Annotated in this window: 55 protein-coding genes (2 of these 55 running past the window's edge); 32 read left to right on the forward strand and 23 right to left on the reverse strand. The window is 63.3% G+C overall.

What is annotated here, in order from left to right; genetic code table 11:
- Positions 1 to 112, reverse strand: the 5' end (the start) of a protein-coding gene (locus tag BUB53_RS15425; protein WP_073035683.1) for a Glu/Leu/Phe/Val family dehydrogenase. Its footprint begins 938 nt before the window's first position; 112 of the gene's 1050 nt are visible here — the first part of the coding sequence; it begins with the start codon at positions 110 to 112; the stop codon falls past the left edge of the window.
- A gap of 128 nt (positions 113 to 240) precedes the next feature.
- Between BUB53_RS15425 and BUB53_RS15430 the strand changes: the two genes are divergently transcribed.
- Entirely contained in the window at positions 241 to 708 is a 468-nt protein-coding gene (locus tag BUB53_RS15430) for an Lrp/AsnC family transcriptional regulator (RefSeq protein WP_073035814.1), read from the forward strand.
- Between the two features lie 26 nt (positions 709 to 734).
- Here BUB53_RS15430 and BUB53_RS15435 read toward each other — a convergent pair whose 3' ends face one another.
- Positions 735 to 1292 (reverse strand): L,D-transpeptidase, encoded by a 558-nt coding sequence (locus BUB53_RS15435; RefSeq protein WP_073035684.1) that lies wholly within the window; start codon positions 1290 to 1292, stop codon positions 735 to 737.
- A gap of 161 nt (positions 1293 to 1453) precedes the next feature.
- Here BUB53_RS15435 and BUB53_RS15440 point away from each other — a divergent pair, with 161 nt between their 5' ends.
- The 6 genes from BUB53_RS15440 to BUB53_RS15465 all read left to right on the forward strand — a co-directional run bounded on the left by BUB53_RS15440 (position 1454) and on the right by BUB53_RS15465 (position 7567).
- The gene (locus BUB53_RS15440; protein WP_073035685.1) at positions 1454 to 2023 is read left to right on the forward strand and encodes a VOC family protein; all 570 of its coding nucleotides are present in this window, start codon (positions 1454 to 1456) and stop codon (positions 2021 to 2023) included.
- 111 nt (positions 2024 to 2134) lie between these two features.
- A complete protein-coding gene (locus BUB53_RS15445) occupies positions 2135 to 2620 on the forward strand; it encodes a VOC family protein (RefSeq protein ID WP_073035686.1) in 486 nt (161 codons plus the stop codon).
- 135 nt (positions 2621 to 2755) lie between these two features.
- On the forward strand, positions 2756 to 3622 hold the full coding sequence (locus tag BUB53_RS15450) for a branched-chain amino acid aminotransferase (RefSeq protein WP_073035687.1): 867 nt from the start codon (positions 2756 to 2758) through the stop codon (positions 3620 to 3622).
- Positions 3623 to 3764: 142 nt separating this feature from the next.
- Positions 3765 to 5792 (forward strand): NADPH-dependent 2,4-dienoyl-CoA reductase, encoded by a 2028-nt coding sequence (locus BUB53_RS15455; RefSeq protein ID WP_073035688.1) that lies wholly within the window; start codon positions 3765 to 3767, stop codon positions 5790 to 5792.
- Between the two features lie 161 nt (positions 5793 to 5953).
- A complete protein-coding gene (locus BUB53_RS15460) occupies positions 5954 to 6859 on the forward strand; it encodes a LysR family transcriptional regulator (protein ID WP_073035689.1) in 906 nt (301 codons plus the stop codon).
- A gap of 168 nt (positions 6860 to 7027) precedes the next feature.
- Positions 7028 to 7567 carry an NADPH-dependent FMN reductase gene (locus BUB53_RS15465; RefSeq protein WP_073035690.1) on the forward strand — a complete coding sequence of 180 codons (540 nt, stop codon included), beginning with the start codon at positions 7028 to 7030 and terminating at the stop codon, positions 7565 to 7567.
- On the opposite strand, the gene amrS is transcribed toward BUB53_RS15465, so the two are convergent.
- Complete coding sequence (gene amrS / locus BUB53_RS15470) at positions 7564 to 8631, reverse strand: AmmeMemoRadiSam system radical SAM enzyme (protein WP_073035691.1); 1068 nt, start codon at positions 8629 to 8631, stop codon at positions 7564 to 7566. The genes BUB53_RS15465 and amrS overlap by 4 nt on opposite strands.
- A gap of 56 nt (positions 8632 to 8687) precedes the next feature.
- On the opposite strand from amrS, the gene amrB reads away from it, so the two are divergent.
- On the forward strand, positions 8688 to 10073 hold the full coding sequence (gene amrB, locus BUB53_RS15475) for an AmmeMemoRadiSam system protein B (protein ID WP_073035692.1): 1386 nt from the start codon (positions 8688 to 8690) through the stop codon (positions 10071 to 10073).
- Between the two features lie 90 nt (positions 10074 to 10163).
- Here the strand turns inward: amrB and BUB53_RS15480 are convergent, their stop codons facing one another.
- On the reverse strand, positions 10164 to 11195 hold the full coding sequence (locus tag BUB53_RS15480) for an NAD(P)/FAD-dependent oxidoreductase (protein ID WP_073035693.1): 1032 nt from the start codon (positions 11193 to 11195) through the stop codon (positions 10164 to 10166).
- 125 nt (positions 11196 to 11320) lie between these two features.
- Between BUB53_RS15480 and mnmD the strand changes: the two genes are divergently transcribed.
- Together mnmD and BUB53_RS15490 are read left to right on the forward strand one after the other, a co-directional pair.
- Positions 11321 to 11995, forward strand: coding sequence for a tRNA (5-methylaminomethyl-2-thiouridine)(34)-methyltransferase MnmC2 (mnmD, locus tag BUB53_RS15485; protein ID WP_073035694.1), 675 nt, complete (start codon positions 11321 to 11323; stop codon positions 11993 to 11995).
- Positions 11992 to 12864 (forward strand): DMT family transporter, encoded by an 873-nt coding sequence (locus tag BUB53_RS15490; RefSeq protein ID WP_073035695.1) that lies wholly within the window; start codon positions 11992 to 11994, stop codon positions 12862 to 12864. The genes mnmD and BUB53_RS15490 overlap by 4 nt, the downstream gene beginning before the upstream one ends.
- A 9-nt stretch (positions 12865 to 12873) precedes the next feature.
- Here BUB53_RS15490 and BUB53_RS15495 read toward each other — a convergent pair whose 3' ends face one another.
- Positions 12874 to 14826, reverse strand: a complete 1953-nt coding sequence (locus tag BUB53_RS15495) for a lytic transglycosylase domain-containing protein (RefSeq protein WP_229709566.1) — start codon at positions 14824 to 14826, stop codon at positions 12874 to 12876.
- Positions 14827 to 15002: 176 nt separating this feature from the next.
- Here BUB53_RS15495 and dapA point away from each other — a divergent pair, with 176 nt between their 5' ends.
- Entirely contained in the window at positions 15003 to 15878 is an 876-nt protein-coding gene (gene dapA / locus BUB53_RS15500) for a 4-hydroxy-tetrahydrodipicolinate synthase (RefSeq protein ID WP_073035697.1), read from the forward strand.
- A 34-nt stretch (positions 15879 to 15912) separates the two neighbouring features.
- Here the strand turns inward: dapA and BUB53_RS15505 are convergent, their stop codons facing one another.
- From BUB53_RS15505 to BUB53_RS15515, 3 genes are all read right to left on the reverse strand, one after another.
- Positions 15913 to 16611 carry an NYN domain-containing protein gene (locus BUB53_RS15505; protein WP_073035698.1) on the reverse strand — a complete coding sequence of 233 codons (699 nt, stop codon included), beginning with the start codon at positions 16609 to 16611 and terminating at the stop codon, positions 15913 to 15915.
- Between the two features lie 20 nt (positions 16612 to 16631).
- Positions 16632 to 17510 (reverse strand): glutathione-dependent disulfide-bond oxidoreductase, encoded by an 879-nt coding sequence (gene yghU, locus BUB53_RS15510; protein WP_073035699.1) that lies wholly within the window; start codon positions 17508 to 17510, stop codon positions 16632 to 16634.
- Positions 17511 to 17663: 153 nt separating this feature from the next.
- A complete protein-coding gene (locus BUB53_RS15515; RefSeq protein WP_073035700.1) occupies positions 17664 to 18776 on the reverse strand; it encodes an S-(hydroxymethyl)glutathione dehydrogenase/class III alcohol dehydrogenase in 1113 nt (370 codons plus the stop codon).
- A 132-nt stretch (positions 18777 to 18908) separates the two neighbouring features.
- Between BUB53_RS15515 and BUB53_RS15520 the strand changes: the two genes are divergently transcribed.
- Both BUB53_RS15520 and BUB53_RS15525 read left to right on the forward strand, forming a co-directional pair.
- Positions 18909 to 19178: an I78 family peptidase inhibitor gene (locus BUB53_RS15520; RefSeq protein WP_073035701.1), complete on the forward strand. Its 270-nt coding sequence runs from the start codon at positions 18909 to 18911 to the stop codon at positions 19176 to 19178.
- 54 nt (positions 19179 to 19232) lie between these two features.
- Positions 19233 to 19577: a DUF2794 domain-containing protein gene (locus tag BUB53_RS15525; RefSeq protein WP_073035702.1), complete on the forward strand. Its 345-nt coding sequence runs from the start codon at positions 19233 to 19235 to the stop codon at positions 19575 to 19577.
- A 457-nt stretch (positions 19578 to 20034) separates the two neighbouring features.
- Here the strand turns inward: BUB53_RS15525 and speB are convergent, their stop codons facing one another.
- The 4 genes from speB to BUB53_RS15545 form a co-directional block, all read right to left on the reverse strand.
- A complete protein-coding gene (gene speB / locus BUB53_RS15530; RefSeq protein WP_073035703.1) occupies positions 20035 to 21000 on the reverse strand; it encodes an agmatinase in 966 nt (321 codons plus the stop codon).
- A gap of 4 nt (positions 21001 to 21004) precedes the next feature.
- Positions 21005 to 21838 (reverse strand): C40 family peptidase, encoded by an 834-nt coding sequence (locus BUB53_RS15535; protein WP_073035704.1) that lies wholly within the window; start codon positions 21836 to 21838, stop codon positions 21005 to 21007.
- Positions 21835 to 23214 carry a leucyl aminopeptidase family protein gene (locus BUB53_RS15540; RefSeq protein WP_073035705.1) on the reverse strand — a complete coding sequence of 460 codons (1380 nt, stop codon included), beginning with the start codon at positions 23212 to 23214 and terminating at the stop codon, positions 21835 to 21837. Before BUB53_RS15540 ends, BUB53_RS15535 begins: the two co-directional genes overlap by 4 nt.
- An 87-nt stretch (positions 23215 to 23301) precedes the next feature.
- Positions 23302 to 23694 carry a hypothetical protein gene (locus BUB53_RS15545; protein ID WP_073035706.1) on the reverse strand — a complete coding sequence of 131 codons (393 nt, stop codon included), beginning with the start codon at positions 23692 to 23694 and terminating at the stop codon, positions 23302 to 23304.
- Positions 23695 to 23832: 138 nt separating this feature from the next.
- Here BUB53_RS15545 and BUB53_RS15550 point away from each other — a divergent pair, with 138 nt between their 5' ends.
- Entirely contained in the window at positions 23833 to 24483 is a 651-nt protein-coding gene (locus BUB53_RS15550; protein WP_073035707.1) for a carbonic anhydrase, read from the forward strand.
- Positions 24484 to 24613: 130 nt separating this feature from the next.
- On the opposite strand, the gene BUB53_RS15555 is transcribed toward BUB53_RS15550, so the two are convergent.
- A complete protein-coding gene (locus tag BUB53_RS15555) occupies positions 24614 to 26239 on the reverse strand; it encodes a DUF4139 domain-containing protein (protein WP_073035708.1) in 1626 nt (541 codons plus the stop codon).
- A gap of 158 nt (positions 26240 to 26397) precedes the next feature.
- The gene (locus BUB53_RS15560) at positions 26398 to 27420 is read right to left on the reverse strand and encodes an aspartate-semialdehyde dehydrogenase (protein WP_073035709.1); all 1023 of its coding nucleotides are present in this window, start codon (positions 27418 to 27420) and stop codon (positions 26398 to 26400) included.
- 141 nt (positions 27421 to 27561) lie between these two features.
- Between BUB53_RS15560 and crcB the strand changes: the two genes are divergently transcribed.
- The 8 genes from crcB (at position 27562) to BUB53_RS15600 (ending at position 35153) form a co-directional block, all read left to right on the forward strand.
- Positions 27562 to 27939 carry a fluoride efflux transporter CrcB gene (gene crcB / locus BUB53_RS15565; protein WP_073035710.1) on the forward strand — a complete coding sequence of 126 codons (378 nt, stop codon included), beginning with the start codon at positions 27562 to 27564 and terminating at the stop codon, positions 27937 to 27939.
- Positions 27936 to 28979 (forward strand): RluA family pseudouridine synthase, encoded by a 1044-nt coding sequence (locus BUB53_RS15570; protein ID WP_073035711.1) that lies wholly within the window; start codon positions 27936 to 27938, stop codon positions 28977 to 28979. The genes crcB and BUB53_RS15570 overlap by 4 nt, the downstream gene beginning before the upstream one ends.
- Positions 28976 to 29659 carry an HAD-IA family hydrolase gene (locus BUB53_RS15575; RefSeq protein WP_073035712.1) on the forward strand — a complete coding sequence of 228 codons (684 nt, stop codon included), beginning with the start codon at positions 28976 to 28978 and terminating at the stop codon, positions 29657 to 29659. The genes BUB53_RS15570 and BUB53_RS15575 overlap by 4 nt, the downstream gene beginning before the upstream one ends.
- Complete coding sequence (locus tag BUB53_RS15580; RefSeq protein ID WP_073035713.1) at positions 29656 to 30372, forward strand: ATP12 family chaperone protein; 717 nt, start codon at positions 29656 to 29658, stop codon at positions 30370 to 30372. The genes BUB53_RS15575 and BUB53_RS15580 overlap by 4 nt, the downstream gene beginning before the upstream one ends.
- Before the next feature lie 203 nt (positions 30373 to 30575).
- Complete coding sequence (locus tag BUB53_RS15585) at positions 30576 to 31595, forward strand: amino acid ABC transporter substrate-binding protein (RefSeq protein ID WP_073035714.1); 1020 nt, start codon at positions 30576 to 30578, stop codon at positions 31593 to 31595.
- Positions 31596 to 31723: 128 nt separating this feature from the next.
- Positions 31724 to 32992, forward strand: a complete 1269-nt coding sequence (locus BUB53_RS15590) for an amino acid ABC transporter permease (RefSeq protein WP_073035715.1) — start codon at positions 31724 to 31726, stop codon at positions 32990 to 32992.
- A gap of 1 nt (position 32993) precedes the next feature.
- The gene (locus BUB53_RS15595; RefSeq protein ID WP_073035716.1) at positions 32994 to 34346 is read left to right on the forward strand and encodes an amino acid ABC transporter permease; all 1353 of its coding nucleotides are present in this window, start codon (positions 32994 to 32996) and stop codon (positions 34344 to 34346) included.
- Positions 34347 to 34361: 15 nt separating this feature from the next.
- A complete protein-coding gene (locus BUB53_RS15600) occupies positions 34362 to 35153 on the forward strand; it encodes an amino acid ABC transporter ATP-binding protein (RefSeq protein WP_073035717.1) in 792 nt (263 codons plus the stop codon).
- A 60-nt stretch (positions 35154 to 35213) separates the two neighbouring features.
- Here BUB53_RS15600 and rlmH read toward each other — a convergent pair whose 3' ends face one another.
- The 3 genes from rlmH to BUB53_RS15615 form a co-directional block, all read right to left on the reverse strand.
- Complete coding sequence (rlmH, locus tag BUB53_RS15605; protein WP_073035718.1) at positions 35214 to 35684, reverse strand: 23S rRNA (pseudouridine(1915)-N(3))-methyltransferase RlmH; 471 nt, start codon at positions 35682 to 35684, stop codon at positions 35214 to 35216.
- A complete protein-coding gene (gene rsfS / locus BUB53_RS15610; RefSeq protein WP_073035816.1) occupies positions 35685 to 36050 on the reverse strand; it encodes a ribosome silencing factor in 366 nt (121 codons plus the stop codon).
- A gap of 178 nt (positions 36051 to 36228) precedes the next feature.
- On the reverse strand, positions 36229 to 37575 hold the full coding sequence (locus BUB53_RS15615; RefSeq protein WP_073035818.1) for a mechanosensitive ion channel family protein: 1347 nt from the start codon (positions 37573 to 37575) through the stop codon (positions 36229 to 36231).
- Between the two features lie 98 nt (positions 37576 to 37673).
- On the opposite strand from BUB53_RS15615, the gene BUB53_RS15620 reads away from it, so the two are divergent.
- Together BUB53_RS15620 and BUB53_RS15625 are read left to right on the forward strand one after the other, a co-directional pair.
- Positions 37674 to 38600: a histone deacetylase family protein gene (locus tag BUB53_RS15620; protein WP_073035719.1), complete on the forward strand. Its 927-nt coding sequence runs from the start codon at positions 37674 to 37676 to the stop codon at positions 38598 to 38600.
- 83 nt (positions 38601 to 38683) lie between these two features.
- On the forward strand, positions 38684 to 39883 hold the full coding sequence (locus BUB53_RS15625; RefSeq protein WP_229709573.1) for a glycerate kinase type-2 family protein: 1200 nt from the start codon (positions 38684 to 38686) through the stop codon (positions 39881 to 39883).
- A 7-nt stretch (positions 39884 to 39890) separates the two neighbouring features.
- Here the strand turns inward: BUB53_RS15625 and BUB53_RS15630 are convergent, their stop codons facing one another.
- Positions 39891 to 41237, reverse strand: a complete 1347-nt coding sequence (locus BUB53_RS15630; protein WP_073035721.1) for a UDP-glucose dehydrogenase family protein — start codon at positions 41235 to 41237, stop codon at positions 39891 to 39893.
- Between the two features lie 235 nt (positions 41238 to 41472).
- Between BUB53_RS15630 and glmM the strand changes: the two genes are divergently transcribed.
- Both glmM and BUB53_RS15640 read left to right on the forward strand, forming a co-directional pair.
- Positions 41473 to 42819: a phosphoglucosamine mutase gene (glmM, locus tag BUB53_RS15635; protein WP_073035722.1), complete on the forward strand. Its 1347-nt coding sequence runs from the start codon at positions 41473 to 41475 to the stop codon at positions 42817 to 42819.
- A gap of 78 nt (positions 42820 to 42897) precedes the next feature.
- Positions 42898 to 44343, forward strand: a complete 1446-nt coding sequence (locus BUB53_RS15640; protein WP_073035723.1) for a mannose-1-phosphate guanylyltransferase/mannose-6-phosphate isomerase — start codon at positions 42898 to 42900, stop codon at positions 44341 to 44343.
- Between the two features lie 8 nt (positions 44344 to 44351).
- Here BUB53_RS15640 and BUB53_RS15645 read toward each other — a convergent pair whose 3' ends face one another.
- On the reverse strand, positions 44352 to 45068 hold the full coding sequence (locus BUB53_RS15645; RefSeq protein WP_073035724.1) for a GntR family transcriptional regulator: 717 nt from the start codon (positions 45066 to 45068) through the stop codon (positions 44352 to 44354).
- Positions 45065 to 46429, reverse strand: coding sequence for a formimidoylglutamate deiminase (locus BUB53_RS15650; RefSeq protein ID WP_073035725.1), 1365 nt, complete (start codon positions 46427 to 46429; stop codon positions 45065 to 45067). The genes BUB53_RS15645 and BUB53_RS15650 overlap by 4 nt, the downstream gene beginning before the upstream one ends.
- 79 nt (positions 46430 to 46508) lie before the next feature.
- On the opposite strand from BUB53_RS15650, the gene hutI reads away from it, so the two are divergent.
- Genes hutI through BUB53_RS15675 form a run of 5 tightly spaced genes read left to right on the forward strand, consistent with a single transcriptional unit; the run spans position 46509 to position 52093 of the window.
- On the forward strand, positions 46509 to 47699 hold the full coding sequence (hutI, locus tag BUB53_RS15655; protein ID WP_073035726.1) for an imidazolonepropionase: 1191 nt from the start codon (positions 46509 to 46511) through the stop codon (positions 47697 to 47699).
- On the forward strand, positions 47696 to 49231 hold the full coding sequence (gene hutH, locus BUB53_RS15660; RefSeq protein WP_073035727.1) for a histidine ammonia-lyase: 1536 nt from the start codon (positions 47696 to 47698) through the stop codon (positions 49229 to 49231). Before hutI ends, hutH begins: the two co-directional genes overlap by 4 nt.
- The gene (hutG, locus tag BUB53_RS15665; RefSeq protein WP_073035728.1) at positions 49231 to 50025 is read left to right on the forward strand and encodes an N-formylglutamate deformylase; all 795 of its coding nucleotides are present in this window, start codon (positions 49231 to 49233) and stop codon (positions 50023 to 50025) included. The genes hutH and hutG overlap by 1 nt, the downstream gene beginning before the upstream one ends.
- A complete protein-coding gene (gene hutU, locus BUB53_RS15670) occupies positions 50022 to 51689 on the forward strand; it encodes a urocanate hydratase (protein WP_073035729.1) in 1668 nt (555 codons plus the stop codon). Before hutG ends, hutU begins: the two co-directional genes overlap by 4 nt.
- Positions 51686 to 52093, forward strand: coding sequence for a DUF1810 domain-containing protein (locus BUB53_RS15675; RefSeq protein WP_073035730.1), 408 nt, complete (start codon positions 51686 to 51688; stop codon positions 52091 to 52093). The genes hutU and BUB53_RS15675 overlap by 4 nt, the downstream gene beginning before the upstream one ends.
- Before the next feature lie 18 nt (positions 52094 to 52111).
- Here BUB53_RS15675 and BUB53_RS15680 read toward each other — a convergent pair whose 3' ends face one another.
- The 3 genes from BUB53_RS15680 to BUB53_RS15690 form a co-directional block, all read right to left on the reverse strand.
- Entirely contained in the window at positions 52112 to 53398 is a 1287-nt protein-coding gene (locus tag BUB53_RS15680) for an ABC transporter substrate-binding protein (protein ID WP_073035731.1), read from the reverse strand.
- A 92-nt stretch (positions 53399 to 53490) separates the two neighbouring features.
- Positions 53491 to 54867: a hypothetical protein gene (locus tag BUB53_RS15685; RefSeq protein WP_229709567.1), complete on the reverse strand. Its 1377-nt coding sequence runs from the start codon at positions 54865 to 54867 to the stop codon at positions 53491 to 53493.
- A gap of 102 nt (positions 54868 to 54969) precedes the next feature.
- On the reverse strand, positions 54970 to 55830 hold the full coding sequence (locus BUB53_RS15690; RefSeq protein WP_073035733.1) for an SDR family oxidoreductase: 861 nt from the start codon (positions 55828 to 55830) through the stop codon (positions 54970 to 54972).
- A gap of 135 nt (positions 55831 to 55965) precedes the next feature.
- Here BUB53_RS15690 and BUB53_RS15695 point away from each other — a divergent pair, with 135 nt between their 5' ends.
- Positions 55966 to 56201 carry the 5' end (the start) of a lytic transglycosylase domain-containing protein gene (locus BUB53_RS15695; RefSeq protein WP_084729197.1) on the forward strand. Its footprint extends 253 nt past the window's final position, so only the first 236 of its 489 coding nucleotides appear in the window; its start codon is at positions 55966 to 55968; its stop codon lies beyond the right edge, outside the window.

A 56201-nucleotide genomic window follows, 5' to 3' on the forward strand; every position in this document is an offset into this window, starting at 1 on the left:
CCGGGCCAAGTTGCGTTGAATGCACGGCGATGATGCCGCTCAGGCCGCTTTCGGAGTCTTCGATGCGAACAACCTGTTCATGGCCTGGCGCGTCAACGGGAATCAGTTTCATGGAACCTCCAACTCTTTCCTCTTGCATAGCAAAACAGGACAGGCCGATTTCACCAAACTTGCCCGAACAACGAGATGGATTTAGAGAATTCATATATGATTTTCTCTTATATTGGAGATATTCGCCATATGGACCGTATAGATCACCGCATTATCGCTGCCCTGCAAGAAGACGGGCGCATGACCACCACCGATCTGGCCGAAACCGTCGGCCTGTCCCCCACGCCCTGCGCCCGGCGACTGGAACGATTGCAGGCCGAGAAGGTGATTACCGGCTATGGCGCGCGCGTCGACGCCAACAAACTGGGGCTTGGCGTAACGATCTTTGTTTCGGTCGAACTCGACAAACAGGACCGCACCGCCATCGACGCCTTCGAACGCGCGATCAAGGATTGCGAAGAAGTCATGGAATGCTATCTGATGACCGGCTCGCGCGACATCCTGTTGCGGGTCGTGGCCGCCGATCTGACGGCCTTCGACCGGTTTCTCGAAACCCGGTTGATGCCGATTCCCGGCATCCGCAATCTGCGCTCGAACTTTGCCTTACGCACCATCACACGGCGCAATGCCCTGCCCGTACCGGACCACACCGGGTGACCGGCAGGGCCATGCATCCGACCGGCTCAGATCAGCCTGACCTGTGTCCCAACATTGGCCAGCCCAAACAGTTCTGCGATCTTTTCGTTATACAGCCCGATGCAGCCATCCGATGATTTGCGCCCGATCTTGCGCGTGTCATGGGTGCCGTGAATCCGATAATACTGCCACGACAGATGCAGCGCATGGGTGCCCATGGGGTTTTCCGGCCCCGGCGGGACCGTCACCGGCAAAGACGGATCGCGCTCGCGCATCGACGGCGTCGGCGTCCAGGAGGGGCCCTCGACCTTTTTGATGATCCGGGTATAGCCCAGCCTGGTCAGGTCCTCGCTCCGCGGAACCGAGGTGGGAAACAGCCGGTAGATGCTTTCATCCTCCGACCAGAAATGCAACGCCCGCGATTGCGTATCGGCCACGATCGCACCACCCTTGAGCGTATCGAAATGATCACGCCAATCAATGGCGGCAAAGCCCGATACGTTGTGCCGCACGCCTTCTGCCGGACTGGCCCAAACCGCCGGTGCCGCCAACATGGCCGCGCCGCCCGCGATCACTCCTCGCCGGGTCATCTTGCCCATTGTCATGATAAACCTCTTCATTCTGTCTGATTACCTCGGGCGAGACAGGGGCAAATCATTCGTTCACATGCAAATCACGAAATCTTGGGCGAGCAGGATCAAAAGGCACAGATACCTTGCGAAACAACACATTCGCACCATACCCTTGAGAAAAGGGAAACACCGTCATGCGCAAACTGCAAACCCAAGGGGTGCATCACATCACCCTGACCGGAGCCGACAGGCAAACATCCATCGACTTTTGGGAAGGTGTGCTTGGCATGCCCTTCGTTTTCGATCAGCCAAACCTGGACGATCCGGACGAAGGCCACCTGTATTTCGATCCCGGCGACGGGCGTTTGATCACGGTCTTCACGAATGAAGCCCGCAAACCCGTCCACAACCGCACACCGACCGATCCGGGGTGTGTGCATCATCTGGCATTCAATGTCAGCCGCGCCACCTTTTCGCAGGTGGCCGAACGCCTGACCGAACGCGGCATCGGTCATTCCGGCCCCAAGGATCGCGGATTCATGGACTCGATCTATTTCAAGGATCCGCTCGGTCTGCTGATCGAACTGGCCTGCTACCGCTTCGAACCGCCACGCGGATGCAGCCACGCCGATGTCATGATCGAGGCGCACCGTATCCGCGTCGAGCGAGGCGATTACAACATTCAGGAAGTGCATCTTGCCGACGCGATTGAACGGCTTGTCGCCCGAACCCAACAAACCCTGTCATCCGACCAGGGCTCATAAGATCCCCGCCCACATCTGGCAAAAACGCACAAATCATGCCAAAATTTGCAGAATTGTTCAAAAATGCCCGGTCGTCTAGCTGTGTATCAACACACGCGAAAGGACCATCCCATGCCAACCCCTGTCCATCCACAAACCTCCATCGGCCATGTTCATCTGAAAGTGTCCGACCTAGACCGCGCCATCGGCTTCTACTCCGGCGTCCTCGGGTTCGAGGTGCAGCAACGATGGGGCGACCGCGCCGCCTTTCTGGGTGCGGGCGGTTACCATCACCATATCGGGCTGAACACCTGGGAAAGCCTCGGCGGCACACCTGCCCCCAAGGGCCATACCGGCCTCTACCATACTGCCTTTCTGTATCCGGACCGGGCGCAGCTGGCTGATGCATTGCGCCGGGTGATTGCCGCCGGTATCCCCATCGAAGGCGCTGCCGATCATGGCGTCAGCGAGGCGATCTATCTTTCGGACCCGGACGGGAACGGAGTCGAACTTTACCGTGATCGCGCTCCCGAGGACTGGCCACGCAGCGCCGACGGTCAGATCGCCATGAGCAACGCACCGCTCGATCTCGACGCCCTGCTGGCCGAAGCTCCATGACCTTCTACTGTCCGCAATCATCCCGGCGCACAACAACCGGGGCCAGCCTGTTGCTTTCACATATCCGCGGGCGCGGGCGGGCTGGACCCTCCCATATAACCGGCCTAATCTGCGCCCGAATGCAGGAGGTAAACAATGGCAGTCGGGACAGAGATCAGAACCTATTTCGACGGCGCATGGCATGACGGCGATTTGCCCGTCATGCGGGCGGCCGATCACGGGTCATGGCTGGGCACCACGGTATTCGACGGAGCGCGCTATGCGAACGACCTGACGCCTGATCTCGACAAGCACTGCGCACGGGTCAACGCATCGGCCAGAGCGCTGATGATCAAACCCACCGTCGCCGCCGACGACATGGTCGCCATCGTGCAGGAGGGACTCAAGGCTTATAGCCCCGAGACCGCCGTTTATATCCGCCCGATGTACTGGTCGATCAGTGGCGGGCCGCTCGGTGTCATGCCCGACTACGAAGGCGGCACGGGGTTCGCCATCTGTCTTGAAGCCACGCCTATGGCGCCTCCGGGCAGTTCCACCACCCTGGCGCGCACACGCTTCCGCCGCCCGATTCTGGAAGATGCGGTCGTGAACGCCAAGGCGGGCTGCCTCTACCCCAACAACGCCCGCATGATCGCCGAGGTCCAGGCCAAAGGGTTCGGCAACGCGCTTGTGGCCGACGCGCTTGGCAATGTGGCTGAAAGCGCCACGGCGAATGTCTTCGCTGTCAAGGACGGCGAGGTCTTCACGCCCGTACCCAACGGCACCTTCCTTTCGGGCATCACCCGCGCGCGGCACATCGCCAACCTGCGGGCCGATGGCGTTACGGTGCATGAAACCGTCATGAGCTTTCAGGACTTCCACGGCGCCGACGAGGTATTCCTGTCCGGCAACATGATGAAGGTCACACCGGTCACCGCATTCGAAGATACGCAGTATCAGATCGGCCCGATGACCCGGCGCGTGCTGGATCTCTATTGGGACTGGGCCTCATCCGGGGGCTGAGCGCACCGACATCATACCGACGCGATACCGACGTTATACCGATGCGGTTTCCGGCGGGGTTGCTCTGCGGCCTTAACGCAGCGTTTCGGGTGACAAACACGCACGGTCCCGCCATGCTGCCCGTCAAAACCCGGAGGCCGCCATGACCAAGTACAGCCACCTTCTGTCACCCCTCGACCTGGGCCATGTGACATTGAAAAACCGTGTCCTCATGGGCTCGATGCACACCGGCCTCGAGGAAACCAGGGACTGGGACCGCGTGGCAGAGTTTTACGCCACCCGCGCCCGTGGCGGGGTGGCTCTGATGGTCACCGGCGGCATGGCCCCCAACCCCGAAGGCGGTGTTTTTCCCGGCGCAGCAGGGCTTTATAGCGAACAGGACATTGCCAACCACCGCCACGTCACCGACCGGGTACATGACGCGGGCGGGCGTATCGCCATGCAAATTCTGCACGCCGGTCGCTATGCCTACGGTCCGAACTGTGTCGGCCCCTCGCCCATCAAATCGCCCATTTCGCCTTTTCCCCCCAAGGAACTGGACGAGGACGGCATCGAGAAACAGATCGCCGATATCGTCACCGCCGCCACCCGCGCCCGCGAGGCAGGCTATGACGGGGTCGAAATCATGGGATCGGAGGGCTATTTCCTCAACCAGTTCCTCGTGACCCACACCAACAAGCGCACCGACAGGTGGGGCGGCTCGTATGAGAACCGCATGCGCCTGCCCGTCGAAGTGGTGCGCCGTGTGCGCAAGGCCGTGGGCGCGGATTTCATCGTGATCTACCGCCTGTCGATGATCGACCTCATCCCGGATGGCTCGACCTTCGACGAGGTCGTAGAACTGGCCCAGGCGGTGGAACAGGCCGGGGCAAGCATTATCAACACCGGGATCGGATGGCACGAGGCGCGCATTCCCACCATCGCCACATCCGTGCCACGAGCAGCCTTTGCCTGGGTCACGAAAAAACTGATGGGCAAAGTCGGCATCCCGGTCATCACCTCGAACCGGATCAACACCCCCGACGTAGCCGAACAGGTATTGTCGGACGGCTGTGCAGATATGGTCTCGATGGCGCGGCCTTTCCTTGCCGATCCGGATTTCGTGAAAAAGGCCGCCGATGACAGGGCCAGCACCATTGCACCCTGTATCGCCTGCAACCAGGCCTGTCTTGACCATACTTTCAGCGGCAAGATTTCAACCTGTCTGGTCAACCCACGCGCCTGCTATGAAACGGAGTTGACCGTAACCCCCACCGACCGTCCGAAATCCATCGGCATCGTCGGCGCAGGCCCTGCCGGGTTGGCCGCCGCCATCACCGCCGCCGAGCGTGGCCATACCGTCACCCTGTTCGATCAGGCCAATCGGATCGGCGGCCAACTGAACATGGCGCGCGAAATCCCCGGCAAGGAGGAATTTCACGGGCTGGTCGCTTGGTTTGAAACCATGGTGACCGAACTCGGCATAACACTGGAACTGAACCAGACCGCCACGGTCGACGATTTGACAGGGTTTGACGATGTAATCGTCGCCACGGGCGTTATCCCCCGCGAGCCGGGTATTCCGGGGCAAGACGGACCCAATGTCCTGTCCTACATCGACGTGCTGCGCCACAAAGCACCCGTGGGCAAGCGCGTCGCCATCATCGGCGCGGGTGGTATCGGCTTCGATGTGGCCGAATACCTGGTACAGGACGGCGACAGCCCGACCGAAAACCTGTCGGAGTGGAAAGAGGAATGGGGCGTTGGCGACCCGGCAGAGACACGCGGTGGATTGGCCTCGGAGGGGCCGCAGCCCGAAGCCCCCGCCCGGCAGGTCACCCTGCTGCAACGCAAGGCCGAACGCCCCGGCAAGCGGCTCGGCAAGACGACAGGCTGGATTCATCGAGCGACGCTACGCATGAAAGACGTGCAAATGCTGAGCGGCGTGAATTACGAACGCATCGACGCTGAGGGCCTGCATATCACCCACGGCGAGGCGCGGGAGAACCCCACGCTGATCGAGGCCGACACCATTGTCCTGTGCGCCGGGCAACTCCCGGAACGCGGTCTTGCCGACGCATTGGAAGCAAAAGGGATCACCGCTCATATCATCGGTGGCGCCGATGTGGCCGCAGAACTGGACGCCAAGCGCGCCATTGATCAGGGCACACGCTTGGCGGCAACGCTTTAGCCGTCCGCTCCCCGACTGGCGAACAACTGGAAACACCGGTTTCCCTGTTTCCATGCCACGAACGATCCGCCACAAAACCCAGATATTGTCGGGCATACGCCCCAGTTGTGCCCGAATTCATCCCGATAACCGACTTCGACAAACGAACAGAGGTATCGAGCATGGATCGCCTGACGGAAATGGAGGCATTTGCAACGGTCGTGGACCAGGGGGGGTTTACTGACGCTGCACGCAAGATGGGAATTTCGAAATCGGCCGTGTCCAAGCACGTTTCTTCACTTGAAGCTCGTCTCGGCGCGCGCCTCCTGAACCGCACGACACGCCGCGTCAGCCCTACGGAAATCGGTCTGGCCTATTACGACCGGGCGTTACGTGTTCTGAATGATGCGGGTGAGGCCGACGCTCTGGTCAGTTCGATGCAATCCGCGCCCTCCGGGCTGCTGCGCATCTCGGTTGCGACGGATTTCGGGGTAAACCACCTCAGCCCGGTTCTGGGCTCATTTCTTGACGAGTTCCCCGATATCTCGGTCAACATGGTACTGAACAACCGGTATGTCGAACTGATCTCGGAAGGGTTCGACATGGCGATCCGCATAGGCGAGTTGGAAGACAGCACCCTGCGCGCACGCAAACTGACCGAGACCACTAAGCGCATGATCGCCAGCCCCGAATATCTGCGAAAGAACGGACGCCCGACCAAGATCGACGACCTGAATGAACACAAGCTGCTGCACTATTCCAGCCAGTCGGGCGGAGCCGTGTGGAAGTTGACTGCACCCTCGGGCGAAAAGCGGCAGGTGCGCACCGCTGGTGGACTGTCGGTAAATGACGGTCAATCGCTCCTCAATGCCGCGATCGCCGGTCTTGGCATCGCGTATCTGCCCAGCTTTCTGTACGCGCAGGCCATGAACGATGGTCTGGTCGAGGATGTGATCCCCGACCTCCCGGTCGAAACGCAAGGCATCTTTGCAGTCTATCCGCCGGGTCGTTTCACACAGCCCAAGGTTCGCGCCTTTATAGACTTCCTCGTTCATGCCTTTGCCGACAAGGGCCCGAACGAGTGGTAAGATTTCCTCGTAGCCAGTAACCGGCCACCTGCCCCGGATGCGCACAAGCCTCCGGGGCTTTTTCCTTGTCACGTCCTGCACATTCTTTGTGCGGCTTCTCCTGTTGCCAGATGACGGCGACATGCCAGATAGTCGAGACAGGTTTGATAAGATGAAAAGGAAACCACCATGGCTGATCCAACTCTGGTCACGCTTTCAGGCTCTTTGCGCAAGGGTTCTTATAATCGGATGCTCCTGAAAGAAGCCCGGGCAGCCTTTGGTCCAGCGCAAGTGCTTGAGGGCAATCTGAATTTGCCGCTTTACGATGGCGATCTGGAGCAGGCCGAGGGCATCCCCGAAGCGGTGACCACACTGGCCAACCTGATCAAGGGCGCGGATGCGGTCGTGATTTCATCCCCCGAATACAATAAGGGGATCAGCGGCGTTCTCAAGAACGCATTCGACTGGATCAGCCGCGTCGAGGGCATGGCCTTCAAGGGCAAGCCAACTGTGGTCATATCCGCAAATGCCGGCCGCACGGGGGGTGAAACCGGGCAATACATGACTCTCAGTTGCCTCGTCCCGCTACAAGCGCAGATCATAAGCGGCCCGACACTCTGCGTGGCCGGGGCGCAGAATGAATTTGACGAGAACGGGACACTGACAAACGATCATTATCTCGAGGTGCTGGCCACGAGAATGCAGGCGCTGCGCGCCGCTGCAACTTAGACCTCGTGCATGCGAATGGGTTGCCGTTTGCGGCCCCATTCGCCCGGTGGGCCTTGAATCATACCCGGAAAGCGCGTGCCGCACGCGGTGCACAAACCGTGATCGTCCAACTTCCAATCGCTCAGCATATGCCAGTCGCGCCCGATCACCCGCGCACCGCATCCATGGCAGTAACTGGATTGCGCCGGCGGATGATGCGCGTTGCCGATATAGACATGCCGCAACCCCGCCATTTGCGCAATCGAGCGGGCCCGCAGGAGGGTTTCCAGCGGGGTAGGGTCATGATCCAGCATCCTGTGATCGGGGTGGAATGCGGTAAAGTGCAACGGCACGTCCGGGCCGCATTCGTCCAGCACCCATTGGCTTAGTTCTTCCAGTTCGGCGGTGCTGTCGTTTTCGCCGGGAATCAGGAGCGTCGTCAGTTCCACCCAGCACGGCGTTTCGTTCACGGCATAGCGGATACTGTCCAGAACCGGGCCGATCCCCGATCCGGTCAGCTTGCGATAGAACCTGTCGGTGAACCCCTTGAGGTCGATATTCACCGCGTCCATTGCCGAAAAGAACTCGACCCGTGGCCCATCACAGATATACCCGGCCGTCACCCCAACGGCTTTCACCCCTGCCTCGTGGCAGGCAGCGGCGGTATCCAACGCATATTCCAGAAAGATTACCGGGTCGTTGTAGGTAAACGCCACCGAGTTACAACCATGATCCCGAGCGACCCGCGCAATCGTTTCCGGCGAGGCCTCATGCGCCAGGCTGTCGATCTCACGGCTTTTGGAAATCTCGTGGTTCTGACAGAACTTGCACGCCAGGTTACAGCCCGCCGTGCCGAAACTCAGCACCGGGGTGCCCGGCAGGAAATGGTTCAGCGGCTTCTTTTCAATCGGGTCGATGCAAAAACCTGTGGAACGTCCATAGGTGTCCAGAACGATTTCGCCACCCTGCCGCATACGCACGAAACACATGCCCCGCTGCCCGTCCTTCAGACTGCAAAAGCGCGGGCACAATTCGCATCTGAGGCGGTCATCGGAGTGCTGTGACCAATATCGTGCAGGGTGCATAAAGCGGGCTTACCTTTCCTTGGGTCTGCTTGATACTTATGTGACATGGTGACGATATGAATAGGCACACAGGCATAAAGGCGCGCACGTCAGCGGTTGCAGGGCAGTTCTATCCCGCCGATCCTGCCGCGTTGCACCGCATGGTCGAGGACTGCATCGCCCAAACCGGCACGGGGCAACAACCACACGGATCGGGGCCCCGCGCGGTGATCTCGCCCCATGCGGGCTATGCCTATTCCGGCTGGCTGGCCGGGGCCGCGTGGCGCGCCACGGCGGGGCTGCGGCCGCGACGGGTGGTCATCCTGTCACCGTCGCACCGGCATGGCTTTGACGGGATCGCCCTGCCATCTGCCGATACCTTTAGCATGCCGGGCTTTGACGTGCCCGTGGATCAGGCCGCGCGGCAGGCCCTGGAAAACGCAGGTCTGGCTCATATCGAAGACGCCGCGCACGATCGGGAGCATGGTATCGAAACGCAGTTGCCGTTTCTTCACAGCCTGCATCCCAAAGCCGAGATCGTACCTCTGGCGATTGGCCGCGCGGCAACAGATAAGGTCGCCCAAGTCATTGATTTCATATCTGAAATGGATGATCTTACACTGTTCGTCCTGTCCAGCGACCTCAGCCATTTCCTGACTCTGGGCGCCGCCAGAACCCACGATCTGGAAACCGCCAAACTGATCGAAACCGGACAGCATGACCGCCTCACTCCGGCGCATGCCTGTGGGGTGCGGGCGGTGGCGGGTTATATGGCGTCGCGGCAGGGGCGGGGGGCGCGGGTGTTGCGGTTGGCGATGGCCAATTCATACGACCGTTCGGGAGATGCGTCGCGCACCGTGGGGTATGGGGCGTGGGCGTTGTTTGGAACGGAAGACGAAATCATTCCGAACCCGCACCGTACCGAGTTACTGAACGCCGCGCGCGAGGCATTGCAGGTCCGATTGCGGCGCGGTTATGGGCCTGAAACGGACGACAAAAGTTTTGCCGCGCCGTTGCAGGGACATGCCGCCAGCTTTGTCACGCTGACCATCGACAGGCGGTTGCGGGGCTGCATCGGATCGCTTCGGGCGCACCAGCCATTGATCCGGGATGTTATTGAAAACACACTGAAATCCGGGTTCAACGATCCACGGTTTCAGCCCGTCACACAGGCAGAACTGGACCGCATCCGCATCAAGGTCGCCGTGCTGTCGCCGTCGCGGGAAATGCGGTTTTCCGATCAGGACGATCTCGTGTCGCAACTGGAGCCGGGGAAGGACGGTTTGATCCTGTCGGACAAGGGGCGCAGGGGGACATTCCTGCCGATGGTGTGGGACAGTTTGCCGGAGCCTCGGGTTTTTCTCGATCATCTGAAGGTCAAGGCGGGGTTGCCCAGGGACCATTGGAGTGACAGCGTGACGGTGCATCGCTACCGCGCGGAGAGTTTCGCGGAAACGGATTGAGTTTCGTACGTTTTGTACGAAGTGTACGCGCGTTTTGTACGAAAATCCGGGGGGCCAGCGAAATTTGCCTCCATCATGGACGCAAATCGCCTAATACGACGCCTCGGGGCGGAAGCCCTCGGGGATCGCATCCACCCCGTCCAGAACCAGACCGGCCATGACCTGCCCGACCTTCGGCGCCATGCCGAACCCGATCTTGAATCCGCCATTGGCGATGAACTGCCCGTCATGCAGCGGGTGCGCCCCGAGCATCGGCGCGCGTGAACGGCTGCGGGGGCGTACCCCGGCCCATCGTTCGATCACCGGCGCATCGCGCAGGGCGGACACGGCGGCGCGGGCGCGGGCGATCACATCGTCAAGCTGGCTGTCCGTCGATTTGGGATCGTCATAGTCGCGTTCCGAGGTCGAGCCGATGGCGGTGGTGCCGTCCTGATGCGGGACGATGTGAATGGCGTCGGCAAAGAGTTGCGGCATGTCGGGCGCGGCATGGGACAGGACCGCGCCCTGCCCCTTGACCCCGTTGCCGACCGTGCGGCTGTGATGGGCGGTCAGTTCTTCGAGCCCGGCGGTGCCGGTGGCGTGGATCACGCTGCCGCTGTGCGGACCGTCGGCAACGATCTGCCCGCCCTTTGCGCGGATCGCGACCACGAGGGCGGCGCAGGCCTGCCGGGGGTGCATCCGGGCGGTGAGCGTGTCGCGGATCAGCCAGCCGGTGGGGGTGAACGGCGCCCAGTCCAGACCGTCGGCGGGGATCACCTGCCAGTCGGCCCGGCCCTGCCAGAGGGTGCGCGCCGTTTCGGCCCGCGCGTGGGCGAGGCCAAGCGCGTGATCGTCGGCCACGGGTTGCAGGCGGCCAAGCCGGGCATAGCCCGAGGACAGGCCCGAGGCCTCATGCACCCCGGCCCAGAAGGAGTCGGCCATGATCAGGCTGTCGAACTGGAACGCCTTCTTGTCGTTCCAGTTTTCCGGCACATGCGGGGCAAGCGCGCCGACCACCCCGCCCGAGGCCCCGGCCCCCGGCCCGTTCGGGTCGATCACCCGCACGGCTGCGCCACGTTGCAGGCAGGTCCAGGCAATCGACAGGCCGAAGATACCCGCGCCCAGAACCGTTACATCGGCCATTGTCATTCTCCCGTCAGAGCGGCATTGTCGGCGCGGTTATGGCACAGGCTGCGGCCCGTGCCCATGCGACGGGTGGTGCGACATTGAAATGCGCCCATCCGGGACAAATGCGATCCGGGGGAGAGATGACAGACGCTGCCAAGCTGGAATGGCGCGCGGGCGAGGTGCCGGTTTCGACCCGGTTCGACGATCCGTATTACAGCCTCGAGAACGGGCTGGCGGAAACGCGGCACGTGTTTCTGGCGGGCAATGACCTGCCTGCGCGGTTTCGTGACGGGTTTCAGGTGGCCGAGCTGGGATTCGGCACCGGGCTGAACCTGCTGGCCTGTCTTCAGGCATGGCGGCAGGCGGGCGTGGGCGGTGTGCTGCGCTTTACCAGTTTCGAGGCCTTCCCGATGGCGGCCCAGGACATGATCCGCGCGCAGGCGCAATTCCCCGAACTGGCCGATATCGCCGCCGAGATGGCCCCGCATTGGGAGACCGGTGCGCAGGCGGTCAGCCTGCCCGATCTGGAATTTCGCCTGATCGTGGGCGATGCGCGCGACACCCTGCCCGGATGGGACGGGCGCGCCGATGCGTGGTTTCCGGACGGGTTTTCGCCCGCCAAGAACCCCGAACTGTGGGAAGAGGGATTGTTAACCGCAATGGGCCACCATACCGCGCCGGGTGGCACGGCGGCGACCTATACCGCGGCGGGATTCGTGCGCCGGGGGCTGGAGGCCGCGGGATTTGCGGTGGAACGCGTTCCGGGATACGGGCGCAAGCGGCACATGACCCGCGCGACGAAAGGAACGGCATGACCGAACAGAACACCCGCCTCGGTATCCTGCTGATGGTGGCGACCACCCTGATCTTTGCCGTGCAGGACGGGATCAGCCGTCATCTGGCGGCAGAGTACAACGTGCAGATGGTGGTGATGATCCGCTATTGGTTCTTTGCCGCTTTCGTGATTGCCGTGGCGGCGCGCAAGGCCGGGGGATTGCGCGCGGCGGCGGCCACGCGACAGCCGCTGGTGCAGGGGTTTCGCGCGGTGCTGCTGGTGGCGGAAATCTGTGTGATGATCTATGGCTTTACCCTGCTCGGGCTGGTGGAAAGCCATGCGGTGTTCGCCTGTTACCCGCTGCTGATCGCCGCGCTATCCGGGCCGGTTCTGGGCGAAAGCGTGGGCTGGCGGCGGTGGGCCGCGATCGCGGTGGGGTTCGTCGGGGTGATCATCATCCTGCAACCCGGATTCGGCGTGTTCCAGCCCGAGGCGGTGGTGCCCCTGATGGCGGCACTGATGTTCGCACTGTACGGGTTGCTGACGCGCTATGTGGCGCGGGGCGATTCCGCGACGACCTCGTTCTTCTGGACCGGCACGGTGGGGGCGGTCGCGATGACGCTGGTCGGCGTGTGGTACTGGCAGCCGATGAGCGGCCCCGACTGGGGCTGGATGGCGGTGCTGTGCGTGACCGGGGCGCTTGGGCATTACACGCTGATCAAGTGTTACGAGGTGGCCGAGGCCAGCTCGGTCCAGCCGTTCGCCTATCTGCAACTGGCCTTTGCCAGTGCGCTTGGGCTGACGGTGTTCGGGGAAACGATCCGCCCGAACGTGGCGGTTGGCGTGGTGCTGATCGTGGCGGCGGGGCTGTTCACCCTGTGGCGGCAGAAGGTGAAGGGCGGGGGGTAGAGGAAGCCCCTAGTCCGACACGGTGCGCAGCGTTGTGCCCGTCAGTTCCTGCGAGAACGGCACCGGGTGCGGCGGCTTGCCGAGGCGGGCGCGGTAGACCGGCAGGCTTTCGGCGACGCGCATCACGTAGTTGCGGGTTTCGCGAAACGGGATGTGTTCGATCCAGTCCACCACGTCGATGCCGCCGCTGCGGGGATCGCCGCTTTCTGCCATCCAGTCGCGGGGGCGGCCCGGACCGGCGTTATACCCGGCGGCCATCATCACCACGTTGCCGTCGAACCGTTCGGCCAGCCCGGCCAGGTAGGTGCTGCCGAGGCGCACGTTATAGCGCCAGTCGTTGAACACACGGACGCGGGAATGGTCGGATTCGCCAAGCACACGGGCCATGTCGCCGGCGGTGCCGGGCATGAGCTGCATCAGGCCCATCGCACCCGCGCCGCTGACGACGCGGTGGTCGAATTCGCTTTCGCGGCGGGCGATGGACAGGGCCAGCTCCATCGGCACGGGCAGGTCCATGTCGGTCATCGGGTGCAGGGCGTAATAGGGCGCGGGCAGGACGATGCCGCGCTGTGCGCCCGCCTTGCCGATCATCACTTGCAGGTGGGCTTGCCCCAGTTCGGCCAGGATCGCGCCCAGTTGCCCCAGCCCGGTGGCGTCGAGACTGTCGGACAGGTGCACGAAGAACCGCTCGGCGAGGTTCAGCTCGTCCGCGGCGAGGGCCAGGATCGCCGCCTTGTAGACCAGGCTTTGGGTAAAGGCCGCCTGCCGGGGATCGGGCAGGGCCCTGTCGCCCGCAAGATCGGGGTCGGCGGGCAGACCGGCCTTTTCGGCGGCCAGGAGGCCATAGAAGCTGGTCTGATGCGCGGCGCCGCGGGCATAGGAGATCTGCGCGGCCTCGGGATCGCCGAGGGCCTCCTGCGCGCGCCCGATCCAGTACCCGGCGCGGCCAAGGGAAATCGGTGTTTCGACCGCCGCGCGGAAGCGTTGGAAGTGATCGAGCGCCAGCGCCGGATCGTCGAGATAGGTCAGCGCCAGATAGCCCGAGAGCCACTCCAGGTCGGCGAAGGACGAGCCATCGACCAGCCCGTGGCGCGACGCCAGGTCATAGGCCGTCTGCGCATTGCCCTCGCGCATCTGCGCGCGTGCGAGATAGCGCCGCCAGCCGGCCCATCGGCCCGGTTCGCCCAGACCCTCATCCGCGCGGCTCTGGCGCAGAATCACCTCGATCGCCTTGTCGCTGTCGTTGCGTTTCAGGTGGCGGTCGAACAGGGCATGAGCCACCAGCGGATCGGTTTGCAGGGCCTCGGGCACATCGTCAGGCGCGATCTTGCCGTCTTCGACCTGCTGGCGGGTTTCGGCCACCTTGCGCCGGTTCTCGCTGACCAGCGGGACCATCTGCGCCACGTCGCGCAGCCCGCGCCAGAGCGCCATGTCGAGCCGTGTATCGTGGTGCTGCGCCAACAGGTCCGCGTGGCGTGCGATGAACTGATCGTGTTCGGCGGTGGACAGGTCCATGGTCAGCCATGCCAGGACCAGTGTCGCCTCGGCCTCGCCGGTCCGGTCCGCGGCCAGAAGGGTGCGGGCATGGGCCAGCGCGCCTGCGCCGGTTTGCGGCAAGTGCCCGTCGAAAAAGGCCAGAATCTGCGAATCGGTCCCGGCTATGGCCATCCGCTCTTCGCTTTGGCGGCGCAGGTAGTCGAGGCCGGGCCAGTCGGAATGCGCGTCGAGAAAGGCCACAACCTCGCCCGGTGTGCCCTGCCCGTCGCTGAGGCGATACCACTCGATCAGCGCCGATGCAGCCGGGCCATCACGCTCGGCCAGGCGCGCGGCGACATCCCATCGCCCGCCTTCCATCGCGTAAAGCGCCGCCGCCAGCGGACGCGGCGCAATGCGCGCCGGTTCGGCCGATGAGAGGCTTGCAAGCCCGACAACAAGCCCGATGAGAAAGCAGAACAGGCGCATGATCTCTTGCATTTCCCGCAAAGGCGAAGGATAGACAGCGCCAGCCTATGCGCGCGCAAGGGCCCCGTCCAATCACAAACGGTAATGGACGGCGGTCTGTTGCCAACGCGCGGTATGGGCGAAGATCAGACAGGGGCATTGCGGCCCCGCAAGTGACGACAAGAAAGGAGCGTGTCATGTTCAAAGGATCTTTTCCTGCCCTGGTCACGCCGTTCAAGAACGGCGAGCTGGATCTGGACACGCTGAAGAAACTTGTCGAATGGCATATCGGCGAAGGCAGCAAGGGCCTGGTTCCGGTGGGCACGACGGGCGAAAGCCCCACGCTGACCCATGAAGAGCATGAAACGGTGGTCGAGGAAGTGGTGCGCGCGGTGAACGGGCGCATTCCGGTGATCGCCGGGGCGGGCAGCAACAACACGCTGGAATCGATCCGCTTCATGCAGCACGCCCAGAAGGTGGGCGCCGATGCCGCGCTGGTGGTGACGCCCTATTACAACAAGCCCACGCAGGCGGGCCTGATCGCGCATTTCACCGCGCTGCACGATTGCTGCGAGTTGCCGATCGTCATCTACAACATTCCGGGCCGGTCGGTGATCGACATGACGCCCGAGACCATGGGCCAACTGGCGAAACTGCCACGCATCATTGGGGTCAAGGACGCCACCGGCGATCTGGCGCGTGTCAGCCTGCAACGCATGACCTGCGGCAAGGATTTCATCCAGATTTCCGGCGAGGACGCCACCGCGCACGGGTTCAACGCGCAGGGCGGGGTCGGCGTGATCTCGGTCACCGCCAATGTCGCGCCCAAGCTGGTTTCGCAGGTGCAGGAGGCGACGCTGGAGGGCGACTATGCCCGCGCGCTGGACTTGCAGGACCGGCTGATGCCGCTGCACAAGGCGATCTTTACCGAGCCGGGGCTGGTGGGCGCGAAATACGCCATGTCGCGTCTGGACCTGTGCAGCGAAGAGGTGCGTTCGCCGCTGGTGGGATTGACGGATGCGACCAAGGCGCTGATCGACGACGCGATGCGCCATGCAGGGCTGACGAACTGAAGCCGGGACACCGGATACGGCCCCGCCAGCCCTTTCAGTCCACCCGGCGCACGTAGAGGTGATTGCCCTCGCGCCGGGTTTCCAGAACCTTGATCGCCGCCACCAGATCGCTGAGTTTGCGATGCCCGTAGGTGCGGGTGTCGAAATCGGGGTTGGCGGCGGTCACTTGCTGGCCGAGGCGGCCAAGCGTGTACCAGTCGCTGTCCTGGTCGATGCTGTCCATCGCCTTGAACAGCAGGTCGCGCGCCTCGGTCAGGTTGCTTGAGCGTTTCGGCGCGGGCGCATCGGCGGTTTCGGAGCCAAGGTTTTCCAGATAGATGAAGCGTTTGCAGGCCTTGCGGAAGGCCTCGGGCGTCTTGCGCGCGCCGATGCCGTAGACCTCGAGCCCCTGTTCGCGGATGCGGCTGGCCAGACGGGTGAAATCGCTGTCGGAACTGACCAGAACGAAACCGTCGAAGCGGCCCGAATGCATCAGGTCCATCGCGTCGATCACCAGCGCGATATCGCTGGCATTCTTGCCGACGGTGTTGGCGGGCTGGTGGTGCGGCACGAGGCCGAATTCGGCCTGCACCTTGTTCCAGCCGCTCATGAGCTGCGAGGAGAAATCGCCATAGCAGCGGCGCACGCTGGCCTCGCCGATGGCGGCGATCTCGTCGAAGATCGCCTCGGTCCATTTCGGCGAGGTGTTGTCGGCGTCGATCAGGACGGCCAGCAGGGGGGTACGGTCGGGCATGGCGCGTCCTTTCATCGGGGTCAGTCGGCGCTGCCGCCGATCTTGTCCTGGGTTTTCGTGTCGAAATCGCCCGCATCGTGGCGTTCGAGCAGTTGTTCGTGCGGTTCGCCGCTGGTGCGGTTGACCATGCGGCCCCGCCGGACCGCCGGGCGCGCGTCGATCTTCTGTGCCCAGGCCATGACGTTTTCATAGCTGGCCGCATCGAGGAAGGTCGCCGCATCACCGTATTGCCGCCCCAGCACGAGGTTACCGTACCACGGCCAGATTGCCATGTCGGCAATGCTGTACGCATCGCCCGCAATGAAGGGCCGCCCGGCCAGTTGCCGGTCGAGCACGTCGAGCTGGCGTTTGACCTCCATCGTGAAACGGTCGATCGGGTATTGCCACTGTTCCGGCGCATAATGGTAGAAATGCCCGAACCCGCCGCCCAGATAGGGCGCGCTGCCCATCTGCCAGAACAGCCAGTTGAGCGTTTCGGTGCGCCCCGGACCCGAGGCGGGAAGGAAGGCGCCGAATTTCTCGGCCAGGTGCAGCAGGATCGAGCCGGATTCGAAAACGCGCAGCGGTTCGGCCCCGGTGCGGTCGACCAGTGCGGGGATCTTGGAATTGGGGTTCACCTGAACGAAGCCGCTGCCGAACTGATCGCCGTCGCCGATACGGATCAGCCAGGCGTCGTATTCGGCGGCGTGACCGGCGGCGAGGAGTTCCTCGAACATCACGGTGACCTTGACGCCGTTGGGCGTGCCCATCGAATAAAGCTGAAACGGGTGCTGGCCGACCGGCAGTTCCTTGTCATGGGTGGGGCCTGCGATGGGGCGGTTGATCGAGGCGAACCGGCCGCCTGACGGAACCTCCCATGTCCAGACCTTTGGGGGGGTGTAGCCGTTTGTATCGCTCATGCTGCCTGTCCTTCGGAGATCCGTGGGGAATGGCCCACGGGAGTGCTGTGGTTCGTCAGCGAACTTATGCCATTGAGGCCTATCAACAATGTTGAGGGCCGCACAAGGGAATGTGCGGCCCTGCAAATCACATCTGTCGTGAGCCTGTGGCGATCAATAGACCACAACCGAACGGATCGATTCGCCCGCGTGCATCATCTCGAAGCCCTTGTTGATGTCTTCGAGCTTGAGCGTGTGGGTGATCATCGGGTCGATTTCGATCTTGCCGTCCATGTACCAGTCGACGATCTGCGGCACGTCGGTGCGCCCGCGCGCGCCGCCGAAGGCCGTACCGCGCCAGGACCGGCCGGTGACAAGCTGGAACGGGCGGGTGGAAATCTCGGCGCCCGCCGGGGCGACGCCGATGACGATGCTTTCGCCCCAGCCCTTGTGCGCCGCTTCCAGCGCGGTGCGCATCACGCCGACATTGCCCGTGGCGTCGAAGGTGTAATCGCCGCCACCGCCGGTGAGCTCGACCAGATGGGCGACCAGATCGCCCTCGACATCATTGGGGTTGACGAAATGGGTCATGCCGAATTTCTCGGCCATGGGGATCTTGCCGGGGTTCAGATCGACGCCGACGATCTGGTCGGCCCCCGCGAGGCGCAGGCCCTGAATGACATTCAGGCCGATGCCGCCCAGGCCGAACACGATGGCGGTGGAGCCGATCTCGACCTTCGCGGTGTTGATGACCGCGCCGATGCCGGTGGTCACGCCGCAGCCGATATAGCAGATCTTGTCGAACGGCGCGTCCTTGCGGACTTTGGCGAGCGCGATTTCAGGCAGCACCGTGTGGTTGGAAAAGGTCGAGCAGCCCATGTAGTGCAGGATCGGCGTGCCATCGAGCATGGAAAAGCGCGAGGTGCCGTCGGGCATCAGGCCCTGCCCCTGCGTCGAGCGGATCGACTGGCAGAGGTTGGTTTTCGGGTTGAGGCAGTAGTCGCATTCGCGGCATTCGGGCGTGTAGAGCGGGATGACGTGATCGCCCGGCTGGAGCGATTTGACGCCCGGCCCCACCTCGAGCACCACACCGGCGCCTTCATGGCCCAGAATGGCGGGGAACAGCCCTTCGGGGTCGGCCCCGGACAGGGTGAAATCGTCGGTATGGCACAGGCCGGTGGCCTTGATTTCGACCAGAACCTCGCCCTCTCTCGGGCCATCGAGGTTCACGTCCATGATTTCGAGCGGTTTGCCCGCCTCGACGGCGACGGCGGCGGTGGTGCGCATGATAATCCCTCCGGGTTTCGATTTGCGCCGAGTCTGAGCGAAATGACGCGGAGTTTCAATTCCCATGAGCGACAGGGGATGGACCGTGCCCGACTTGAATGGCACCATTCGCGACACGCAAGGAGAGAGACGATGAAATATCTGATGGCGGCCCTGTGCGCACTGGCCCTGACCGGCTGCGTCGAGGAGGAGAACAGCATGCCGGACATGAGCGGAACATGCGGCGCGGACGGGATGCAGCATCTGGTGGGCCAGCCGCGCGAGGCGTTCGACGACAGCGGTATTGACGGCGCGATGCGCATATTGCCGCCGGCGTCGATGATGACGATGGACCACCGGCCCGACCGCCTGAATATCGAGCTGGACGAGGACGATATCATCACCCGGCTGTGGTGCGGTTGAACGCCGGGCGCGAAATCTCTTGATTTGCACGGGTTTCGAGGCAAGGCTGTTGGCATGAACTTTCAATCGCCCCCACCGTTTTCGGCCAGTGGCAGTCAGGATCAGGTGGCCTTTCACCGGACCGAACTGAATATCATCCTGTCGCTTTACGGGCGCATGGTGGCGGCGGGCGAGTGGCGTGACTACGGAATTTCATCGTTGCGCGACGTGGCGGTGTTTTCGGTCTTCCGGCGCACGGCCGAGCATCCGCTGTATCGCATCGAAAAACGCCCCAAACTGCGCAGCAAGCAGGGGCTCTATGCGGTGATCGGCATGGACGGACAGATATTGAAGCGCGGTCACGATCTGAAAACCGTGCTGCGGGTGCTGGAACGCAAGCTGATCCGCTCGGTGGAGTGAAGGGCGGAAGCGTGATTGCCCGTATCAATAGTCAGGACATTTGCCCTTTGGGTGCCGCTGTGCTCCGGCGTTGTTTGCCTGCCGCTACAGGGCCAGCAGCTTATCGGCACCCGCCGCCCGGGTACGCCACTTCGTGAAAAATCCGGTTGAAAATCCCGGCCGACCATGCGTGCCGGGCATCGCCCGACCGCGGGTGGGCGACCGACGGTCTTTCGATGGCAATTTATGGTTAGGATCACATCCAACGGTGGTTCGGAGGGCTGCCGATGCAGGATCGCCCGCCCGGGGGGCGGTCGGGCGATGCCCGGCGGCGCGCAAGGCGCGCCTTGATTCCGGGCGAGGGCAAGGTTCGGTGCGTCCCGCTTAACGGCCATCGCCGCCAAATGCGGTTATTGCGCCGCGCGAGGGGCATTGCGGTCATCATCAGGTCAGAGCCAGACCATGATATCCGAGCCGATCACCCCTGCGCCGGACCGCCCACCATCACGCAGAGCAGTTCGAACATGATCGACACGCCCAGAAAAGCCGTGCCGCCCGAGGGATCGAAGGGCGGTGAGACCTCGACCATGTCGGCGCCGACGATGGTCAGCCCGGCCAGTTCGCGCACCACCTGCAAGGCCTGATAGCTGTTCGGCCCGCCCACTTCGGGGGTGCCGGTACCGGGGGCGAAGGTGGGATCGACGAAGTCGATATCATAGCTGACATAGGTCGCGCCATCGCCCGCGATCTCGCGCGCTTCGGCCATCACATCGGCCACGCCGCGATCATGGAATTCCTCGATCTCGATCAGGCGGATGCCCTCGGCCCTGGCGAAATCGCGATCCTCGGAATCGTACATCGTGCCGCGAATGCCGATCTGCACCACGCGTTTCGGGTCGAGCAGGCCCTCCTCGACCGCGCGGCGGAACGGGGTGCCGTGGGTATACATCGTGCCGCCGAAATAGGAATGGAACAGGTCGGTGTGGCTGTCGAAATGGACCATGCCCACCGGCGCATCCTTGGCCAGCGCGCGCAGCACCGGCAGCGAGGTCAGGTGATCGCCGCCCGCCGTCAGCGGCGTGATGCCCGCCTGCTTGATCCGGTCGTAGAACGCGGTGATCCGCGTCATCGAGTCGATGATGTCGGCGGGGTTCGGCCCGACATCGCCCAGATCGGCGCAATTCACCGCCTCGAACGGGCGGATGCCGCTGGCCTGATGCTGGGCGCGGATCATGGTGGAGGCATCGCGCAACTGGCGCGGCCCGTGCCGGGGGCCGGGCCGGTTGGTGGTGCCGCTGTCCCACGGCACGCCGATCAGCCCGATATCGACATCGCCGAAACGCTCGTGTTCCGGCGGGACATAGGGCAGGCGCATGAAGGTCGGCACACCGGCAAAGCGCGGCAGGTCGAAGCCGGAAACGGGGTGGAAAAAGCTGTCGGACATGGGGTTATCCTTTCAGTCGTTTGCGGGCGGTCACCGGGCCGTCGCCCTGCGCCGTGATCCGGGGAATGGCCTGTGTCAGCGGCTCATGGACTACGGCCATGTGAAAGGCATTGGCATGCAACAGCGTGTCCGGGCCGGCCACCCATGCCACATGCCCTTTCCAGAACAGAAGGTCGCCCCGTTGCAGCGGGACGTCTTCGGGCAGATCGGCGCCAAGCGCGGTCTCTTGCAGGTCGCTGTCGCCGGGGCAGGCGATGCCGCAGGCCAGGCACCCGGCCTGCACCAGCCCGGAACAGTCGATCCCAAGCGCCGAGTTGCCGCCCCACAGGTAAGGCGTGCCAAGGAACAGGTCGGCCACCGCGACGGGATCGTCGGCCAGTACGTCGAGCGGGGTCAGGTGCGGCGCGGGCACGTAGCCCTGCGGGGTTTCGGCAAAGTGCCCCTCCTGCCCCAGAACCGCCAGCCGCGCGCCATGGCTGAGCATGGCCAGTTCATGCGATCTGAAATCCGGCGTCGGGTAGAGATGCGTTGCGCGGGCGGTGACGCGGTGGGTCGGGGGGTCTTCGTCCTGCCCCAGCTGATCGCTGCGCAGATAGCCGACAAAACCGTCGCGCGCGGCCTGCACGAAGGCCCAGCCGCTGCGATCCTCAAGACAGGTGACGCCGTCGCCCATCAGCAACTGGCGTTCCCGCCGGCCGCCCGGCGCGTGCAGAAGATCGGCCACCGGCACGGTCACCTGACGCGCATCGCCTTCGGTGAAGCGATCCGCCGTGACCTGACCGCGCAGCGATACATGCGCAACGCGGGGATTGGCCGGGGTCAGGCGCGGGTCGTTCACAGGTCCAGCACCCTGGGCAGGGCCTGCAATATCGCCCGTGCACCCATGCCGACACCGCCCTTGGGGCGGGCCGGTTTGGGCTCGGGGTTCCAGCCGTAGATGTCGAAATGGGCATAGCGCGCCGGGCCTGCAAAGCGGCGCAGGAACAGCGCGGCGGTGATCGCCCCGGCAAAGCCGCCCTTGGGCGCGTTGTCCAGATCGGCGATGCCGGGTTCGATCATCGTCTCGTAGGGGGTGTGGAAGGGCATCCGCCAGACCGGATCGGCCACCTGCACGGCGGCGGCTTCGAGCGCGGCGGCGAAGGGGGCGTCATCGGTGAAATAGGGCGACAGGTCGGGGCCGACAGCCACCCGCGCCGCGCCTGTAAGCGTCGCCATCGAGATCAGCAGGTCGGGCGGGTCTTCGGCGGCACAGGCCAGCGCGTCGGCCAGCACGAGGCGGCCCTCGGCGTCGGTGTTGTTGATCTCAACCGTCTTGCCGTTGCGCGCGGTCAGGATGTCGCCGGGGCGGAAGGCGTTGCCCGCGACCGCGTTTTCCACGGCGGGCACCAGAACGCGCAGGCGGACGGGCAGGGCCAGCGCCATGATCATCTGCGCCAGCCCCAGAACGGTGGCCGCGCCGCCCATGTCCTTTTTCATCAGGCCCATGCTGGCGCCGGGTTTGAGATTGAGCCCGCCGGTGTCGAAACACACGCCCTTGCCCACCAGCGTCAGCGTCGGGCCGGTATTGCCCCACCGCATGTCAATCAGGCGCGGGGCCTGCGCGGCGGCGCGGCCCACGGCGTGGATCATCGGAAAGTTCTGCTCCAGCAGGGCATCGCCGCGGATCACGTCGATGCTGGCGCCATGGGCCGAGGCCAGCGTGGCGCAGGCCCCTTCCAGATCGGCAGGACCCATATCTGAGGCCGGGGTGTTGATCAGGTCGCGTGTCAGGGCCTCGCCCGCCGCGATGGCCTGCAATCGGGCGGGATCGACGCCTTCGGGCGGGACCAGACGGGCCAGCGCCGGTTTTTGTTCGCGGTAGCGATCAAAGCCGTAGTGCGCCAGCAGCCAGCCAAGCGATTCTTCCCCGGCGCGGGCGGGGTCGAGCCCGTGAAAAGCATACGCCCCTTCGGGCAGTTGCATGGCCGCCGTGGCGAGGTGAAAGCGCCCGCGCGCCCGTGCGCCGGCATCGCCATACCCGGCCAGCGCCATTTCGGGCGCGCCACCGGCATCGGGCACCAGGAGCGTCGTACCGAGCGCGGCGGTAAAGCCCGCGCCGCGCACCCATGTGGCGACGCGATCGGGCTGATCGGCAAGCCAATCCTCAAGCGAGTCCTGTTCGATCACATGCAGGGGAATGACCGGGGCATCGGCGGCGGCAAAGGTCAGGTCCATCGGGCGCGTCCCTTTCATATTCGGGGTGTCTTGCGCCCAGCCTATCCCTCCTGTCGGAAGCTGCAAGCCATCAAACGGCGGCGGCCCTCAAATCCGCAGGTCCTGAATGTTCCACATCTCACCAAGGGAACGTTCCCCGATGCGCAACAGGCGCGCCAATGTGGCGGCCAGCGCGATACGGTCGCCCCGGTCAATGCAATGGGTCACGTCCCCGGCGACCTGCGCCAGACCCTGCATGCCGATCTGTTCGGAAATCGCGATCAGGCTGCGCGCGCTGCGGCGCATGTCGTCGGTGCGCCCTTCGCGGTAGCAGCGTTCGGTATGCGACAACCGCGCGGCCAGTTCCTCGAGCGCGCGGCAAATCACGTCTTCGGCCCCGGATTCGCCGAGTTGCGCCACCAGTTCGACGATTCGCGTTGAATCGTGCCGAACCGCTTCGTCCTGCCTGAGCAGCGTTACCTGTTCCAAAATCTCACCCATCTTTCCGTTCTCCCACGAACCGGGACAGAATGCGGTGCAACAGGTTCCCAAATGGTTTCAACCGCCCCATATTGTCTCTCGAATTATCGGAGAATTCCGATTATCACGGCGCGACGCAACAAGACCGAGGGACCCTTCATGGAACACGCACGGCCTTTGCCTACTTATCTCGTTCATCGCTATCACGGCTGGAAAGCCACGGCTTATACCGAGAATCAGGCATGGTACCGACGGCTGGCAAACGAAGGCCAGCACCCCCGCGCCATGGTGATTTCATGTTGCGACAGCCGGGTGCATGTCACGTCGATCTTCGGCGCGGATCAGGGGGAGTTCTTCATCCACCGCAATATCGCCAACCTCGTTCCCCCGCACGAGCCCGACGGCAACCAGCACGGCACATCGGCAGCGGTGGAATACGCGGTGACCGCGCTGAAAGTGGCGCATGTGATCGTCATGGGGCATTCCAATTGCGGCGGGGTTCAGGGCTGCATGGACATGTGCACCGGCAAGGCCCCCGCGCTGGAGGAGAAATCCAGTTTCGTGGGCCGCTGGATGGATATCCTGCGCCCCGGCTATGAGCGGGTGAAGAAGATCGAGAACGAGGACAAGCGCCGCCATGCGCTGGAAAAGCAGGCGGTCATCATCTCGCTGGAAAACCTGATGACCTTCCCGTTCGTGGCCGAAGCCGTGGAAAAGGGCACACTGACCCTGCACGGGTTGTGGCACGAAATCGGCGAAGGCGGGGTCGAGCAATACAGCCCCACAACCGGCGGATTCACCCCGATCTGATCGAGGCGGCTGCGGCATCGCCAAGGACTGCGGCAGCTATCCGAACAACGGGCGTCAAAGCGGGAAAGCCGGGCAATCGCCCGGCCCCCTGAGGGCTTGAGTCCGCGCGTGCCCCTGACCTTGCCAGCCGTCAGCGCAGTACCTTGCCCTCGGGCCATTCCAGCGAATAGTCCAGCGTGATCGCCTGTGTCTGACCGGCGGGCAGGTCGAAGGTCCATGCCAGCACGCCGCGCTTGTCGTCCACTTCGGTTTCCGACGGGGAAGGCTCTGCGCTCCACTCGATCCGCAACTCTTCCTGTTCGGAATAGGGCACGCGATCCAGCACGCGCATCGGCCAGTCCTGCGCGGTGACGTTCTCGACCTCGATCTGAACGGTTTCGTCCAGCGCGCTGGAGCGGGTGAACACGCCCTTGTCGCCCTCTTGCCGCTGCGGGATCACACGGGCGAGGCGCAGCCCGTCGATGGCCCCGAAGGACAGGTCGGCCTCGGCCCCCGCCGGGATCATGTCGAGGAACCGCTGTCCGATGAAACGGCCATCGAGGTAAAAGCGCGCCTCGGGCGTGGGCAGGATCAACTCGTCGGCGGTGTTGGTGAAACCGGCCATCAGGAACGCGCGGTCATCGGCCAGCGGCACGGCCTGCGCGACGATATCCGCCTGAAGCGACAGCGTGCCCAGCGCCACGCGCACCCGGTCGGCATCCGACGCGACGGACACCGCGCCGGGATAGTCATAGGTCACGGCCAGCCCGTCGAACCGGGCGGCGGCCTGTTCGACGATCATCGCTTCGGCCTGCGGCGCGGCCAGTTCGGCCACGGCATCGGCGGCGGCCCCGCGTGAGAAGGTTTTGGGCACAGGCGCGTCCGGATCGGCGATACGGCGCAGCCACGGCCAGATATCGCCTGGCACGGTCTGGTCCGAGGGGCGCGAGGTGGACAGCGTCAGCGCGATGTCCTGCCAGTTTTCGCCCGTGGCCTGCTGGATGAACGCCCCGCGTTCGATCTGCAAGTCGCCGGTATCGCGGGCGAGTTTCAGATCGTAGACCGGCTGCCAGCCGGCTTCGGGGATGGTGTAGGTGACGGTCACCTGGCCTTCGGCCGGTTGTTCGGTGTTGATCGCCACGGCCAGCATGGCGCGCGGCGTGTCCTGCGGGACCAGCGCGCGCAGGGCGGCGCGGGCCTGTTCGAGATCCTTGCGCAGATCCTTGAGGGCGCGGTCGGCGGCCCCGGCGCGCTGACGCGCATCGAGCGCGGCCTGCCGGGCGGCGAGGCTTTCCTCGCCGATCATGGCGACCAGTTCGCGCAGCCCGGCGGCGTCCATGCCCGCCACGGCCTCGCCCTTGCCCAGTTGCGACAGGAACCCGATGCGGGCCTGCGCCGCCTTTTCTTCCTGGCGGATCGCTTCGACGGCGGCTTCGCCGTCGCGCAGGGACTGTTCCAGGCCCTCGACCTTGTCGCGTGCGGCGTCGATGGCGGCGGAGGTTTCGGGATCGCGCGGCGGAACGTAATCGCTGCGCGCCGTGACGCTGCCCATGGCGGCGCCTTCGACCGCGACGCGCACGGCGGCCAGCGGCGTGTTCTGCGGCAGATCGGTCAGGATCAGGCTGTGCTGTCCGGCGGGGGCGGTGAAATCGACCCGGCGCGTGACGGTGCCCCCCTGCGGGTAGAGCGTAACCGCGTCGACGGTGCTGGTCAGGGGGATGTCATCGGCCCAGAGCGCCGAGGGCAGAAGGATCAGGAAACTGGCGATTGCACGCATGCGGGACACTCCTTGCGACTGATGGGCCGACTATCCCCCCGGCGCGGGCCGAATGGCAAGGCGGGTTTCCCGTATCTGCGGATTCACGCCTTGGGACTGCAAAACGGGCGCCCCGGATGGGACGCCCGATTGCGATGCGATTGGCCCGTTTTACGCGGTCAGCCCTTTTTCAGCACCCGCTTGCCCAGGGTTTCGGCGATCTGAACCGCGTTCAGCGCCGCGCCCTTGCGCAGGTTGTCCGAGACGCACCACAGGTTCAGGCCATTGTCGATGGTGCTGTCCTGACGGATGCGGCTGATGAAGGTGGCGAAATCGCCGACGCATTCCACGGGGGTGACGTAACCGCCGTCTTCGCGCTTGTCGATCACCATGATGCCCGGCGCTTCGCGCAGGATATCGCGGGCCTCGTCCTCGTCCAGGTGATCCTCGAACTCGATATTGATCGATTCCGAGTGACCGACGAAGACCGGCACGCGCACACATGTAGCGGTGACCTTGATCTTGGGGTCGACGATCTTCTTGGTCTCGGCGACCATCTTCCATTCTTCCTTGGTCGAACCGTCGTCGAGGAACACGTCGATATGCGGGATCACGTTGAAGGCGATCTGTTTGGGATAGACCTTGGGCGCGACCTCTTCGGTGGGGTTGTAGACCGCCTTGGTCTGATCCCACAGTTCGTCGATGGCCTCCTTGCCCGAGCCGGAGACCGACTGATAGGTGCTGACCACCACGCGCTTGATCGTCGCGCGGTCATGCAGCGGCTTGAGCGCCACGACCATCTGCGCGGTCGAGCAGTTGGGGTTGGCGATGATGTTCTTCTTGGCATAGCCGTCGACCGCCTCGGGGTTGCACTCGGGCACCACGAGGGGCACGTCCGGGTCGTAGCGGTAGAGCGAACTGTTGTCGATCACCACGCAGCCCGTTGCGGCGGCCTTGGGGGCGTAGGTTTTGGTGGCGTCCGACCCGATGGCGAACAGGGCGATGTCCCAGCCGGTGAAATCGAACGTGTCGAGGTCCTGGGTTTTCAGTGTCTGGTCCCCGAAGCTCACCTCGGTTCCCAGCGAGCGGCGGCTGGCCAGAGCCGCGATCTCGTCTACCGGGAACTGGCGCTCGGCCAGGATGTTCAGCATTTCGCGGCCCACATTGCCCGTGGCGCCAACGACGACGACCTTGTAACCCATGTCGGATCTCCATTTGCATCAGACGGGGGGCCTCATACCGCAGCGCGGCATAAGGTTAAAGCGGATTCACCGCACCCGGCACTGTGGCGCACATATCTGCGCAGCTTGACAATTCAAGGGGAGCGCGCGACAGACGCGGCCATGATCATGACCTTTCTTCAGGTGGCCCTTGGCGGCGCGATAGGCTCGGCCCTGCGCTTTGGCGTGGGGCTTGTGGTGCTGCGCCACTGGCATGGCGGTTTCCCCCTGGGGGTCATTCCGGTGAACATCATCGGCTCGTTCCTGATGGGGGGTCTGATCGTGCTGACCTTTCACCGCGATCTCGACCATCTGAAACCGTTGCTGATGACCGGCCTGTTGGGCGGGTTCACGACGTTCTCGGCGTTTTCGCTGGAGGCGTTCACGCTCTATGAGCGCGGGCAGATCGGATCGGCGGGGCTCTATGTGGTGCTGTCGGTCGTGCTGTCGCTGGCGGGGCTGATGCTTGGGGTATGGCTGGCGCGGGGGATATGGGCATGATCCGGGTGCAAACACTTACGGTCGGCGCCGATGACGCCGATCAGCGGCTGGACCGCTGGCTGCGCCGCCAGTTTCCGCATCTGCCGCAGGGGCGTATCGAAAAGATGTGCCGCAAGGGCGAATTGCGCGTCGATGGCGGGCGGGTGAAGGCCAATACACGGCTGGAGGCCGGACAGCAGGTGCGTATCCCACCCCTGCCCGAGCCCGGAGACATCCAGACCGCGCCCAAGCCGCAGGTCAGCAATGCCGACGCCAGGATGATCCAGAACGCCGTGATCTATCGCGACGATCATATCATCGCGCTGAACAAGCCCCCCGGTTTGCCGGTGCAGGGCGGCAGCAAGCAGGCACGCCATGTGGACGGTCTGGCCGAGGCGCTGCGATTCGGCCTTGAGGAAAAACCGCGGCTGGTGCACCGGCTGGACAAGGACACCTCGGGCGTTCTGATCATGGCGCGCAGCCGGGCCGTGGCCAAGGCGCTGACCGCGTCGTTCCGGCATCGCAACACGCGCAAGATCTACTGGGCCGCCGTGGCCGGTGTGCCCACCCCGCGCATGGGCACGATCCGTTTCGGACTGGTCAAGGCGCCGGGGCATGGCGCCGGGGGCGAGGGGGAAAAGATGCTGTGCCTGCATCCCCGCGATGTCGATTCGACGCCGGGCGCGAAACACGCCACCACCGATTACGCAGTGATCGAGGCCGCCGGCAGCCGCTGTGCCTGGGTCGGGCTGATCCCGGTCACGGGGCGCACCCATCAGTTGCGCGCGCATATGGCCGAGATCGGGCATCCCATCGTGGGCGACGGGAAATACGGCGGATCGGGGCAGGAGAACCTTGGCGATGGCTGGGGCGCGCAACTGGGCGGCGAGATCAGCCGCAAGCTGCATCTGCATGCGCGGTCCCTGACGCTGGAACACCCTGTCACACAGGCCACGCTGCATCTGACGGCCCCGCTGCCCGAGCATATGACACGCACGTGGGACCTGTTCCAATGGCAGCCCTCCGAGGCGCCGGAGGACCCGTTCGAGGATCTGGAATGAGCGCCCCGCTGCGTCTGGTCGTCTTCGATGTCGATGGCACGCTGGTGGACAGCCAGGCCGATATCCTGGCCGCCATGGCGCATGCATTCGAGCGCGCCGATCATCCCCTGCCCGCACGCGACACGGTTCTGGGCATTGTCGGCCTGTCGCTGGACGTGGCGATGACGCGGCTGGCCCCCGAATTGGATGCCGCGCGGCACGGGCGGATGGTGGATTGGTACAAGGAGGCCTATATCGCGTTGCGGGCCGAGGCCGGGGCGGCGCAGTCCTCGCCGCTGTATCCCGGTGCGCTGGAGGCGATCGAGGCGCTGCACGGCGTGCCCGAGATCCTGCTGGGCGTGGCCACGGGAAAATCGCGCCGGGGGCTGGACAAGCTTCTGGAGGCGCATGATCTGCGGCGGTATTTCGTGACCCAGCAGGTCAGCGACCATCACCCGTCAAAGCCGCACCCGGCGATGTTGCAGGCCGCACTGTCGGAAACCGGCGTTTCCGCAGCCGATGCGGTGATGATCGGCGATACCAGTTTCGACATGGAGATGGCCCGCGCCGCCGGCATGGCGGGAATCGGCGTCAGCTGGGGCTATCATCCGCGCACGTCCCTGCGCGATGCCGTCCGCGTGATCGACGATTTCACCGAACTGCCCGCCTGCCTGAACCTTTTGTGGGAGACAGCCGAATGACCGAATGGAAAGCCAAGCGTTTCTGGAAAGCCACCGACGTGGCGGATGCATCCGAGGGCTTTGCCGTACATCTGGACGGGCGGGCCGTCAAAACCCCCGCCAAGGCCCCGCTGATCGTACCGACGCGCGCCATGGCGCAGGCGATTGCCGAAGAATGGGACGCGCAGGAAGAGCATATCGACCCGAACAACATGCCGGTGACCCGCGCCGCCAATGCGGCGATCGACAAGGTCAGTCACCAGCATGCCGAGGTTGCGCAGATGATCGCGGATTACGGGGACTCGGACCTGTTGTGCTATCGCGCGGACAGCCCCGCCGAGCTTGTCGCGCGGCAGGCCGAGGCGTGGGACCCGTTGCTGGACTGGGCCGACGAGGCCCTGGGGGCGCGGCTGACACCCGTCACCGGCGTCATGCACGCCCCCCAGAATCCCAAGGCGCTTGCAGTGCTGGCGCAGCAGGTTCACGGCATGGACGCCTATCGCCTGACGGCGTTTCACGATCTGGTCGGCCTGTCCGGATCGCTGATCATCGGCTTTGCCGCGCTGCATGAGTTGCACGATATCGGGGCACTCTGGAAATTGTCGCGGATCGACGAAACCTGGCAGGAAGAACTGTGGGGTATCGACGAAGAAGCGCGGGAGCAGGCCAAAACGAAAGAATCTGAGTTTCGGGCCGCGAAACGCTTTCACGATCTTGCAACGAGCACGTCATAGTTGCGAGAACTGCTGGCCTTCCCCTGCGGAACCCTATGCGGATGGCCATTGTTTTTCGTGATCCAGGGCTTGACGTTTCGTTATGAATCCAGACAAAATCGCTATTACTGAGGGGGGACTAACCCTTTTTACAGTATAGCCCCGACCCGAAAGAGGTTGGATGAACCGCCCGGACAAGGGTGGATAATCAGGAAGAGGTAAACATGAAAAAAACCGTATTTCTTGGCGCGCTGACTGTCGCCGGCCTGACGGCTGGTGTGGCTGGTGCCGCGACGCTGGACGACATCAAGGCGCGTGGCAAGCTGAACTGTGGCGTGACCACCGGCCTGGTCGGTTTTGCGGCGCCCGATGCAAACGGCGAATGGCAGGGCTTTGACGTCGCTGTGTGCCGCGCTGTTGCGGCCGCTGTACTTGGGGATGCGTCGGCCGTGGAATTCGTGCCGACCACCGGCAAGACACGCTTTACCGCACTGTCGTCGGGCGAGATCGACTTGCTGGCCCGCAACACCACCTGGACGCTCAGCCGTGACGTCGACCTGAAGAACGAGTTCATCGGCGTGAACTATTATGACGGTCAGGGCTTCATGGTGTCCAAATCGCTTGGCGTGAGTTCGGCCAAGGAACTGAACGGCGCGACCGTCTGCATCCAGACCGGCACCACGACCGAGCTGAACCTGGCGGACTTCTTCCGTGCGAACGACATGGAATACGAGCCGGTTCCGATCGAAACCAACGCCGAAGGCCAGCAACAATACCTGGCCGGTGCGTGCGACACCTACACCACCGACGCATCGGGCCTGGCCGCGACGCGTGCTACCTTCGAGAACCCGACAGAGCATGTGATTCTGCCGGAAATCATCTCGAAAGAGCCGCTTGGCCCGCTGGTGCGCCACGGTGACCAGGAATGGGGCGACATCGTTCGCTGGACCCTGAACGCGCTGATCGCTGCCGAAGAATTCGGCATCACCTCGGCCAACATTCAGGACATGGCCTCGAACGGCACCGACAGCCCCGAGGTCAACCGTATCCTCGGCACCGAGGGCAACCTGGGCGAGATGCTGGGCCTGGAGGCCGACTGGGCCGTCAAGGCGATCTCGGCCGGTGGCAACTATGGCGAGTTGTTCGAGAAGCACATCGGTGAGAACACGCCGGTGGGTCTGGCTCGTGGCCTGAACGCCCAATGGAAAGATGGCGGCCTGCTATACTCGCCGCCCTTCCGCTAAACCTGAACCGATGAAGGGCGCGGATCAACCCGCGCCCTTCTCGCATTACCGGACCAAACGATCGGCCCACGGCGCCAGAACGGCAGCCGCACAACAACCGGACCGGGCCGACAGACGGGGAACCCCATATGACAACATACACCGACCCTCCCAAGGAGTCGTTCCGGTTGTCCATGCTTTTGTATGACACCCGGTACCGCTCGATGACCATCCAGATCATCGCGTTGATGGGCTTCATGCTGCTGGCAGCCTGGCTGATCAACAACACGATCCAGAACCTTGCGGCGCTCGGCAAACCGATCCAGTTCGGTTTCTTCACCGATGCCGCAGGCTATGACATCAACCAGCACCTGCTGGAATACGACAATCAGGACACGCATTTGCGCGCCTCTTTCATCGGGTTGATCAACACCCTGATCGTGGCGGCGATGGGCTGTGTAACGGCGACGATCATCGGCGTTATGGTGGGCGTGCTGCGCCTGTCCAGGAACTGGCTGGTGGCCAAGATCATGACCGTCTACGTGGAAATGTTCCGCAACATCCCCGTGCTGTTGTGGATCGTCCTGTCGATGGCGATCCTGATCGAAAGCCTGCCGATGCCGAGCGCGTTCCGGGGCGAAGACCCCGCCGCCACCATGAAGATATTCGACAGTGTCGCGCTGACCAACCGGGGCTTTTACGTGCCCGAGCCGCTGTTCTCGCGCTCATTGGGCGATATTCACCTGTTCGGGCAATCCAGCCTGCGCATGGATGTATCGCTGGATTTCCTGGCATTCCTGATCGTTCTGGGCCTGTCGATCTTTGCCGCGCGTAAGGTCACGGCGCGTGCCGAGGCCATCCAGAACGCCACCGGCGTGCGCCCGACGACGTGGTATATCAACCTTGGCATCATCGTCATCCCGACCATGATCCTGCTGATCGCCCTCGGGTTTCACCTGGGCTATCCCGAACTGAAAGGGTTCAACTTTTCCGGCGGGATCTACATGCGCAACTCGCTGATCGCGTTGTGGCTGGCACTGTCGCTCTATACGGCGGCCTTCATCGCCGAGATCGTCCGGGGCGGCATTCTGGCCATCAGTCACGGCCAGACCGAAGCCGCCGCGGCCCTTGGGCTGCGTCAGGGGCGGATCATGCGCCTTGTGGTGCTGCCGCAGGCGCTGCGGGTGATCGTGCCGCCGCTGATCTCGCAATACCTGAACCTGACCAAGAACAGTTCGCTGGCGATTGCCGTGGGGTATTTCGACATTACCGGCACGCTTGGCGGGGTCACCATGAACCAGACGGGGCGCGAGATGGAATGCATGCTGTTCCTGATGCTGATCTACCTGATCATCTCGCTGCTGATCTCGGGGGTGATGAACCTCTACAACAATCGTGTCAAACTGGTGGAGCGGTAAGATGTCTGAACATTCCTTTGTCCGCACCGAAATGCTGCCAGAACAGGCGCCACCGGCAACCTCTATCGGCGTGATCGGCTGGATGCGCGAGAACCTGTTCTCGGGCTGGCTGAACTCCACGCTGACGGTTCTGTCGATCCTGTTCATCTATTACGTGCTATCGGGCGTGATCCCGTGGACCTTTCAATCGGTCTGGAACGCCGGATCGCTGACCGAGTGCCGCGAGATCATGAACGCAACATGGGGCGACACGCATCATGCCTGTTGGGCGGTGATCAAGGACCGCTGGCTGCAATTGCTGTACGGGTTCTATCCGCCCTATCCGGCCTATCCCAGCGCAACGGTCAGCACCCCACCCCCCGAGGGCTGGTTGCCGTCCTATTTCCGGCCCAACCTTGCGCTGATCCTGTTGTTCGTGGCGCTGGCCCCGGTTCTGTTCGGCCGTGTGCCGCGCCAGTTGCTGGTGGTGACGGCGGCCTACCCGTTCCTGATGCCCTGGCTTTTGTGGGGCGGAACGCTCTGGGTGCCGGTGATGACCGCTGTCGGGTTTGCCCTGCTGTTCGGGATCGCGAAATACGGGCAATCCACGCTTGGTGCGCTTGGCTCGATCATCGCGGCGGCTGTCGTGGCGCTCGTATGGTGGCTGTTCCTGTCGGGGCCCGTCGCCGGACTGTTCGCAGACATCATCCCGATCCGCCTTCCGGTGGTCGAAAGCCGTGCATTCGGGGGCTTCATGCTGTCGATCCTGATCGGCGTGGTCGCGATCGGCATCTCGCTGCCCATCGGCATCGTGCTGGCGCTTGGCCGGCAGTCCGACCTGATGATCGTCAAGACGCTGTGCGTCGGATTCATTGAATTCATCCGGGGTGTGCCACTGATCACGCTGCTGTTCGTGGCGTCGGTTCTGCTGAACTACTTCATGCCGCCGGGCACGAATTTCGACATCATCATGCGGGTCATGATCATGGTCACGCTGTTTGCCTCGGCCTATATGGCCGAAGTGATCCGCGGCGGCCTGGCCGCACTGCCCAAGGGCCAGTACGAGGGGGCCGACAGCCTTGGCCTGAACTACTGGCAGGCACAGCGGCTGATCATCATGCCTCAGGCGCTGAAAATCTCGATCCCCGGCATCGTGTCGACCTTCATTGGCGTGTTCAAGGACACGACGCTGGTGTCGATCATCGGCCTGCTGGACCCGATCGGCCTGTCGCAGAGTATCCGTGCCAATCAGGAATGGAACGGCATCTACTGGGAGCTTTTCGCTTTCATCGCGCTGCTGTTCTTCATCTGCTGCTTCGGCATGTCCCGCTATTCCATGTGGTTGGAGCGCAAGCTTCAGACCGGACATCGTTAAGAAAGGATCACGCCAATGTCAGAGCTGGCTACTGATCGTAATATCGACCGCTCCAGGATGCAGGTCTCGGATAACGTCGCTATCGAAATCAACAACATGAACAAGTGGTATGGCGCGTTCCATGTGCTGCGCGACATCGACCTGACGGTTTACGAAGGCGAGCGGATCGTCATCGCCGGGCCGTCGGGATCGGGGAAATCCACGCTGATCCGCTGTATCAACGCGCTGGAGGAACACCAGAAGGGCAGCATCACGGTGGATGGCACGGTGTTGTCGAACGACCTCAAGAACATCGACAAGATCCGGTCTGAGGTCGGGATGGTGTTCCAGCACTTCAACCTGTTCCCGCACCTGACCATTCTGGAGAACTGCACGCTGGCGCCCATCTGGGTGCGGAAGGTTCCCCGCAAGGAAGCGATGGAAACGGCCATGCATTTCCTTGAAAAGGTGAAAATCCCCGAACAGGCCAACAAGTATCCCGGCCAGTTGTCGGGCGGGCAGCAACAGCGGGTGGCCATTGCGCGCAGCCTGTGCATGCGGCCCAAGATCATGCTGTTCGACGAACCCACCTCGGCGCTCGATCCCGAGATGATCAAGGAGGTTCTGGACACCATGATCGAACTGGCAGAGGAAGGCATGACCATGCTCTGCGTCACCCACGAGATGGGCTTTGCGCGGCAGGTGGCCAACCGGGTGATCTTCATGGATCAGGGCCAGATCGTAGAGCAGAACGAACCCGAAGAGTTCTTCAACAATCCGAAATCGGACCGGACCAAGCTGTTCCTCAGCCAGATTCTGGGACACTGAGTTCCGGAAATTTCAAAATGCGATGCGCGGTCCGGCGGGCCGCGCATTTTTCATGGGGCCTCAGGCCCGGTGATAGGGGCTGCCAGCCAGAATCGATGCCGCACGATACAGTTGTTCGGACAGCATCACCCGCACCAACATATGCGGCCAGACCATCGCACCGAAGGACAGTTTGAAATCCGCCTGCGCCCGCAGATCGGGCGCGATCCCGTCGGCGCCGCCGATCACGAAGGCCACGTCGCCGCGCCCGGCATCGCGCCACCCGGCCAGGTGATCGGAAAATTGCGGGGAACTGAGCGTTTTGCCGCGTTCATCCAGCATGACCGTCAGCGCGCCTTTGGGCAGGCTGCGCGACAGCAAGGCGGCCTCGGTCGCCATGCCGCCGCCCTTGCGGTCTTCGACCTCGTGCATCTGCACGGGGCCCAGCCCGAGGGCGCGGCCCGAACGATCGAAACGGGTCAGATAATCCTGGATCAGATCGCGCTCGGGGCCGGGTTTCAACCGGCCCACGGCGCAAATATGGACGCGCATTCAGCTGTCGGCGGAGGCAGCCTGCCCTGCGGGCAGCCACATCTTTTCAAGCTGGTAGAACTCGCGCACCTCGGGGCGGAAGACATGGACGATCACATCGCCCGTGTCGATCAGCACCCAATCGCCGGCCTCCTTGCCCTCGACCTTGCAGAGAATGCCGAGCTCCTGCTTGAGCCTGTCGGCCAGCTTTTCCGAGATCGACGACACCTGCCGCGACGACCGGCCTGAGCAAATCACCATGAAATCGCCCAACGCGGATTTCCCGCGCAGGTCGATCTGCACGACGTCTTCGGCCTTGTCATCATCGAGCGAGGAAAGGATGCGGTCAAGCTGCACTTCGCTTGTCACGTCCTTGACGGGGGTCATAACCGACACCCCTTGTTCAGCGGCCCCAGCCGCATCAGCCGTAAAAGACAGGACATAGTCCTCCTTCGTTGCACACCGATCTGCCCCGGTGCCGGGCATGGTTCAAAGGTAGCAACACGCGCGTGACATTTCAATAAACGCGTATGGCACAAATAAGCGCGCGCCGGATCGCGCCCGTTCAGTCAGCCGTGGAAGAGGCAGCGCCGGCCCGATGCGTTTCAAGTGTGGACCCTTCCAGCATCCTGACCTCGCGCTGCGGGAAGGGGATGGAAATACCGTGTTCCTGAAACGCATCCCAGAGCGCCAGATAGACATTGCCGCGTATGTTGGTCAGCCCGCCGGTGGGGTCGCGTATCCAGAATCGCAGGATATAATCCACGCTGCTGTCGCCGAACCCGACGATGTGGCAGACGGGCGGTTTGAATTCCAGCACCCGCTCGACCCCTTTGGCGGCGTCGATGGCGATACGGCGCACGGTGTGGGGATCGTCGGTATAGGCCGTGCCGAAATAGATATCCAGCCGCACGTAATCGTTGGAATGCGACCAGTTCACGACCTGCCCGGTGATCAGGTCTTCGTTCGGGATCAGGTATTCCTTGCCGTCGCGCGTGGTGATCGACACATAGCGCGCGCCAAGGGAATTGATCCAGCCGAAGGTTTCCCCGAGCGAAATCACGTCGCCCGGTTTGATCGAGCGATCCAGAAGCAGGATCACCCCCGACACGAGGTTCGACACCACCTTTTGCAGGCCGAAACCGAGACCCACGCCGATGGCGCCGGACAGGACCGCAAGGCCGGTCAGGTCCACCCCCACGGCCCGCAACCCGATGAAGAACGCCGCACCGTACAGGAGCACTTGCAGGAACTTGACAGCAAGCACCTGCATGGAGGGCGAAATTTCCTTGTTCTGGCGTATCTGCGCGGCGGTGGTGCGCGACACGAAGCGCGCGCCGAACATCAACACCGCGATCACGGTAATCGCCTGAAGGATCACCCAAAGCGACAGGCGCATATCGCCCAGTTCGACGGCGACACTGTCGAGCAGGCGCTGCGTTTCGTCCGTCAACCCGAGTATGCCGAGGGTGACCCATGTCCACGCCACATAGCGCACCATGGTGCGGATGAACCCGTTGACGATGAACCGTGTGACGATCGTGATGATCAGCCATGCCAGGGCAAGGCTGGCCAGTATCTCCAGCAGATAGGACCGGCTGGGCCATGTCGCCGATTGCATGATCCAGACGGCGGGCCAGATCAACAGCACGAAAAAGATCAGCCGCAAACGGCGATGCAGCATCACCAGAAAGCGCATCCGCCATTTCGGCCAACCTTCGCGGGCACGCATCCATGCATGGACATGCGGCCCCAACAGCCGCGCCAGAAAATGTGCCGCAATGAACAGGCCGATGGCAATAGCCACCTGATAGGCATTCCAGGGCCGCATCAGGCCCGCGATAAAGAACTGTGCCTGCTCCCAGAGACTGAAGGCGATCTCGTGCGGGGCCTGTAGAATATCGTTTCCCATTGTCCCAAGATTTGCACGGGTGCGCGTTTCCAACAAGCCTGCACTGGACAAGCGGTACATTTCACGCTCATTTTCCCTGCAAACCACCCGGAGGCTTCATGACGACCGCGCTGATTACCCATATCGATTGCCTGAGACACCGCACCCCGGACGGGCACCCCGAGCAAATCGCCCGGCTGGAGCATGTTCTGGCCGCACTCAACGGCAAGACACTGGAGCGGTTCGAAGCCCCGATGGGCAGCGAGGACGATCTGCGCCTCGTCCATCCGCAATCGCATATCGAGCGGGTGCGCAGTGCGGAACCGGATGAGGGAATCGTGCAGCTCGATGCCGACACATGGATGTCGCCGGGATCGTTCGATGCGGCGATGCGCGGGGTCGGTGGCGCGCTGAAGGGCGTCGATCTGGTGCTTGGGGGCGAGGTGGACAATGCCTTTGTCGCCACGCGCCCGCCCGGCCATCACGCCGAAACCGAGCGCACGATGGGGTTCTGCCTGTTCGGCACGGCAGCCATCGCCGCGCGCCACGCGATGGAGCGTCATGGGCTGAGCCGTGTCGCCGTGGTGGATTTCGACGTACATCACGGCAATGGGACGCAGGATCTGCTGTGGTCGGAAAAGCGCAGCTTGTTCGTATCCTCGCACCAGTTTCCGCTCTGGCCCGGCACCGGCACGGCAGACGAGCGCGGCGCGCATGGCAATGTTCTGAACCTGCCGCTGGACCCGGCTTCGGATGGCGCCACCAAGCGCAGGGCCTATGAGGAAAAGGTGTTTCCGGCGCTCGAAACCTTCGCCCCCGAATTGCTGATCCTGTCCGCCGGGTTCGATGCCCACAGGGACGATCCGCTGGCCGAGTTGCAGTGGGACGAAAGTGATTTCACATGGCTGACGGGCCGCCTGTGCGATCTGGCCGATGCGCATTGCAAGGGGCGCGTCGTGTCCTGCATGGAAGGCGGCTACAATCTTGAGGCGCTTGCCCGCTGCGCGGCGGTACATGTGGATGTTCTGATCGAGCGGGGTGGCTGATCGTGGTTGGGACAGCTTCCGTTGACGCCCCCGAGGGTCTTTTGCGCCGGTTGTTCGACCGTGCGGTCGAGGTGGCCGACCCGATGCAAAGCCTGCACCGCGCCCTGCCCCCGCGCCCGGACGGGCGGCTGGTGGTGATCGGCGCAGGCAAGGCCAGCGCGCGCATGGCCGAGGCGGTCGAGCAGGTCTATGGCCCCTGCGAAGGGCTGGTGATTACCCGGTATGGCTATGCCCGGCCCTGTCAGGGCATCGAGATCGTCGAGGCCGCGCATCCCGTGCCGGACGCAGCGGGCATGAACGCGACCGCCCGGATGCTGGATCTGGTCGGGACTCTGGGCAAGGACGATATGGTGCTGGCGCTGATCTCGGGCGGGGCGTCGGCGCTGCTGGTGCAGCCCGCAGGCGCGATCACGCTGGAGGAAAAACAGGCCGTCAATCAGGGGCTTCTGGCCTCGGGCGCGCCGATCGGACAGATGAACGTGGTGCGCAAGCATCTGAGCCGCGTCAAGGGCGGGCAACTGGCGGCCACGGCTCATCCTGCGCGGATGCTGGCGCTGATGATTTCCGACGTGCCAGGGGACGATCCGGAGATGATCGGATCGGGCCCGACGGTGGGCGATGCCAGCACCCCGGACGATGCTCGGGCCATTCTGGAACGGTACGATATCGAAGCCCCGCAATCGGTGCGCGACGTGCTGGAGGGGCAGAGCGGCGTTGTCGCCCCTGACGATCCGCGCCTGTCGAACGTGGAAAACGTGATCTATGCCGCGCCCTCGCAATCGCTCGAAGCGGCGGCACAGATCGCGCGTGATGCGGGGCTGAACGTGCGTATCCTCGGCGATGCCCTGGAAGGGGAAGCGCGCGAATTGGCGTCTGACCATGCTGCGCTTGCGTTGGAGTTGAAGGCGGCCCTGACGCCGGACGATGCGCCTGTCTTGCTGTTGTCGGGCGGGGAGTTGACCGTCACCCGCCGGGGCGACGGCGTGGGCGGGCCGAATGCGGAATACGCGCTGGCCATGGCCATCGCCCTAGACGGGGCATCGGGCATCCACGCCATCGCCTGCGATACCGACGGTGTGGACGGCGCCGCCGAGGTGGCGGGCGCCATCATCGGCCCCGAGACCCTGACGAAAGCGTCAAAGGCGGAATGCAGCCCGGAAACGGCCCTGTCGCGCAATGACGCGCATGGGTTTTTCGAAACCATCGGCGATCAGGTTGTCACCGGCCCGACGTTGACAAATGTCAACGATTTCCGCGCCATCCTGATTTCACCGGAGCGTTGAACGGGTCTCAGCCGCCGGTGTCACCCTCGGACGGTTCTTTCAGGAACCCGGCGCGGCCCACGCTTTCATAGGCTTCGAACCCGGCGCGTTTTGCGTCCTTGACCGAATAGATGTTGCGCAGATCGGCCAGCCGCGGCGAGGCCATCTTGCGGGCAATCCGCTTGAGATCGAGCGCGCGGAACTCGTTCCATTCGGTCAGGATGACCAGCAAATCGGCCTTGTGCGTGCATTTGTATGGATCGTCGATCCAATGGACACCGGGCAACAGGGTTTCGCCCTCGTGGCGGCCCTGTGGATCGCAGACCTTGACCTTGGCACCGCCGCCCACAAGCGCGGGGATGATCGTCAGTGACGGGGCTTCGCGCATGTCATCGGTATTGGGTTTGAAGGTCACGCCGAGAACGCCGATGGTCTTGCCGTTGAACGTGCCGTCACACATATCGAGCAGCTTGTCGATCATGCGGCGTTTGATCTCTTCGTTGACGGAGATGACCTTTTCGGTGATCTGCATCGGGATACCGTATTCCTGCCCCGTCCGGGCCAGCGCGCGGGTGTCCTTGGGAAAGCAACTGCCGCCGTAACCAGGACCGGAATGCAGGAATTTCTTGCCGATGCGGCCATCCAGCCCCATCCCCTGCGACACCTGTTTGACATCCGCGCCGGTGCGTTCGCACAAGGCGGCGATTTCGTTGATGAAGGTGATCTTGGTCGCCAGAAAGGCGTTGGCCGCGTATTTGATCATCTCGGCGCTTTCCAGATCGGTCGTGAGGATCGGAAACTCGCGCAGATACAGCGGGCGATAGATTTCGGCCATGACCTCGGCGGCGCGCTCGGTCTGAACGCCGACGATAACGCGGTCGGGCTTCATGAAATCGTCGATTGCCGCGCCTTCGCGCAGGAATTCCGGGTTCGAGGCGACATCGAAATCGAGCTTCGGGTTCGCCTTTTTGACCGCCTGCTTGACCTGCCGGTTGGTGCCGACCGGAACCGTGGATTTGGTGACGATCACGATATAGTGGTCCGCGATACGCGCGATTTCCTCGGCGGCGGCCATCACATAGCTCAGGTCCGCATGACCGTCCCCGCGCCGCGTGGGCGTGCCGACAGCAATGAAAACCGCATCCGCCCCGTGAAGGGCGCCCGGCAAATCCAGCGTGAACGACAACCGGCCGGCCTCGACGTTCTTGGCCAGAAGCCTGTCGAGACCCGGTTCGTAAATCGGGATTTCCCCGCGTTCCAACATCTCGATCTTTTTCGGGTCCTTGTCGACGCAAACGACGTCATGACCGAAATCGGAGAAACACACACCAGATACCAGCCCCACATAGCCCGTTCCGATCATGGCAATTTTCATGGCACATACCCTTTAACTGACCTTTCCCTGCGACGTTAATGCAGTGCGTCCGAACGCGCGTCAATCGTGGCGACGCCGATGGGATACGATCCTGCGGGGCTGTGGGCCCGGCTGCACAGCTTTGCACCCCCCACATGCAGCACGTGTTGGACACGAGCCCGCAGCGGGGCTAAGGAAAGACAACGAATATCCGGGGCACGGCATTGACCCGGTCAGACCATGAAGGATCGCGATTATGCCGCAGAAACTTTTCGGCACCGATGGTGTCAGGGGCCGCGCCAACAGCTGGCCGATGACAGCGGAGATGGCCCTGAAACTGGGCGAGGCGGCAGGCCGTTATTTCCGGCGCGACAAGCAGGATCACCGCGTGGTGATCGGCAAGGACACGCGCCTGTCCGGCTACATGATCGAGAATGCGCTGACCGCGGGTTTCACCTCGACGGGGATGAACGTGTTCCTGCTGGGTCCGATGCCGACCCCGGCCATCGGATACCTGACGCATGGCCTGCGCGCCGATGTGGGCGTGATGATCTCGGCCAGCCACAACCCGGCCAGCGACAACGGCATCAAGTTCTTCGGCCCCGACGGTTTCAAGCTGAGCGATGAGGCCGAGGCGGGCATCGAAGCCCTGATGAGCGAGGGCGTCGCGCCGACCGCGCCCGAAAACATCGGTCGCGCCAAGCGGTTTGAGGATGCCCGCGGACGCTATGTGGAATATGCCAAGACGACCTTTCCGTCACGACGGCGGCTCGACGGGCTGCGCATCGTGGTGGATTGCGCAAACGGCGCGGCCTACAAGACAGCCCCGGCGGTGCTGTGGGAACTGGGCGCCGAGGTGATCGCCCTGGGGGTCGAACCCGATGGCACCAACATCAATCAGAATTGCGGATCGACCCAACCGGCGGCAGCCGTCAGGAAGGTGATCGAGACCCGCGCCGATATCGGCATCTGCCTTGATGGCGATGCCGACCGGGTGGTTCTGATCGACGAAAAGGGCCAGGTGGCCGATGGCGACCAGATCATGGGGCTGATCGCCTCGCGGTGGGCCGAAGGTGGGCGACTGGCCGGGAATACCCTTGTGGCGACGGTCATGTCCAACCTGGGGCTCGAGCGGTTCCTGAACGATCGCGGCATCGACCTCAAGCGCACCTCGGTCGGAGATCGCTATGTAGTCGAGGAAATGCGCAGCGGCGATCACAACCTTGGTGGCGAACAGTCAGGCCATATCGTGATGACCGATTACGCCACCACCGGCGACGGGTTGATCGGCGCGTTGCAATTCCTTGCCTGCATGGTGGAAACCGGGCGCAAGGCCAGCGATCTGGCCCGCGTGTTCGAGCCCGTGCCGCAAAAACTGATCAATGTGCGCTACGAGCCGGGCAAGGCCCCGCTGGAGGCCGCCCCGGTACAGGACGCGATCGCCGAAGCCGAGAAAACCCTTGGCCGCGATGGCCGGTTGCTGATCCGCAAATCGGGGACCGAACCGTTGATCCGGGTCATGGCCGAGGCCGTGGACCCCGCATTGCTGGATCGTGTGCTGAACACCGTTGTCACAGCGGTCGAGCGCGAAAGCCGAGCGTAAACGGGGCCGCGCCGATGGCTTGCCCTGATCACTCCGATGCAGTTTAACTGTGACTGTCAATTACGAGAGCGGGCAGCCATGCAATCCATTACACCAGTGATCCTTTGCGGTGGGTCCGGCACGCGGCTCTGGCCGCTGTCGCGCAAGGGCTATCCCAAGCAGTTCGCCCGTATCACCGGGCCGGACAGCCTGTTGCAGTCTTGCGCCAAACGTCTGAGCGGCAGCACCGAAACGCTGCAATTCGCACCGCCGGTCGTGCTGACGAATACCGATTTCCGCTTTATGGTGACGGAACAGTTACTCCAGGTCGGGATCGACCCCGGTGCCGTGCTGATCGAGCCCGAAGCCCGCAATACCGCCCCTGCCGTTCTGGCCGCCGCATTGCATGTTGCGGCCACCGATCCAAATGCGCTGTTACTGGTCGCGCCCTCGGATCATGTGATCCCGGATACCCCGGCCTTTCACGCGGCGATTCAGGCGGGTGTCGCCGCAGTCGAAAGCGGGCGGCTCGTGACCTTCGGCATCGCCCCCACGCATCCGGAAACCGGCTATGGGTATCTGGAACTGGAAAGCGCGCCCGACACCTCGGGCATGGCCAAGCCATTGCTGCGCTTTGTCGAAAAGCCGGACGGCAAGACCGCGAAAGGTATGGTCGAAGCAGGCAATTTTCTGTGGAATGCGGGGATTTTCCTGTTTTCGGCACAGGCGATCATCGACGCCTATGCGGACCACGCCCCCAACCTTATGCCTCCGGTGAAACGTGCGGTTGACGATGCCAAAAGCGATCTGGGTTTCCTGCGCCTCGATCCTGCCGCATGGGCCACGGCGGACAGCATTTCGATCGACTTTGCGGTGATGGAAAAGGCCGGGAATCTGTCGGTCGTTCCGTTCACGGGGCATTGGTCGGATCTGGGAAGCTGGGCGGCGGTTCAACAGGAAAGCGGCGTCGACAGCGATGGTGTTGCGACCTCGGGGCCGGTTACGGCGATCGAGTGCGAGAATGCGCTGTTGCGCTCGGAAAGCGACGGGCTGGAAGTGGTCGGTCTGGGCCTGAAGGATACCCTGGTGGTGGCGATGCCCGATGCCGTGCTGGTCGCCGACATGAGCCGCACGCAGGATGTGGGCCAGGTGGTCAAGACATTGCGCGCCAAGGGCGTGGCGCAGGCCGACAGCTTTGCCCGCGATCATCGGCCCTGGGGGTATTTCGAAACATTGGCCCTGTCCGACCGGTTTCAGGTCAAGCGGATCGTGGTGAAACCCGGCGCGGCCCTGAGCCTGCAAAGCCACCTGCACCGCGCCGAACATTGGATCGTGGTGTCCGGTACGGCCAAAGTCACCATTGACGAAGAGGTCAAACTGGTCAGCGAGAACGAGTCCGTCTACGTTCCGCTTGGCGCCGTGCACCGGATGGAAAACCCCGGCAAGGTGCCGATGGTTCTGATCGAAGTGCAGACCGGCAGCTACCTGGGCGAGGATGACATCATCCGCTACGAGGATGTCTATGCCCGCGACAGCGATAGCTGAGCCGGATTTCACCCGGCACTGTCGCTCTGTGCTCCGATCCGGGTATAAATCCGGTATCCGGGGGCATAGGCCAGCCGCACGGCGGTGACAGCGCAATCGTGATCCCATGTGGTCCGCGTGACCACGAAAAGCGGCGCACCCTCTGCGGTGTTCAACAGGCTGGCATCCTGCGCCGAGGCCGCTTCGGCAGAAAATGCGATATCCCCGTGGGTATAGGGCGCATGGGCCAACAACCATTCGTTCGCACTGATCCCGGTGAAATCGGCACTCCGGGCATCGGGGGTGGTTTTCAGGCTGATCCAGCGATCCTCGAAAACATAGGGCGCGCCATCGCCACTGTGCAACGCGGTGACATGCAGGGAGGACCCGGCCCCAAGGGTTGCCCGCACCGGGGCTGGCGGGCTGGCGGCGTCGCATGCCAGAAGGCGGTAGTCATAATGCTGGCCGCGTTCTTCGATTTCCTGACGGATAACGGAAATATCGACGGTCGCTCGAGTGACCGGATGCAGTGCCACGCGCGTGCCCGCCTTGCGGCGACGGTCCAGCAGCCCTTCTTCGGCCAGGGCGCGCAGGGCGCGGTTCACCGTGGCACGGGCACAACCGAATTCCTGCGCCAGATCCACCTCGTTCGGGATGACATGGCCGGGGGGCCATTCGCGCGCATGAATACGGCGCAGAACCTCGTCCTGAATGGCCTGCCAGCCTTTAACATGGTGTTTGGTCATAGGGCCTCGCGCAGAGGTTTCATGGCGCGGCTGTAGTCGCGCAATATCCGGTCGCGCGCAGGGTGGCGGCCATCCTGAACCACATGACGCCCCGCCGACCAGACATCGCGCACCATCGCGTCGCTGCCCGCAAATAGCCAGCAATCCAGCAACGTGTCGCCCTGTTGATCCGCCAGATCGACATGCCCCGCATCCAGCGCCAGCAGATCGGCAAACGCGCCTTCGGCAATCCCCCCGCTATCGCGCCCGGCGGCCTGTGCCCCACCTGAACAGACCGCATCGAACAGGCGGCGGCCCGTGGATTTTTCTGGCGTGGCCAGAACCGCGCGCGACCGGTCGCGCAACCGTTGGGAATATTCCAGCGTGCGCAGCTCTTCGGACATCGAGATGCGGATATTGGAATCCGAGCCCACGGCGATCTGGCCACCGGCCTGCAACCAGCGAACGCCGTCGAATATCCCGTCTCCAAGGCTGGATTCGGTGATTGGGCATAGCCCAGCAACGGCCCCGGTCTTTGCCAGCCCCTCGGTTTCATGAGGCTGCATCTGTGTGCAATGGATCAGGCACCAGTTTTCATCGACAGGCACATTGTCCAACAGCCATTCGACCGGGCGAACCCCAAGTGCACCCTGCACCTCTTCGACCTCGGCCAGTTGTTCGGCCAGATGCATGTGAACCGGCCCGCCCTGCGCCAGTTCCGGCGCACTGCTCACATCCTGCGGCGTGATGGCGCGCAGGCTGTGCGGGGCCACGCCAAGACGCGCATCGGAGGGCAACGCATCAAGCGCCTGCCGCGAGTCTTCGACCAACCGCGCGAAACGCTCGGGATCGTTGCCAAAACGGATCTGACCCGCGGTCAGGTCACGCCGGTCACAACCGCCGAACTGGTATTGCACGGGCAACAGGGTAAGGCCGATCCCCGTATCCTGCGCCGCTGCCACGATACGCTGTGCCATTTCAGACAGGGTGTCATAGGGCACACCGCCCGGCGCATGGTGCAGGTAGTGGAATTCGACATTCGTGGCGTACCCGGCTTCGAGCATCTCCATCTGCACAAGGGCCGCAATGGCCTGCACCTGATCCGGGTCCAGCCGATCAAGAAAGCGATACATCAGCTTGCGCCAGGTCCAGAAACTGTCACGCGGATCGGGGCCGCGCCCTTCGGTCAGGCCGGCCATGGCGCGCTGAAACGCGTGCGAATGCGCATTGGCCGGGGCTGGCAACAGGATGCCCGTGCGATGACCGCGGACAGGCTGATCTGCCGCGACCGACGCGATGCGCCCGGACGTGTCGAGCGTGACGCACACATCCCGCGCCCATCCAGAGGGCAACAGCGCCTGTTCAGCCCAGATTTGTGTCATCCCCAACTCCCATCTTGACGCAATTATTATGTCTAGACATAATGACATCAAACGACTCGCAAATCAACAAGGTTTCGACATGCTTCTGCGCAACGCACGAATAGCCACAATGTGCGACGGCCCGGATTATGGGCTGATCGAAAAAGGCGCGGTGGTGATCGAAGGCGACCGGATTGCGTGGGTCGGGCCCGAGGCGGACTTGCCCACCACCCATGACCTGCAAGGCGAAAACCTGAAGAGGCGGCTGATCACACCGGCGCTGATAGATTGCCACACCCATATCGTGCATGGCGGCGACCGCGCGGGCGAGTTCGAGATGCGCCTTGGCGGGGCCAGCTATGAAGAGGTGGCGCGCACGGGCGGTGGTATCGTATCCACCGTGCGAGCCACCCGCACGGCCAGCGAGGATGACTTGCTGCGCAGCGCACTGCGGTTCGCGGATGCCCTGATTGCCGAGGGTGTTTCGGTGATCGAGGTGAAATCGGGCTATGGGCTGGATGTCGAGACCGAGTTGAAAATGCTGCGCGTGGCGCGACGCATCGAGCAGGTCCGCCCGGTTCGTATCTGCACAAGTTTTTTGGGGGCGCACGCGGTGCCGCAGGATATGCAGGGCAATCCCGACATGTATATTCAACAGGTCTGCATCCCGGCCCTGCGGCAGGCGGCCGCCGAAGGGCTGGTCGATGCGGTGGATGGGTTCTGCGAAGGGATCGCCTTTACCCCCGAGCAAATCGAGCCCGTCTTTCAGGAGGCGCAGCGCCTTGGATTGCCCGTCAAGTTACATGCCGAACAACTGAGCCAGTCGGGCGGCACGCAACTGGCCGCGCGGTACGGGGCGTTGTCGGCGGATCATGTGGAATATGCCGATGAAGCGGATGCCGAAGCCCTGGCGCGATCGGGGGGGACGGCGGTATTGCTGCCGGGCGCGTTCTACACGCTGCATGAAACACAAAAACCGCCGGTTGACGCCTTTCGCAAGCACGGCGTGCCGATGGCGCTGGCCACCGATTGCAATCCCGGCTCATCGCCTTTGTCCTCGCTGTTGCTGACCATGAACATGGGTTGCACCCTGTTCGGTCTTACCCCTGCCGAGGCGCTTGCCGGTGTCACCCAGAACGCGGCCCGCGCCCTTGGGCTGAGCGATTGCGGGCAGGTCGCTGCGGGGCACCGGGCCGATCTGGCGATCTGGAACGTCGGGCAACCCGCAGAACTGGCATACCGCATCGGCTTCAACCCGCTGCATCGGCGGATTTTCGGAGGGAAGGAATGACCGAGACACTTGTTCCCGGAACGGTTCGACTGGATCAGCTTGAAACGATCTGGCGCGAACGGCGCAATGCCATACTTGACCATATGGTACGCCCACAGGTCGAAGCCGCCGCCGATCTGGTCCGCAAGGCCGCCGAGGGCGATCAGGCGATCTATGGCGTGAATACCGGCTTTGGCAAACTGGCCAGTGTCAAGATTCCCGCCGACCAGACCGCCACGCTGCAACGCAACCTGATCCTGTCGCATTGCTGCGGAGTGGGCGAGGCGCTCGATGTGGCCACCACGCGCCTGATGATGGTTCTGAAACTGATGTCACTGGGCCGGGGGGCGTCGGGCGTGGCGTGGCAGACCATCGAGTTGATCGAGGCGATGCTGGCCGCCGATGTCATTCCGGTCGTGCCCGATCAGGGATCGGTCGGAGCGTCGGGCGATCTGGCCCCCTTGGCCCATATGGCCGCCGTGATGATCGGTGAAGGGGAGGCATGGGCCGGCGATGCCCGCCTGCCGGGCGCCGAGGCACTGCTGCGCGCGGGGTTGGAGCCCATCGTTCTTGGCCCCAAGGAAGGGCTGGCGCTGATCAATGGGACGCAGTTTTCAACCGCCTGTGCGCTGGTCGGGCTATGGGGGGCATGGTGCAATGCGCAAAACTGCATCGTGACAGCGGGGCTTTCGACGGATGCGATCATGGGATCGACCGCGCCCTTGCTGGATGACATCCATACGTTGCGCGGCCATCCGGGGCAGATTTTCGCCGCGCGCGCGCAACGCGCTCTAATGGACGGCAGCGAAATCCGCGAGAGCCATCGCGAGGGCGACGCCCGCGTCCAGGACCCCTATTGCATCCGCTGTCAGGCACAGGTCAGCGGCGCGGCCATCGACCTGTTGCGCCGCGCGGGCGACGTGCTGCAGATCGAAGCGAACGCCGTGACCGACAACCCTCTGGTGCTGGTCGGCGAGGGGCGCATCGTCTCCGGGGGGAATTTCCATGCCGAGCCGGTCGGCTTCGCCGCCGACCAGATCGCCATGGCCATTTCCGAAATCGGCGCCATTGCGCAGCGCCGCGTGGCGCTGATGGTGGACCCGAACCTGAGCTTCGATCTGCCGCCGTTCCTGACGCCGGACCCGGGGCTGAACTCGGGCCTGATGATTGCCGAGGTCACCACCGCCGCGCTGATGAGCGAAAACAAGCATCTGGCCAATCCCTGCACCACCGACAGCACCCCCACGAGCGCCAATCAGGAGGACCATGTCAGCATGGCGGCCCATGCGGCGCGACGCCTGACGAGGATGAACGCGAACCTGAACGCGATCCTCGGGGTCGAGGCGATTTGCGGCGTACAAGGCATCGGGTTTCGGGCACCTTTGAAAACCAGCGTGCCTCTGCAACGTGTCATCGCGCGGCTGCGCGAGGCCATTCCGGCAATCGAAGCGGACCGTTATCTGGCACCGGATCTGGAAAGCGCCGCAGCGCTGGTGCGCGGTGGCGATCTGGTATCCGCCGCCGGGCTGACCATGCAAATAGGAGAGATGTGATGGACCCCGTCGAAATTGTCTCGGGCGACAGCCCGGTGGTTTTGGGACTACCGCATACGGGAACGTATGTTCCGACGGACATTCGCAACAAACTGAATGACCGCGGCAAGGCGCTGGCCGATACCGATTGGAATATTCACAAACTGTACGACGGGTTGCTGCCCGGTGTGACCACGGTACGCGCCACGTTCCACCGCTATGTGATCGACGCCAATCGCGATCCTTCAGGGCAGAGCCTGTATCCCGGTCAGAATACGACGGGCCTTGTTCCATTGACGAATTTCGAGGGCGAACCGATCTGGACCCAGCCACCGTCTGGCGGCGAGGTCGAGCATCGGCGCGAAACATGGCATGCCCCTTATCATGCCGCACTGGAGGCTGAACTTGCCCGCGTCAAAGCCAGGCATGGTGTCGCGATTCTGTATGACTGCCATTCCATACGTTCACGTATTGAATATCTGTTCGACGGCACATTGCCCGACTTCAATATCGGCACGAACAACGGCGCCACCTGCGCGCCCGTCATTGCCGAGACGGTCGAACAGGTTTGCCGCGCGGCACAGGGTTACAGCACCATCATGAATGGCCGGTTCAAGGGCGGCTGGACCACACGTCACTACGGACAGCCCGAAACGGGCATCCACGCAATTCAGATGGAGCTGGCCCAGTCCACCTACATGGAGGAAGCCGCGCCATGGCCCTATCTGCATGACCGCGCCGAAGCCCTGCGCCCACATCTTTCCGACATCCTGCACCGCCTGGAGCGTCTGGCCCTTGAAGGAGCATTGACATGACCGACCCTCGTCACAACGCCCGAGACATCTATCCCGACACCGGCGCGAAGATCAGTGCCAAGCATTGGGTGACCGAGGCCCCGATGCGGATGCTGATGAACAATCTGCACCCGGACGTGGCGGAAAATCCGCATGAACTGGTGGTCTATGGCGGCATCGGGCGCGCAGCACGCACATGGGAAGATTACGACCGGATCGTTTCCACACTAAAAGGGCTGGACGAGGACGAAACCCTGTTGGTGCAATCAGGCAAGCCGGTGGGCGTGTTCCGCACCCACAAGGACGCGCCGCGCGTGTTGATCGCCAACTCCAACCTCGTGCCACATTGGGCCAACTGGGATCACTTCAGCGAGCTCGATAAGAAGGGCCTGATGATGTACGGCCAGATGACCGCAGGATCTTGGATCTATATCGGGTCTCAGGGCATCGTTCAGGGCACCTACGAAACCTTTGTCGAGGCCGGACGCCAGCATTACGACGGCAACCTGACGGGACGCTGGATATTGACCGGAGGTCTTGGCGGCATGGGTGGTGCGCAGCCGCTGGCGGCCGTGATGGCCGGGGCCTGTTGTCTGGCCGTGGAATGCGACGAAAGCCGCGCAGAGTTCCGCAAGCGCACGCGCTATGTGGATGAGATCACCCACAGCCTTGACGACGCATTGGAGATGATCGACCGCTGGACCAAGGCGGGTGAGGCGAAATCGGTTGCCCTGATCGGCAATGCGGCGGACGTGTTTCCCGAACTGGTCCGGCGCGGCGTGAAGCCCGATATCGTGACCGACCAGACCAGTGCGCATGACCCTGTGCACGGCTACCTGCCACAAGGCTGGAGCGTGGCAGAATGGCGCGCCAAACAGGAGAGCGAGCCAAAGGCCGTGGAAAAGGCCGCCCGCGCCTCAATGCGGGTGCAGGTGCAGGCGATGGTGGATTTCTGGAACGCCGGGGTTCCGACGCTGGACTATGGCAACAACATCCGGCAGGTGGCCAAGGACGAGGGGCTGGAAGATGCCTTTGCCTTTCCCGGTTTCGTGCCCGCCTGTATCCGCCCGCTCTTTTGCCGGGGAATCGGGCCGTTCCGCTGGTGTGCACTGTCGGGCGATCCCGAGGATATCTACAAGACCGATGCCAAGGTGAAGGAACTGATCGACGATCCGCACCTGCACAACTGGCTGGACATGGCGCGTGCACGGATCGCGTTTCAGGGATTGCCGGCGCGGATCTGCTGGGTCGGTCTGGGTCTGCGGCACAAACTGGGGCTGGCGTTCAACGAGATGGTCCGCACCGGCGAATTGTCGGCGCCCGTGGTGATCGGGCGCGATCATCTGGACAGCGGCTCGGTCGCCTCGCCCAATCGCGAAACCGAAGGGATGAAGGACGGTTCGGACGCGGTGAGCGACTGGCCGCTTCTGAACGCGCTGCTGAACACGGCGAGCGGCGCGACATGGGTCAGCCTGCATCACGGCGGTGGCGTGGGTATGGGGTTCAGCCAGCATTCGGGAATGGTCATCTGTTGCGACGGGACAGAAGACGCCGACCGCCGGATCGAACGGGTGTTGTGGAACGACCCGGCCACAGGTGTCATGCGACATGCCGATGCGGGCTATGACATCGCTCTGGATTGCGCACGCGAGTACGGGCTGAACCTGCCCGGCATCCTGAAATGAGCCTTGAGCGTTTTACGGACGCTCAGGCGCGTGTCTGGCCCCGCCCGCTGGAGGAAATCCGGGCGGGGCGCAAGACATCGCATTGGATGTGGTACATCTTTCCGCAATTGCGCGGCCTGGGTCACTCGCCCACGGCGCAGCACTATGGCATTGCCGACCTGGATGAGGCACGGGCCTACCTGGCCCATCCGGTACTGGGACAGCGCCTGATCGAGATCTGCCACGCGATGCTGAAGCACACAGGCACTCCAGCCGAGGCCATCCTCGGGCCGGTTGATGCGCTCAAGCTGCGATCTTGTGCGACTCTGTTTCGTGAGGCGGGGGAAGACCCGGTTTTCGGGCAGGTTCTGGACGGCTTCTACGACGGTAAGCCTTGCGAGGCGACGCTGGCCATGACTGGCTGACGCCGCCTCGCACCGCGATCAAAGCGGCTGCGTGGTGTAGTCCACCTCGTCGGGATAGAAGGTATCCTCGATCGACGTGGTATGGACCTTGACCAGATTGCCATTCTCGACGCACGAGATGTACTGTTGACCGAAGACCTGATGGGTCTTGCCGTTGAACACCTTGGGGCCCTGAGGATGTTCATTGGAATGCGGCATGGTCGTCATGGCCTCGACGGCCTCGATCAGCGCGGCGCGGTCCTGTGGCCCCCGATACCCCGCAGCCTCCATGCCGTTCTTCACGACATAAAGCGTTTCCCAGCATCCGAACATATGGCCATAGGTGGATACATCTGTGGGATCGCTGATCGACGCGCCGCGATCGTCCACGCCCACCTGTTCACGATAAAACCTGTCATATTCGGTCTGATCGGGCTGCGCGTGGCGCGGCATGCCCTCCCAGAAATGGGTGCCTTCGAGGAACTCAAGGCCGGGGCTGTCAATGGCCACGGCTTCGAGGCTGTCGATGAACCCGAACAGTTGCGGGCCCTGCCCCCCGAAGAATTCGCCCATTTCCTTGACGAAGGTCAGAACGGCCGGACCGACCATGACGTGATAAATCACCTCGGTATCGCGCGGGATCTTCGGGAAGTACTTGGTGAACGAGGTTTCGGTCGGCGGGATGGCTAGCTTGGCCACGACCTCACCGCCCTGCGCCTCGACCGCGGCGCTGAAGAAATCGCGATGGTCATGACCATAGGCATAGTCCGGAAAGATAAGCGTGACTTTCCTGCCCAGATTTTCCGTGACAAACGGGGCCATCGCCTGAACCTGACTTTTCACATCCGTAATGCCGGGCTGAAGCGTGTACCGGTTCAGGATACCGCTGGCCACGTGATGGCCTTCGGACACAACAAAATACGGCAGCTTCAGTTCGCCCGCCCGAGGCGCCGAGCCCGTCACCACATGCGAAAACAGCGTTCCAAAGCCGATATCGCAATTGTGTTGCGTTGCGAATTTCTCCACCACCTCAGCACCGCGCTTGGGATCGGTGCCATCGTCTTCGGCCACGATTTCGATCGGGCGGCCATTGATGCCGCCGGCCTCGTTGATCAGGCGCACGGCAGCCTGGGTCGTGCGATCATACCAGCGGCCATAAGCGGCACCGATGCCGGTACGGTGCACCTGAAACCCGATACGGATCGGTTCGGCGCTTTGGGCATGGGTATAGCGCGCCCAAAGCGGCATGGTGGCGGCGGCTGCCGCGCCTCCGGCCAGTGTCTTGAGCGCCACGCGGCGCGACGGGCCTTTGGAGTTCTCAGTCATTGCGAATGTTCCTCTGTCCTGCGACTGACCATATTGTGAAACTTTTACTTACCTTTATTGCAAGATATTTTTACATGTTTGCGCAACCGGGTTCAGACACCTCGGGGGGAGGCCAGTAACCAGAGCCCGAAAAACGTGTACCCGATCATGAACGCCGCCAGCGGCGCTTGTCCCAGTATGGCCCGCCAGTTGCTGCCATGTCCACGCACCGCCACCGCATGAGCCAGCAAAATCGCGATCACATGGCCGATCACCACCGCACCTGCCTGCGTCAGCCAGATCAGTTTGACCGTTGCAGGTATATTCAGGAACCCGGTGGTCACGTGAAAATCCCCCAGTCCCAACAGGTCGGCGCCGGTGTTCAGCGGATCGGTCAGCCAGGCGATCACATACTGACCATCGACCAGCAGCACCGTCAGATAATGTGCGATGTGATAGGCCAGCGCAATCGGCAGAAGCGACGGCGCAAAAAGACGGACCGCTTCGGCTGTGGGCCGCCGCGTTCCCGCCAGCCGCTCGCCAAGCGCAAGGCAGGCGGCAAAAACCGTGATCAGCGCCAGGTTGGCAACAAGCATGCCCACCAAGTTCTGCGTGATAACGGCGGAGCGGCCAGGAAATTCCAGCGGGTTGATCCCGAGAAACCCCATCCACAGGAAGGTTTCGTTTACCCCGTCGAAACTGCCGGTGCCCAGCATGAGGATAATGAATACCGCCAGCCCGCCCGAGATCTGTGGCCGTGTCAGCCCCTGCCAGCCCCACAGGCCCACGGCGATACGCCCGCGCAGGCGCCCCAGCAGCCCGACACGGGCATAGGCGCGCATCAGGATGGTCAGCGCCTCGCCCCGCACCATCCAGCGCGGTCCGAACAACGTGACCCCCATCAGCGTCAGATACCAGTAACCTCCCACCACCAATGCCAGCCGCCCCGGATCGGTCGGTGCGGGATCGGCCAGCAAGAACCCACCGAATCCAAGGAAAATAACGATACCGGGCGCATACCCCAGCACCGATGGATACCGCATCAAGGCGGTTGAGCCGGTCAATCGGCCCAAAACGGCGGCCGGGCCGGTCCACGGGTTGGTCCAGCGCCAGTGATTGCCGATGATCCCCTGCAAGGACACCATCGCAACCCACCAGACCACCCAGATGAATAATGGCAGCGGATTGACCAGCGGATCGTGCGTTCCGGTCAGGCCGCGCCATACCAGAAACGCGACAAGTAAAGCGGACAGGCAGCTTGTCACATGGTGCAACGCAATATCAGGGCGCGGAATTATCGCGAACGGATGAAACAACCGCGTCGCCACCCAGGACGGCAGGACAGCCAGCAGAATCACCGTCAGGGCAACTACGGCCATTCCGGCGGCGCTATAGATATCCGTGGGCAGCAACAGCACGAACCCCTGCTCAGAGGCATGCGCAAATGCCTGCCCCGCGACAAGGGTCAACCCCCCGGATATGAGTGCCACTCGGCGCAACCGCTGATCTCCGATACTTGCCGGGACAAGATTACCGCCACGCCCTGCCCTTGCCATGGGGTAAATCACCTCACCCGTCTGCGTCGATGGGGATCAGGCGTCGCCTGTCGCCTCAAGCAGGGCTTTCAAGCCACTGCGATAGTCGGGATAGATCAGGCTGACGCCCAGTTCCTGCTTGATCCGGGTGTTGTCGACACGCTTGGATTCAGCATAGAAGCTACGCGCCATGGGGGTCATCCCGGCTTCATCGAATGGCACCTCGGGCGGGACGGGCAGGCCCAGCAACCCGGCGGCATAGCCGATCACGTCCTGCGGCGGGGCCGGGTCATTGTCACAGACGTTATAGGCCGCGCCGGGATTCGGTTGCCGGATCGAAGCCTCGAGAACCTGCGCGATGTCGTCGACATGGATGCGGCTGAACACCTGTCCCGGCTTGACGATGCGCCGGGCCGTCCCCTGCCGGACCTTTTCGAACGGGCCGCGACCGGGGCCGTAAATGCCTGCCAGCCGAAAGATATGCAGCGGCAGGCCGGGGATGGCACGCCATGCGGTCTCGGCATCTACACGCATCTGACCGCGCCGGGTGGATGGGGTAAGGGGGGTGTCCTCGGTGACCCAACCGCCCCGATGATCGCCATACACTCCGGTGGTCGACAGATACCCTGCCCATTCCAGCCGCGGGGCGATTGCCGCGATCCGGTCACGATACAGGTTCAGAACCGGATCGCCCTTGGCATCCGGCCCGGCCGAAATCAGCAGATGCGTGGCCGTATCGAATGCCGTGGACAGATCGCCATCCGGCCACAGGATGGGCGTCACGCCTTCGGCGCGAAGGTTGTCGGCCCTGTCCGGATTGCGGGTGGTGCCATAGATTGTCCAGCCCTGCGGCACCAGCCGCCGCGCCAGCGCACGGGCCGAATACCCATGCCCGAAGGAAAGAAGTGTCTTTGTCATGGGGCATGAATTGGACATACGAAGCGCAAAGGCAAGCGCGAAGACACCGGCGACCTTTCGCCACCGTATGCCACGGGCTCTGGCCTATCCCCCGCCAACGGTGGCAAACTGCGCCAAACTCGTGCCGGAGACCCCATGGCCACACTTACCCGCCGTTCCGCCCTTGCCCTGATCAGCGCTGCCCTGATGTCGGGATGCGCCTCGTCCAAACGCAGCCCCGTCGCGGCAACAAGTGGCCCGGCCAACCCGCCGCTTTACCCCAATGAAACACCAGAGCTACGGAGCCTGATCAACAAATATTCCGACCTGTATCAGGTTCCCAGCTCGCTGGTGCACCGGCTGGCCATCCGCGAAAGCACGCACCGGCCAGA

Source organism: Roseovarius pacificus, from assembly GCF_900142665.1.
GTDB lineage: Bacteria > Pseudomonadota > Alphaproteobacteria > Rhodobacterales > Rhodobacteraceae > Roseovarius > Roseovarius pacificus.

Excerpts from the sequence above, each read along its gene's own strand:
- BUB53_RS15645 (WP_073035724.1), bottom strand. The coding sequence starts at position 45,068 with ATGACCAAACACCATGTTAAAGGCTGGCAGGCCATTCAGGACGAGGTT.
- hutH (WP_073035727.1), top strand. The coding sequence starts at position 47,696 with ATGACCGAGACACTTGTTCCCGGAACGGTTCGACTGGATCAGCTTGAA.
- BUB53_RS15690 (WP_073035733.1), bottom strand. The coding sequence starts at position 55,830 with ATGACAAAGACACTTCTTTCCTTCGGGCATGGGTATTCGGCCCGTGCG.
- BUB53_RS15435 (WP_073035684.1), bottom strand. The coding sequence starts at position 1,292 with ATGACAATGGGCAAGATGACCCGGCGAGGAGTGATCGCGGGCGGCGCG.
- hutI (WP_073035726.1), top strand. The coding sequence starts at position 46,509 with ATGCTTCTGCGCAACGCACGAATAGCCACAATGTGCGACGGCCCGGAT.
- BUB53_RS15625 (WP_229709573.1), top strand. The coding sequence starts at position 38,684 with ATGCAAAGCCTGCACCGCGCCCTGCCCCCGCGCCCGGACGGGCGGCTG.
- hutG (WP_073035728.1), top strand. The coding sequence starts at position 49,231 with ATGGACCCCGTCGAAATTGTCTCGGGCGACAGCCCGGTGGTTTTGGGA.
- amrS (WP_073035691.1), bottom strand. The coding sequence starts at position 8,631 with ATGCACCCTGCACGATATTGGTCACAGCACTCCGATGACCGCCTCAGA.
- BUB53_RS15445 (WP_073035686.1), top strand. The coding sequence starts at position 2,135 with ATGCCAACCCCTGTCCATCCACAAACCTCCATCGGCCATGTTCATCTG.
- BUB53_RS15440 (WP_073035685.1), top strand. The coding sequence starts at position 1,454 with ATGCGCAAACTGCAAACCCAAGGGGTGCATCACATCACCCTGACCGGA.
- BUB53_RS15495 (WP_229709566.1), bottom strand. The coding sequence starts at position 14,826 with ATGCGCCTGTTCTGCTTTCTCATCGGGCTTGTTGTCGGGCTTGCAAGC.
- BUB53_RS15590 (WP_073035715.1), top strand. The coding sequence starts at position 31,724 with ATGACAACATACACCGACCCTCCCAAGGAGTCGTTCCGGTTGTCCATG.
- BUB53_RS15620 (WP_073035719.1), top strand. The coding sequence starts at position 37,674 with ATGACGACCGCGCTGATTACCCATATCGATTGCCTGAGACACCGCACC.
- BUB53_RS15585 (WP_073035714.1), top strand. The coding sequence starts at position 30,576 with ATGAAAAAAACCGTATTTCTTGGCGCGCTGACTGTCGCCGGCCTGACG.
- dapA (WP_073035697.1), top strand. The coding sequence starts at position 15,003 with ATGTTCAAAGGATCTTTTCCTGCCCTGGTCACGCCGTTCAAGAACGGC.
- BUB53_RS15455 (WP_073035688.1), top strand. The coding sequence starts at position 3,765 with ATGACCAAGTACAGCCACCTTCTGTCACCCCTCGACCTGGGCCATGTG.
- BUB53_RS15600 (WP_073035717.1), top strand. The coding sequence starts at position 34,362 with ATGTCAGAGCTGGCTACTGATCGTAATATCGACCGCTCCAGGATGCAG.
- BUB53_RS15450 (WP_073035687.1), top strand. The coding sequence starts at position 2,756 with ATGGCAGTCGGGACAGAGATCAGAACCTATTTCGACGGCGCATGGCAT.
- BUB53_RS15630 (WP_073035721.1), bottom strand. The coding sequence starts at position 41,237 with ATGAAAATTGCCATGATCGGAACGGGCTATGTGGGGCTGGTATCTGGT.
- yghU (WP_073035699.1), bottom strand. The coding sequence starts at position 17,510 with ATGAGCGATACAAACGGCTACACCCCCCCAAAGGTCTGGACATGGGAG.
- BUB53_RS15680 (WP_073035731.1), bottom strand. The coding sequence starts at position 53,398 with ATGACTGAGAACTCCAAAGGCCCGTCGCGCCGCGTGGCGCTCAAGACA.
- BUB53_RS15575 (WP_073035712.1), top strand. The coding sequence starts at position 28,976 with ATGAGCGCCCCGCTGCGTCTGGTCGTCTTCGATGTCGATGGCACGCTG.
- BUB53_RS15465 (WP_073035690.1), top strand. The coding sequence starts at position 7,028 with ATGGCTGATCCAACTCTGGTCACGCTTTCAGGCTCTTTGCGCAAGGGT.
- glmM (WP_073035722.1), top strand. The coding sequence starts at position 41,473 with ATGCCGCAGAAACTTTTCGGCACCGATGGTGTCAGGGGCCGCGCCAAC.
- BUB53_RS15545 (WP_073035706.1), bottom strand. The coding sequence starts at position 23,694 with ATGGGTGAGATTTTGGAACAGGTAACGCTGCTCAGGCAGGACGAAGCG.
- rsfS (WP_073035816.1), bottom strand. The coding sequence starts at position 36,050 with ATGACCCCCGTCAAGGACGTGACAAGCGAAGTGCAGCTTGACCGCATC.
- BUB53_RS15525 (WP_073035702.1), top strand. The coding sequence starts at position 19,233 with ATGAACTTTCAATCGCCCCCACCGTTTTCGGCCAGTGGCAGTCAGGAT.
- BUB53_RS15505 (WP_073035698.1), bottom strand. The coding sequence starts at position 16,611 with ATGCCCGACCGTACCCCCCTGCTGGCCGTCCTGATCGACGCCGACAAC.
- BUB53_RS15550 (WP_073035707.1), top strand. The coding sequence starts at position 23,833 with ATGGAACACGCACGGCCTTTGCCTACTTATCTCGTTCATCGCTATCAC.
- BUB53_RS15640 (WP_073035723.1), top strand. The coding sequence starts at position 42,898 with ATGCAATCCATTACACCAGTGATCCTTTGCGGTGGGTCCGGCACGCGG.
- crcB (WP_073035710.1), top strand. The coding sequence starts at position 27,562 with ATGATCATGACCTTTCTTCAGGTGGCCCTTGGCGGCGCGATAGGCTCG.
- mnmD (WP_073035694.1), top strand. The coding sequence starts at position 11,321 with ATGACAGACGCTGCCAAGCTGGAATGGCGCGCGGGCGAGGTGCCGGTT.
- BUB53_RS15615 (WP_073035818.1), bottom strand. The coding sequence starts at position 37,575 with ATGGGAAACGATATTCTACAGGCCCCGCACGAGATCGCCTTCAGTCTC.
- BUB53_RS15675 (WP_073035730.1), top strand. The coding sequence starts at position 51,686 with ATGAGCCTTGAGCGTTTTACGGACGCTCAGGCGCGTGTCTGGCCCCGC.
- speB (WP_073035703.1), bottom strand. The coding sequence starts at position 21,000 with ATGTCCGACAGCTTTTTCCACCCCGTTTCCGGCTTCGACCTGCCGCGC.
- BUB53_RS15460 (WP_073035689.1), top strand. The coding sequence starts at position 5,954 with ATGGATCGCCTGACGGAAATGGAGGCATTTGCAACGGTCGTGGACCAG.
- BUB53_RS15430 (WP_073035814.1), top strand. The coding sequence starts at position 241 with ATGGACCGTATAGATCACCGCATTATCGCTGCCCTGCAAGAAGACGGG.
- BUB53_RS15570 (WP_073035711.1), top strand. The coding sequence starts at position 27,936 with ATGATCCGGGTGCAAACACTTACGGTCGGCGCCGATGACGCCGATCAG.
- BUB53_RS15520 (WP_073035701.1), top strand. The coding sequence starts at position 18,909 with ATGAAATATCTGATGGCGGCCCTGTGCGCACTGGCCCTGACCGGCTGC.
- BUB53_RS15480 (WP_073035693.1), bottom strand. The coding sequence starts at position 11,195 with ATGGCCGATGTAACGGTTCTGGGCGCGGGTATCTTCGGCCTGTCGATT.
- hutU (WP_073035729.1), top strand. The coding sequence starts at position 50,022 with ATGACCGACCCTCGTCACAACGCCCGAGACATCTATCCCGACACCGGC.
- BUB53_RS15595 (WP_073035716.1), top strand. The coding sequence starts at position 32,994 with ATGTCTGAACATTCCTTTGTCCGCACCGAAATGCTGCCAGAACAGGCG.
- BUB53_RS15515 (WP_073035700.1), bottom strand. The coding sequence starts at position 18,776 with ATGCGCACCACCGCCGCCGTCGCCGTCGAGGCGGGCAAACCGCTCGAA.
- BUB53_RS15555 (WP_073035708.1), bottom strand. The coding sequence starts at position 26,239 with ATGCGTGCAATCGCCAGTTTCCTGATCCTTCTGCCCTCGGCGCTCTGG.
- BUB53_RS15580 (WP_073035713.1), top strand. The coding sequence starts at position 29,656 with ATGACCGAATGGAAAGCCAAGCGTTTCTGGAAAGCCACCGACGTGGCG.
- amrB (WP_073035692.1), top strand. The coding sequence starts at position 8,688 with ATGAATAGGCACACAGGCATAAAGGCGCGCACGTCAGCGGTTGCAGGG.
- BUB53_RS15650 (WP_073035725.1), bottom strand. The coding sequence starts at position 46,429 with ATGACACAAATCTGGGCTGAACAGGCGCTGTTGCCCTCTGGATGGGCG.
- BUB53_RS15540 (WP_073035705.1), bottom strand. The coding sequence starts at position 23,214 with ATGGACCTGACCTTTGCCGCCGCCGATGCCCCGGTCATTCCCCTGCAT.
- BUB53_RS15560 (WP_073035709.1), bottom strand. The coding sequence starts at position 27,420 with ATGGGTTACAAGGTCGTCGTCGTTGGCGCCACGGGCAATGTGGGCCGC.
- BUB53_RS15490 (WP_073035695.1), top strand. The coding sequence starts at position 11,992 with ATGACCGAACAGAACACCCGCCTCGGTATCCTGCTGATGGTGGCGACC.
- rlmH (WP_073035718.1), bottom strand. The coding sequence starts at position 35,684 with ATGCGCGTCCATATTTGCGCCGTGGGCCGGTTGAAACCCGGCCCCGAG.